The 41,357-nt window shown below is 66.5% G+C and carries 34 protein-coding genes and 1 pseudogene; 16 read left to right on the top strand and 19 right to left on the bottom strand.

The annotated features are described in order from the left end of the window. Positions 1-266: 266 nt before the first annotated feature. Complete coding sequence (locus tag RIE32_14435) at positions 267-3,053, bottom strand: beta-galactosidase (GenBank protein MEQ9097449.1); 2,787 nt, start codon at positions 3,051-3,053, stop codon at positions 267-269. A gap of 219 nt (positions 3,054-3,272) precedes the next feature. On the opposite strand from RIE32_14435, the gene RIE32_14440 reads away from it, so the two are divergent. The 7 genes from RIE32_14440 to RIE32_14470 all read left to right on the top strand — a co-directional run bounded on the left by RIE32_14440 (position 3,273) and on the right by RIE32_14470 (position 12,106). Beyond that, positions 3,273-5,114, top strand: coding sequence for a TolC family protein (locus tag RIE32_14440; protein ID MEQ9097450.1), 1,842 nt, complete (start codon positions 3,273-3,275; stop codon positions 5,112-5,114). Positions 5,115-5,156: 42 nt separating this feature from the next. Then, positions 5,157-6,767, top strand: a complete 1,611-nt coding sequence (gene crtI, locus RIE32_14445) for a phytoene desaturase family protein (GenBank protein ID MEQ9097451.1) — start codon at positions 5,157-5,159, stop codon at positions 6,765-6,767. Positions 6,768-6,774: 7 nt separating this feature from the next. Beyond that, on the top strand, positions 6,775-7,590 hold the full coding sequence (locus RIE32_14450; protein MEQ9097452.1) for a lysophospholipid acyltransferase family protein: 816 nt from the start codon (positions 6,775-6,777) through the stop codon (positions 7,588-7,590). Continuing rightward, positions 7,587-8,738: a glycosyltransferase family 2 protein gene (locus tag RIE32_14455; protein ID MEQ9097453.1), complete on the top strand. Its 1,152-nt coding sequence runs from the start codon at positions 7,587-7,589 to the stop codon at positions 8,736-8,738. Before RIE32_14450 ends, RIE32_14455 begins: the two co-directional genes overlap by 4 nt. A 388-nt stretch (positions 8,739-9,126) precedes the next feature. Beyond that, positions 9,127-10,038, top strand: a complete 912-nt coding sequence (locus RIE32_14460) for a hypothetical protein (GenBank protein ID MEQ9097454.1) — start codon at positions 9,127-9,129, stop codon at positions 10,036-10,038. A gap of 45 nt (positions 10,039-10,083) precedes the next feature. Continuing rightward, positions 10,084-10,605 carry a DUF456 domain-containing protein gene (locus tag RIE32_14465; protein MEQ9097455.1) on the top strand — a complete coding sequence of 174 codons (522 nt, stop codon included), beginning with the start codon at positions 10,084-10,086 and terminating at the stop codon, positions 10,603-10,605. A gap of 40 nt (positions 10,606-10,645) precedes the next feature. Beyond that, complete coding sequence (locus RIE32_14470; GenBank protein MEQ9097456.1) at positions 10,646-12,106, top strand: PhoH family protein; 1,461 nt, start codon at positions 10,646-10,648, stop codon at positions 12,104-12,106. A gap of 6 nt (positions 12,107-12,112) precedes the next feature. Here RIE32_14470 and RIE32_14475 read toward each other — a convergent pair whose 3' ends face one another. The 12 genes from RIE32_14475 to RIE32_14530 form a co-directional block, all read right to left on the bottom strand. Then, the gene (locus RIE32_14475; protein ID MEQ9097457.1) at positions 12,113-12,547 is read right to left on the bottom strand and encodes a hypothetical protein; all 435 of its coding nucleotides are present in this window, start codon (positions 12,545-12,547) and stop codon (positions 12,113-12,115) included. Then, positions 12,544-13,179 carry a tetratricopeptide repeat protein gene (locus RIE32_14480; GenBank protein ID MEQ9097458.1) on the bottom strand — a complete coding sequence of 212 codons (636 nt, stop codon included), beginning with the start codon at positions 13,177-13,179 and terminating at the stop codon, positions 12,544-12,546. Before RIE32_14480 ends, RIE32_14475 begins: the two co-directional genes overlap by 4 nt. Then, the gene (locus RIE32_14485) at positions 13,176-13,742 is read right to left on the bottom strand and encodes a hypothetical protein (protein ID MEQ9097459.1); all 567 of its coding nucleotides are present in this window, start codon (positions 13,740-13,742) and stop codon (positions 13,176-13,178) included. Before RIE32_14485 ends, RIE32_14480 begins: the two co-directional genes overlap by 4 nt. Beyond that, complete coding sequence (locus RIE32_14490) at positions 13,739-15,325, bottom strand: hypothetical protein (GenBank protein ID MEQ9097460.1); 1,587 nt, start codon at positions 15,323-15,325, stop codon at positions 13,739-13,741. Before RIE32_14490 ends, RIE32_14485 begins: the two co-directional genes overlap by 4 nt. Beyond that, on the bottom strand, positions 15,322-16,119 hold the full coding sequence (locus RIE32_14495) for a hypothetical protein (GenBank protein ID MEQ9097461.1): 798 nt from the start codon (positions 16,117-16,119) through the stop codon (positions 15,322-15,324). Before RIE32_14495 ends, RIE32_14490 begins: the two co-directional genes overlap by 4 nt. Positions 16,120-16,157: 38 nt before the next feature. Continuing rightward, positions 16,158-17,021, bottom strand: a complete 864-nt coding sequence (locus RIE32_14500; protein MEQ9097462.1) for a hypothetical protein — start codon at positions 17,019-17,021, stop codon at positions 16,158-16,160. Further along, positions 17,021-18,064: a prepilin-type N-terminal cleavage/methylation domain-containing protein gene (locus RIE32_14505; GenBank protein MEQ9097463.1), complete on the bottom strand. Its 1,044-nt coding sequence runs from the start codon at positions 18,062-18,064 to the stop codon at positions 17,021-17,023. Before RIE32_14505 ends, RIE32_14500 begins: the two co-directional genes overlap by 1 nt. After that, positions 18,064-18,645: a hypothetical protein gene (locus tag RIE32_14510; protein MEQ9097464.1), complete on the bottom strand. Its 582-nt coding sequence runs from the start codon at positions 18,643-18,645 to the stop codon at positions 18,064-18,066. The genes RIE32_14505 and RIE32_14510 overlap by 1 nt, the downstream gene beginning before the upstream one ends. Positions 18,646-18,648: 3 nt before the next feature. After that, positions 18,649-19,059, bottom strand: a complete 411-nt coding sequence (locus RIE32_14515; GenBank protein MEQ9097465.1) for a type II secretion system protein GspG — start codon at positions 19,057-19,059, stop codon at positions 18,649-18,651. An 80-nt stretch (positions 19,060-19,139) separates the two neighbouring features. Then, on the bottom strand, positions 19,140-20,348 hold the full coding sequence (locus RIE32_14520) for a type II secretion system F family protein (GenBank protein ID MEQ9097466.1): 1,209 nt from the start codon (positions 20,346-20,348) through the stop codon (positions 19,140-19,142). A gap of 267 nt (positions 20,349-20,615) precedes the next feature. After that, positions 20,616-22,571, bottom strand: coding sequence for an Hsp70 family protein (locus RIE32_14525; protein MEQ9097467.1), 1,956 nt, complete (start codon positions 22,569-22,571; stop codon positions 20,616-20,618). 20 nt (positions 22,572-22,591) lie between these two features. Next, positions 22,592-23,158, bottom strand: coding sequence for a hypothetical protein (locus RIE32_14530; GenBank protein ID MEQ9097468.1), 567 nt, complete (start codon positions 23,156-23,158; stop codon positions 22,592-22,594). A 60-nt stretch (positions 23,159-23,218) separates the two neighbouring features. Between RIE32_14530 and pheT the strand changes: the two genes are divergently transcribed. After that, positions 23,219-25,327 carry a phenylalanine--tRNA ligase subunit beta gene (gene pheT, locus RIE32_14535; GenBank protein ID MEQ9097469.1) on the top strand — a complete coding sequence of 703 codons (2,109 nt, stop codon included), beginning with the start codon at positions 23,219-23,221 and terminating at the stop codon, positions 25,325-25,327. On the opposite strand, the gene RIE32_14540 is transcribed toward pheT, so the two are convergent. The 3 genes and pseudogenes from RIE32_14540 to RIE32_14550 form a co-directional block, all read right to left on the bottom strand. Next, positions 25,328-27,946, bottom strand: a complete 2,619-nt coding sequence (locus RIE32_14540; GenBank protein MEQ9097470.1) for a class I tRNA ligase family protein — start codon at positions 27,944-27,946, stop codon at positions 25,328-25,330. A 156-nt stretch (positions 27,947-28,102) separates the two neighbouring features. Next, positions 28,103-28,681 (bottom strand): annotated as a pseudogene (locus tag RIE32_14545) (class I tRNA ligase family protein). Beyond that, entirely contained in the window at positions 28,656-29,561 is a 906-nt protein-coding gene (locus RIE32_14550; protein ID MEQ9097471.1) for a hypothetical protein, read from the bottom strand. The pseudogene RIE32_14545 and the gene RIE32_14550 overlap by 26 nt, the downstream one beginning before the upstream one ends. A gap of 106 nt (positions 29,562-29,667) precedes the next feature. On the opposite strand from RIE32_14550, the gene arfB reads away from it, so the two are divergent. The 8 genes from arfB (at position 29,668) to RIE32_14590 (ending at position 37,977) form a co-directional block, all read left to right on the top strand. Continuing rightward, on the top strand, positions 29,668-30,144 hold the full coding sequence (gene arfB / locus RIE32_14555) for an alternative ribosome rescue aminoacyl-tRNA hydrolase ArfB (GenBank protein ID MEQ9097472.1): 477 nt from the start codon (positions 29,668-29,670) through the stop codon (positions 30,142-30,144). A gap of 14 nt (positions 30,145-30,158) precedes the next feature. Then, entirely contained in the window at positions 30,159-30,875 is a 717-nt protein-coding gene (tsaB, locus tag RIE32_14560) for a tRNA (adenosine(37)-N6)-threonylcarbamoyltransferase complex dimerization subunit type 1 TsaB (GenBank protein ID MEQ9097473.1), read from the top strand. Positions 30,876-31,030: 155 nt separating this feature from the next. Then, complete coding sequence (locus RIE32_14565) at positions 31,031-31,645, top strand: response regulator (protein MEQ9097474.1); 615 nt, start codon at positions 31,031-31,033, stop codon at positions 31,643-31,645. Between the two features lie 23 nt (positions 31,646-31,668). Then, entirely contained in the window at positions 31,669-33,978 is a 2,310-nt protein-coding gene (locus tag RIE32_14570) for an HDOD domain-containing protein (protein MEQ9097475.1), read from the top strand. Positions 33,979-34,103: 125 nt separating this feature from the next. Next, positions 34,104-35,156, top strand: coding sequence for a hypothetical protein (locus RIE32_14575; GenBank protein ID MEQ9097476.1), 1,053 nt, complete (start codon positions 34,104-34,106; stop codon positions 35,154-35,156). 60 nt (positions 35,157-35,216) lie between these two features. Next, positions 35,217-35,798 carry an rRNA maturation RNase YbeY gene (gene ybeY, locus RIE32_14580; protein ID MEQ9097477.1) on the top strand — a complete coding sequence of 194 codons (582 nt, stop codon included), beginning with the start codon at positions 35,217-35,219 and terminating at the stop codon, positions 35,796-35,798. Beyond that, positions 35,795-37,159 (top strand): hemolysin family protein, encoded by a 1,365-nt coding sequence (locus tag RIE32_14585; protein ID MEQ9097478.1) that lies wholly within the window; start codon positions 35,795-35,797, stop codon positions 37,157-37,159. Before ybeY ends, RIE32_14585 begins: the two co-directional genes overlap by 4 nt. A 38-nt stretch (positions 37,160-37,197) precedes the next feature. Then, entirely contained in the window at positions 37,198-37,977 is a 780-nt protein-coding gene (locus RIE32_14590; protein ID MEQ9097479.1) for an RsmD family RNA methyltransferase, read from the top strand. Positions 37,978-38,027: 50 nt separating this feature from the next. Here the strand turns inward: RIE32_14590 and atpG are convergent, their stop codons facing one another. The 3 genes from atpG to RIE32_14605 all read right to left on the bottom strand — a co-directional run bounded on the left by atpG (position 38,028) and on the right by RIE32_14605 (position 41,152). Continuing rightward, entirely contained in the window at positions 38,028-38,909 is an 882-nt protein-coding gene (gene atpG, locus RIE32_14595) for an ATP synthase F1 subunit gamma (GenBank protein ID MEQ9097480.1), read from the bottom strand. A gap of 111 nt (positions 38,910-39,020) precedes the next feature. Continuing rightward, positions 39,021-40,274: a redoxin domain-containing protein gene (locus tag RIE32_14600; protein MEQ9097481.1), complete on the bottom strand. Its 1,254-nt coding sequence runs from the start codon at positions 40,272-40,274 to the stop codon at positions 39,021-39,023. A 107-nt stretch (positions 40,275-40,381) separates the two neighbouring features. Further along, positions 40,382-41,152, bottom strand: coding sequence for a hypothetical protein (locus RIE32_14605; GenBank protein MEQ9097482.1), 771 nt, complete (start codon positions 41,150-41,152; stop codon positions 40,382-40,384). Between the last annotated feature and the right edge of the window lie 205 nt (positions 41,153-41,357).

Consider the following 41,357-nt stretch of genomic DNA (forward strand, 5'->3'; position numbering starts at 1 on the left):
TGCCGGGGGGCGGAACACCCGTTCACGGCCCCCGGGGCGCGCAGCGCAGGCTCTGCGTTGCGCGCCACGGGGGCCGAGGAGCGATCCCAGGGAGCACAAGACCGGTCTTGGAGAGCCCAGGAGCGGTCCTGGGGAGCCAGAGCGCGCAGCGCAGGGCGTGCGCTGCGCGCCGGAGCCGGCTGGATCGGGGCCCGGCCGGGCCATGCCCCCACCTCGCCGGGCCGGGCGGGTATGGCCGGTGGGCACGCCCGAATGGCGGCGAGGACTCAGCCGGCGATGACCGCCGCACTGGCGTCGTAGCCCAGCTTGACCTTCGCCGGGGCCGCCCCGTGCTCGTCGAAGAGGGCCAGCTCGTTGTGCTTGCCCGCCTTGAGCCAGCTGGCCGGGACATAGAGCGTGGTCTGGTTGCCGGTGGCCTTCCTGTCGGCCGTGGCGACGAAGTAGCGGCCCAGGTGCTGGCCGTTCACGTACGCCTGGCCCTTGGTCATGCCGCTCAGGTCGACGAACAGCGGCAGGCCGGGATCGGTCCACTCGAAGCCGGTCTTCCACCAGGCCGGGCAGGATGGCTTGCCGGCGGTCTTGAGGCTGGCTTTGGGCACGGGCTCGTAGGCGCTGGGGGCGGGCTTCTCCCACTTGGCGAAGGCCCAGTCGGCCTTGGCCGTGACTTCGTTCGTGCCCTCGTCGATGCGCAGGGCGGCCTTGATGGTGGCCAGCATCGCCTCGCCCTCGTCCATCGTCTGGGGGCCGACCACCCCGTCGTCGTGCAGGGCGAGGTGCAGCACGTTGGCGCCGCGCTTGATCTCCTCGGGCTCGAGCTTCAGCCCGGTGAAGCCGGCGTCGTCGAAGCACGCCAGGGGCTCGTCGTTGAGCAGGAAGAGCCCGCGGCCCAGCCCGCCGGCGATCGAGAGGAACAGCGGGCTCTTGCGCCGGTGGGTGAAGTTCCACACGAAGCGGAAGGGGGCCGTGTGGTCGTTCTGGTGGACGTTCCACATGGGGCTGCGGAAGCCCAGCAGATCGGTCGGGGCGTGCTGCTCGACGATCGGGCCCTCCATCTCCAGCGGCTCGAGCTCGAACGCGTGGCCGAAGACGCCCTTGCGCTCGCCGAAGAGGATGCCCGCGGCCGCCCGGCCCAGGTTCTCGGCCAGGACGACCATGGAGGTGTCGGTCTTGGGCAGCTTGGCGTCGACGGTCTCGGCAGCACCGGGCCCGAAACCCGCGACGCCGAGGGTCTGGCCCTCGAGATACACGTGCAGGCGGTCGGCCGCCTCGGGGAAGGCGAGCTTCACCTTCTCGCCGCTCAGCTTTCCGGTGATGCGGTACCAGCCGTAGCCCGAGGGGGCGCCTAGGGTCGCAAGGTCGGCCGGGCCGTCGATGCTGGCGTACTTGGCGCTCTCGCCGGTGCAGTACTCCTCGGTATCGGCGGTCGACCAGTCCAGCGCGATGCGCTTGGGCGCCTTCTTGCCGCCCGCGGCGGGGGCCTCGTGGTCGTGGGTCTTGATCGTGCCGTCGGCCTCGACGCTCATGTAGTTCTTCGAGCCCGGCAGGGCGATGGGCGTGCCGTCGGCGGCGACGCCCGCCACGCCCACGTAGGCCTTGCCGTCGTGCACGAAGCACTCGTCGACCTGCTGCTCGTTGCACACGATGACCAGCACGCCCTCGTGCTCGAGGGCCTGGGGGCTCTTGCCGCGCGGCACGGTCACGTGCAGGGGCGAGCCGTTGATGCACACGATGCCCTCGGTGGCCGCCGGGCCGAAGGCGACCATCATCGAGCCCGAACTGGTCAGCACGCTGAGGTTGGTGTAGTCCAGCGTGTGCTTGCTGGTCAGCTTGATGTCGTGCAGGAGCCAGGCCACGCCCTGCTCGCCCAGATGCACCGGCAGCGTGGTGCCGTCGGCCAGCAGCAGGGTGCACGAAGCGCGGGCCTTGCCGCCCGCGGCCAGATCGAAGACCAGGGCCACGCCGCCCTGGGAGCCGTTGAGCTGGACGATGGACACCTGGCCCTTGGCGTCACGCGGCGGCTCGCCGGGGTGGACCACCATCGGGCGCAGCTCGGGGTTGAGGTGCGCAAGCACGCGGGCGAAGCTGCTGGCGAACATGCACGCGCGGCGCACGACGAGCATCGCCGGCGTCGCGCGGCCGGCCGCGTCGACCAGCCCGCCGCGATCGGTGGCCGCGTACGACCACGAGCGGTTGGCCAGCCGCCCGCCCGAGAAGCCCTGGTGGTTGCCCGGCGCAAAGCGCGCCAGGGTGAACTGCCCGGCCCCGGCGAGGATCTCGACGATGCGCCGCAGGAGGGCTCCGCCGTCGACCGGCTCGGCCTTCTCGCCCCACGTGGGTGGATCGCCCACGGCAAGGTCGAGCACGACGCGCGGTCGATCGGGCCGCACCTCGGCCAGCTGGCGCAGCGAGGCCAGCAGGTCGTCGCTGCCCACCCAGCAGTCGATCTCGGCTTCCTCGCCCGCCCACAGGTTGTTCGAATTGATGACCGGCACGCTCAGCCCCGCCTCGCGGATGTAGCGGTAGAGTTCACCGAGGTACTTGGGGCCAAGCTCGTTGTCGCCGCACGTCCACTGGTGCTCGTTCTGGACGAGCAGGATGGGCCCGCCCTTGCCCGCCGCGTTGATCTGGAGGTCGCGGACCTGGTCGGCCACGGCGCTGATGTACCGGCTGCACGCTTCCAGGAACGGCCCGCTGTCGGCCCGCAGCTCGTGGGCGGGAAGCTGCGTGAGCCACGTCGGCAGCCCGCCGAAGTCGTGGTCCTCGCCCAAGACCGGACCAAGACGCAGGATGACGTAGAGCCCCGACTCGTGGGCGAGTTCGACGAAGGCGCGCAGGTCCGCGTCGCCTGCGAAATCAAACTGCCCGGGCAGCGGCTCGTGCCGAGCCCATTCCAGGGGAACCATGACCGTATTGAGGCCCGACAGCCGGGCTGCATGCAGTCGATCGGCCCACTCGGCCCGGGGCGTGTGCGCGTACGAGACCGTGCCGCCCACGATCCAGATCCGGCGTCCATCGAGCATGAAGCTGCGGCTATCAAAGGTAACAGTCGGCATGTATCTGGCTCCCCGGGCGGCGCCCCTCGACGATGCGCGGTTCGGCATTCCCAATCACTTGCCAAACAAACACCGCCGGATGTGATGAACCTCGATATTAGACACCAAGTTCGCGAATGGCCAGCCCAGCCCGCGCATCAACGCCTGCGCCCCGCAGCGCCATGCCGCCTTCCACACCGCCTGCAACCAAGGCCAAGCCGGGCCGTACCATCGCCGCACATGCCCCAGAACCATCGCTCCACAATCCGCGTGCTCGCCCTCCCCGCCGCCGCCGTGCTGGTCCTGCTTTCGGGCTGCGGCGGCATGGACCGGATCGACCGGCGCATCGATACGCTCGTGCTCGATCGCTCATCGCTCGTGGGCGCTCAGTCCGCGCCGGTGCAGCGCGAGTTTCCCGACGCTCAGGCGAGCGAACAGAACCGCCAGGCCCAACTCGACAAGACGCCCGACACGCGCAACCCCGACGTGCAGGACCTCTTCTACGTTCAGGCCGAGGCCGCCCGCCTCGAGGCCGCCTCGGTCGAAGAACGCCTCAACGCGTACTACACCGACGCTTCCGACGCACTCGACGTGGCCGTGGGCGTGACGTACGGGGGTGAAGAAGGCGCAGAGGCGCCGCCAATTCCCGATGACGTGATGGTGCTTGACCTGGCCGGCGTGCTCTCGCAGAGCCAGCAGACCGGCAGGGAGTTTCTCGACGCGCAGGAAGACTACATCCTCTCGGCCATTGCGCTGCTGCGCGAGCGACACCTCTGGGGGCCGCGCTTCTTCAACGACACCACGCTCCAGGTCGCCGGCCAGGGCGACGACGGCGCCTTCGACAGCGCCGCCACGCTCATCAATGAACTCCGGCTCACGCAACGCCTGCCCTACGGCGGCGACGTTGCCGCCCGCTGGATCGTCAACGCTACCGAGCAGCTCCGTTCGAGCGCTACCGAAGACTACCGCCAGTCGTCACAACTCGTGCTCGAAGGAAACATCCCGCTGCTCCGCGGCGCGGGCTACGTCGCACGGGAGGACCTGATCCAGGCCGAGCGAGACCTGGTCTACGCCGCCCGCGAATTCGAGCGCTTCCGCCGGGACTACGTGGTCGATATCGCCAGCCAGTACTTCAACCTGCTCCAGACCGCCGCGAGCATTCGCAACCAGCAGGAACAGCTGCGCAACCTCCGCCAGACGCTCGAGCGCCAGCGCGCCAGACAGGAAGCCGGCGAGATCGCTCTCTTCGAACTGTCCATTACCGAAAGCAGCGTGTTGAGCGCCAACAACCGTCTTCAAGGCGCCTTCGAGAGCTACATCGTCGCCCTGGACAGCTTCAAGATCCGTCTGGGCCTGGACCCTACCACGCCCGTAGCGCTGGCGCCGCTCACGCTCGAACTGAGCGACCCGGTCGCCACGCCGACAGAGGCCGCCCAACTGGCCCTGCTCTACCGCCTCGATCTCCAGACCACGCGCGATCGCGTGCTCGACGCCCGCCGCGCGGTCTCCAACAGCCGAAATAATCTGCTGCCCGACCTGGACGCCTTCGCCGAAGTCGGCCTGCCCACCGACCCAGACGAGCGGGAAGGCGGCCTTGCATTTGATCCCGATTCCATGCGGTATCTCGCCGGCATGCGGTTCAGCCTGCCGCTGGATCGAGAGATCGAGCGATTGGGCCTGCGTTCCAGCCAGATCGCTCTGGAGCGATCCGTGCGGAACTTCGAACGAGCCCGCGATCAGGTGGTCGTCGACGCCCGAAGCCGGCTGCGGAGCATCGAAGTTGCCCGCTTCCAGTTCATCCTCGCCGAGCGGCAGGTCCAGATCAACGAGCAGCGACTCGAAGAGCAGCAGATCCGCGAGGACGAAATCACGCCCCAGGAACTGGTCGATACGCTCAGCGAACTGCTCGACGCGCGAAACGCCCGTGATGCCGCCCTGACCGACCTTCGGGTCGCGATCCTCAGATACCTCCGAGACACCGGGCAGCTCCGCGTTGGTCGAGACGGGGAAATCCTGCCCCTGCCCGGGATGGGCCGCATCATCGAACCCACCGAGGCGGGGGACCCAACCGGCGACGGCTAAACTCCTGCAAGCGGCGCCAGTCACTGCCGCAGGAGACCGGCCATGGGCGAATCCACCCGTTCCAGCGACATGCTCCGAGATGGCGGCGTCGTAATCGTCGGCGGGGGGCTCGCCGGGCTTTCCTCTGCCGTCGAACTGGCCGGCAAGGGCATCCCGGTCACGATCATCGAAGCCAACAACCACCTGGGCGGCAAGATGAACCTGCTCGAAGAGGGCGGCTTTACCTTCGACATGGGCCCCACCATCATCACGATGCCACAGGTGCTCAAGGGCATCATCTCGCGCACGGGCCGGCGGCCATCGGACTACATCGATCTGATCGATCTCGACCCGCAGTGGCGGTGCTTCTTCGATGATGGCACGCGCATCGACCTCCGACGCGACCCGCACCAGTGGGCCCGCGAAATGGACGAGCAGTTCCCCGATGCCAAGCCCGGCGATGGCTTCCTCAAGTTCTACGACTTCAGCCGACGCATGTACCGCCTCAGCGAGAAGGTCTTCTTCTACAAGGATCTGGGCGGCATCGGCGACATGATCAGGAAGCCGCCAACCGAACCCGGCGTGGCCAAGGACGCCATGGCCATGCGCCTGCACTCGACCGTCGGCGCCACGATCGAGAAGATGATCCCAGAGCCGCACGTCCGTCAGGTGTGCGAGCACTTCCTGCAGTACGTTGGCTCGAGCCCGTTCATGGCTCCCGCGGTGCTCAGCCTCATCGCCTCGGCGCAGCTCGACCACGGCTGCTGGTACCCCATGGGCGGCACCCGCATGGTCGCACGCTCGCTCGATCGCATCGCCGACGAACTGGGCGTCCAGCGCGTTACCGGCCACCGCGTCGCGAGGATCCTGACCAACGGCCAGCACGCCACCGGCGTCCAACTCGACGACGGGCGCGAGATCACAGCCTCGGCCGTCATCTCAAACTGCGACGTCCAGCGCACCTACGGCGATCTGCTCAAGGGCGCCGACGGAGCCGCGCTCGAGCGACGCCGCATCGCCGGCAGCTACAAGCCCGCATGCAGCGGCCTGGTGCTCTACCTGGGCCTGCGCAAGCAATACGAGCACTTGGCCCACCACAACTTCCTGTTTTCGCGCCACAGCCACCAGGAGTTCGACGACATCTATCGCAAGGGCATCCCCGCCCGCGATCCGACGCTCTACATCGCTGCACCCTCTCGCACCGACCCCGACCAGGCGCCCGAAGGCGGCGAAGCGCTCTACATCCTCATCCACACCGCCGCACTGACCGACGAACACCAGTGGCTCGAACGTGGCGGGAAGCCCGGCAAGACCCTGCTCGACTACCGCCCGATCGTCATCGACAAGCTGAAGCGTCATGGCATGGAAGACATCGAAGAACACATCGCCGTCGAGCGATACCTCACGCCGCCGCAGATCGATCACATGTACAACGCCACGGGTGGCGCCATCTACGGGCTGGCATCCCACGGACGGCTCAAGGGCGGCTTCAAGCCCCGGAATCGATCCAGGGTGCTCGACAACCTTTACCTCGCAGGAGGCAGCGTCAATCCCGGGCCGGGGGTGCCCATGGTGCTCATGAGCGGCGTGACCGCGGCATGGTCCCTGTGCGAAGACTACGGCGTCGAACTCGACGAGCCACAAGCCGAGCAACTCGCTGCAGCGAGTGCGTAGTGCAGCCGTGAGCACGCCATCGGCCATCCTGCCGCACGATCGCCGAGAGTGGTTCTGCCGCCTGTTCCGCTGGTATGGACGTCGCCTGGTCCGCAAGTCGTTCAACGCGATGCGCCTCGCCCACGGAAGCGATCAAGTCCTGGACGATCTCGATGGCCACGCCGGCCCCACCATGCTCCTGCTCAACCACCAGAGTTGGTGGGATCCAATCCTCACCACGGCGCTGGCCGACCGATTCGCGCCCCAGCGGCAGATCTTCGCGCCCATGGACCGGACTATGGTCGAGCAGTTCGCCTTCATGCGAAAGCTCGGCATGTTCGGCGTCGATCTCGATGATCCATCGGCGTTCAAGGCGATGGTCCAGTACGCCGCCCGCCTTACCGAAACCAGCGAACGCCCAAGCTTCTGGATCACGCCGCAGGGCCAATTCGCAGACGTCCGCGCCCCGCTGCAACTTCGCCCCGGCGCGGCGGCAATCGCCTCCCGACTTGATTCGATCGACAGGTCGCCACGCGTGGCGTGCCTGGCCATCGAGTTGGCGTTCTGGGAAGATCGCAAGCCGGAAGTTCTCCTCCTCGCGCGTCACTGCGAACCTCCTGCCCGGTCCACGACCAGCCTCTGGCAGCGACAGATCACCGACGCTCTGGGCAAGGCCATGTGTAACCTTTCCGAACTCGTCATTGCACGTGACGCCAATGCCTTCGACACTATCCTCGGTCGGGGCTCTTCCGGCGTGAATCCCATCTACGACACCGTCCTAAGACTGACCGGCCGCGAGCCCAACATCGCCTCCAGAAAACCTCAGACGGAGCCTTCTTCGTGATCCTGACCATCGCGCTGGCGCTCGCGCTGCTGATCTCGATGGGGGCTCTAAGCATGACCGTTATCAATCTGCGCCTTTATCGCCGGCCCGACCAGAGCCAGCGCGTTTCGGAGGCGCGAGTGAGCGTCTGCATCCCCGCACGCAACGAAGCCGATAACATCGAACCGTGCGTGCGATCACTACTGGCGTCCACCCACGCGAACATCGAGGTTCTCGTCTACGACGACCAGAGCACGGACGCGACGCCCGACATCCTCGACCGCCTCGCCGCCGAGGACCAGCGCATCCGTCCCCTGAAAGCACTGCCCTTGCCGGACGGCTGGAATGGCAAACAGCACGCCTGCTGGCGCTGCGCCAAGGAAGCGACGGGCAACTACTTCCTGTTTACCGATGCCGACGTTCGCTTCAACCCGGGGGCGATCGAACAAGCCATGTCGGCATGGCAGCAACTGGACGACCGGGACACGCCGCTGGGCCTCATCTCGACCTTCCCGAAGCAGATCGTTCGATCACCTGCCGAGATCCTCCTCGTGCCCATGATCTTCTTCATCCTGTTCAGCTATCTTCCCATGTCTCGGATGCGGTCGACCATGGATCCATCCGCTTCAGCAGCGTGTGGTCAATTCATCCTGGTCAGCAGGGATTGCTACGAGGCCTTCGGCGGCCACAGCGCGTTCGCGGACACGATGCACGATGGCGTCAAGATGCCCCGTGAAGCCCGAGCGTCTGGTTATCGGACGGATCTCTTCGATGGGACACACCTCGCCGCCGTTCGCATGTACCACGACCTGGCCACCACCTGGAAGGGTTTTGCCAAGAACGCCTTCGAGGGTTTGGGCTCCCTCGGCCTGCTGTGCTTCCTGACCATTATGCACCTGATCGGGCACGTCCTGCCCTACGTGGCCTTCATCACTCTGCTAGCCCTCGGGAGGCTGGGCTCGGTAGCGGGCGTATTGGTGCTGCTGGCCATCTCGTGCCATCTCGCCCAGCGTCTGCTGCTGGCAAGTCGCTTCCGCCTGCCCACCCTGACCGCACCCTTGCACCCCATCGGCGTACTGGGCATGACGCTCGTCCAATGGGACAGCTTTCGACTGCAGCGGATCGGCCGCCGCTCCTGGCGCGGCCGAACGGCCCCGGGCGCTTCCTGACGCGGATCTCCTCAGCCACAAGACCCCAAACGGCCGATGCTTGGGCTGGCCCGAAACACCCAACCCGCCCTGCATCCGTCGGTACAATGACGATCAGATGACGCCGGATCCACTCCCAAAACGCGGACGTCCCCATTCGCTTGCCGAGGCGTTTCGCCTCACCCACGAGCGATGGCTCAACCGTGCCGTGAAGCACCCCCGCCGATATCCGACGATCCCGTCGATCAGGGTGGATTCGGGCGGATTCGATAGACTGACCGATACCCCCCTGGGGCGCTCGTGGGCGGACCAATGGTGGCACGACACGTTCCGCTCTATGGACACACACCCGACCGACGCGTAACCCCGCTCACGAGACTCTTGAGCGTCGACCGCCGACGGAGAACCCATGGCCCAGACCCAGCACGCCAAGCTCAGTTCGCGATACTGGATCAAGCAGGTCATCCTCACAGTCCTGGTCGCGGGCCTGGGCGTCTGGGGCTTCCTGGATGGCTTCATCCTCTATCCTGCACAAGCCGTGAAGTTCGCTCAATGGACCGAGTGGGAGTACCTGAGCTTCCTGGACAGCCCGCCCCCCGCCGCATCCGCTGGCGCCAACCTCGGCGTCGCGAGCATTCCCGATCCGGCCGAAACGTTCGAGCGGCTGGGCAGCCCGGGCTACAACCGCAACCCTGCCACGCTCGACGACGTGCGCGGCAACTGGCTCGATGCGCTCAGCATCGTCGGAAGGCTGGAGCCGCAATACACCACCTACCCGCGCGAGAATCCGGACGAGGGCCAGGTGGGTTCGCCATTCGAGCGACTGGCCGAACTGCGTGAGACCTGGGGCGACATCGAACGGGGCAATGCGCCAAAGCGTCGCAGCCGCTTCGATATCATGGCCCAGTACCCCATCTTCCTGGTTGGAGCCGGCTTGGCGCTCTACTTCGCGTATGGCCTTGTCCGAGCGGTCGGAACCCGGTACGTCTGGGACCCCGTCGCCAAACGCATCACGCTGCCCGGCGGCATCGAGGTGACCCCCGAGCAGGTCGAAGAGTTCGACAAGAGCCAGTGGCACAAGTTCTACGTCGTGCTCCATCTGAACGAGAAGCACCCCACGCACGGGGGGAAGAACATCAAGGTCGACCTCTACCGCCATCAGGGCGTCGAAGACTGGATCCTCGAGATGGAACGCGAACGCTTCCCCGAGCAGGCCGACGCGACGCCCGACGATGCGACGACCTCGGAGCCCACGCAGGCCGATGACGTCGAGCCGAACGCCGACACCGACGAATCCCAAGAACCGGGCAAGACCATCTAGCCCCCCTCACGTCGGAGCGCACGCATCTGGATCGCCTTCGCCATCGTGCTGACGGTCGTCGCCCTGATCGCACCGGCGATCGTGCTCATCATGCTCCCCGGCCTGTGGCTGATGACGCTGGCCACGCTCATGGCCAACGCCGTTGGCTACTGGATGGGCTTGTGGCCGGGGAAGGACCCGCTCATTTCCTGGTGGGCCTTCGGCTTCATCCTGCTGTGCACGCTCGTATCGGATGCGGTCGACTGGACCGCCGGCGTGTTCGGCGCCAAGCGAATGGGAGGCTCAAGGAGCGCCATGGTCGCGGCCTTCATCGGCGGCATCATCGGCGTTGTCGCGGGCACCATCTTCTTGCCCATCCCACTGGTGGGCACCTTGATCGGGGGCGCCACCGGGGCGGGGCTTGCCGCGACGCTGGTCCAGCGCACCACGCCCGAGCAATCCTGGAAGCAGTCTGCGAAGGTTGGCGCTGGAGCCTCGGCGGGCTGGTTCGCCGCCATCGTTGTAAAACTCGCCCTGGCCATCATCTGCGCCGTGCTGCTGATCATTGCCGCATGGTCTACCTGGTAAGCTTCATCACCTCGGAAGAAGAAAGATCGACGAGAGAACCATGACACCAACCACGACCAGCGAAACCAAGGGCGCCTCCATCAAGCAGTTCGTGCTGGACACGAACGTCCTGCTGCACAATCCAAACGCCCTGTTCGTCTTCCAGGAAAACAACGTCATCATTCCCTTCGCCGTCATCGAGGAATTGGACAAACTCAAGCGGCAGGAAGACGACATCGGCCGCAACGCCCGCGAGGTCATTCGCCGACTCGATCGCCTCCGCGCCAAGGGCACGCTGACCAAGGGCGTTCGGTGGGGAGACAGCAGCCCGCAGGCGGGCGCTGCCGCTTCTACGGCCAATGGCTCCACGGGGCTCATCCGCATCGCCATCTCCGACACCGACCGCCCGCACGCCATCGCCGAAGACACCAAGGACAACCGCATCATCGCCGTCGCGTGGGAACTGCACGAGAAGGGTGATCGCACCGTTTTCGTCTCCAAGGACCTCAACGCGCGCATCAAGAGCGACGCGATGGGCATCCCCACCGAAGACTTCCAGAATCAGAAGATCGACGCCGACCGGCTCTACACCGGTTACGTCACCGCGTCGGTCGAAGGCCACTTGATCGACCAGCTTTACGACGAGCGAATGTTGCCCCTCAAGCCGATCCACGCTGCCATTGCCGCGGATCACGACGAAGACGACCCAACGCTTCCGGCCGAGCCCGAAGAGATCCTGCCTAACGCGTTCGTGCTGCTGAAGGATGAGCAGGACGAGAACCACACGGGCCTGGCCCGCCGGCTGGCCGACACCGAACACCTCATTCCGATCAGTCCGCCACGCAAGCCCATCTTCGGCCTCTTGGCCCGCAACGTCCAGCAGACCATGGCCCTCGACCTATTGATGGATGACGAGATCCAGATGATCACGCTGCTGGGCAGCGCGGGCACGGGCAAGACACTCCTTGCCCTGGCCGCCGGCATGGCCAAGGTCTTCCAGGAGGGCCGCTTCGACAAGCTCCTCGTCGCGCGCCCCATCATGCCCATGGGACGCGACATTGGCTTCCTGCCCGGCGACAAGGACGAGAAGCTCTTCGCCTGGATGCAGCCAATCTTCGACAACCTCGAGTACCTGCTCAGCACCCGCGGCGCGCACGGCCAGGCCGCCGACAGCCACACGAACGAGCAGCGCATCGACAAGATGATCGCCGACGGCAAGCTCGTGCTTGAGCCGCTGACCTACATCCGCGGCCGATCCATCCCCCACCAGTTCATGATCGTCGACGAGGCCCAGAACCTGACGCCGCATGAGGTCAAGACCATTGCAAGCCGCGTAGGCGAGGGCACCAAGCTCGTTCTGACCGGCGACATCGGCCAGATCGACAACCCATACCTGGACAGCTCATCCAACGGCCTGTCGTACGCGGTCGAAAAGATGAAGGGCCTGGGCCTTGTTGGCCACGTCATGCTGCAACGCAGCGAGCGCTCGCACCTGGCCAGCCTGGCCGCCGAGCGGTTGTAAGCTCGATCAAAACGTTTCGGCTGCGAGTTCGCTGGCGTCGATCACCACGCCCTCGGCCGAGACGCGAACCACCATGACGCCGCCCGGTTCAATCGTTCGATCGATCGAGTGGGTCACCTTGCTGCCATCTTCGCCCGTGGTGAACGAGATCGAGCCGACCTGCACCGGCCCCATGCCCTCGTAGATCGTCACGAGGCGACCCGCCGCGATCGTTGATGCCATGCGACCAACGGTCTGGTCAGCCGGCACTTCAAGCGTCATCTCGGGCTCGAGCATGGACGCACCCGTCCCGTTGACCAGATCGAGCCTCACCGGGCCAACCGTGCGAGCCTGGAACTTGGGATAGATCACGACGGCCGCCAGCGCGAAGATTGCAAGCGCAACCAGCAGCGTGATGGCTTGACGCAGTCTACTGGGCCTGCCGGGCGCGGCGCCGCTCATCGGGGCCTGCTCACGTCGAGTTGACGCTTCTGCCGGGTGATCTCCCGCGACATCAACTGTCGCCACTCTTCGGAGGGCTCCATCATTTCGGAGCGTTGTAGCACCTCAAGGGTCGTGTCATCGGCGTAATGGATGCTCCGGCAGGCGAGCGCGAGCCCGCGAACCGCTCGGAGATCGGATGGGTCAATCTGCACTGCCTTCAGGTAAGCCGTGATCGCCTCGCGAGCGTGTCCCATCTCGTAGTACGCCACGCCCAGGTGGTAGCTGGGCCTCGAGTCGCTGGGCATGCGCTTCTGTGCCTCACGGAACATCGTGACCGCCGTCGGCAGGTTGTCATGCTCGAGGTGCAACACACCCAGATTCATGTGGGCGGTCGCAAAGCCAGGATCGAGTTGGATCGCCCGCTCGAGGAGCGCTTGGGCCTGGGCCACGCGCTTCTCTTCGGCCATCTCGTTGTTGTGATAGACCTCATACGCCTGGTTGACCAGACGAACCGCCTCCTGCTTCTGGGCGGTGTTGTCGGGCACGATCTGCCCCAGGTCTTCCTTGAACTGCTTTGTCTTGTCCGTCGCGCACCCGAAACCCAGGGCGAAACAGCAGACGATGGCAACGGCCAACGCACGGTTGGTCATGAGGCAAGCTCCGGCTTTACGAACGTGATGGACAGTTGCCACTGGGTACGCTGCGGCGCCAGGTCCATCCGGGTAATCTCGACACCCGGCACCATATCCTGAACCTGCGCCACCCACCCGATCAAGGCTTCGAGGTCTCGGCTCGTCACGCGATCATACTCGTAGATCTGTTCGATGATGTCGCCCTGATCATTCTGGCGCTGACGGGACAGCGGCGGCGCCGGAGTGAGGCCCACGGCCTGGGCGGCAGAGTTGGCCAGCGTCGTGAAGTTGGGTACCGAGTCAAACCTGCCCGCGCCGGCGGCCGCCGTGGCCTCCCGATGACGTTGCAGGCGTGCGGCTTGCATGCGAACACTCGTCGCCGTGCTGACTTCCTGCCGGCGCGTGTCCATCGCGCTCGAGAGCACCGATCGACCAAACATCAGATAGATCAGCCCGACCAGCACGACCAGAATGCCCAGGTACAGGAAGCCTCGGGGCTTGTTCCTCTGCTCGCGCGCAGCAGCCCGCGCCGCCAACTCGGAACGACTGACCGTCGTGCCTTCTCTTTCGAACTCACTCACGGCTGGCCTCCCTGTCGCTGCCAGGTGCCCGCCATCCGCACCGTGTACTTCGAGCCCTGGGCCGTTGCGTTGGCCTGCCAACGGATCGGTCCGCTGTTGAGCTCCAGGTCGCTGATCAATGCATTGATCTTGCCGACGATTGAGGCGTCTTCGGTCGAGAGTTGAACCGTGAAGCCCGCCGCAGCGCTGGCATCGATCCGCTGCAACTCCACGTCACTCCCGAGTTCACTCAACAGGAACGACAACGCCTCCAGTTCCCGCACGATGGGCCTGCCGGGGGGACGCGTGACCTCGCTGGCCTTCGTCGCCTGATCCACGACGCTTCTCAGCTTGAACAGGGGCACGATCGCACCCGTGATCTCGCCGGGAATGTTGAGTTCCTGCTCCACCTGTTCGATGTCGGCCATGTACGCCTGGCGCACGCGATCGGCATCGTCGCGAACCGCCGGAGCCTGGCTTTGCCATCGGAATCCAACCGCCGCCAGCGCCAGCCCACAGCAGGCCAAGGCCAGTCCGGCAAACTGGAAGACCCGCCGGGTTGAGCGGCCGGGCCGCAGCGCAAGCGAGGACAGTGCGTGCCCCGGGGCAACTTCAACGTCGCTTCGATCACCACTCGCTCGCAGCAACTCGAGCACCGGGTCCTCGTGGACGTCGATATCCAGAACCGCATCGGGCCACGTGTCCGCCAGAGCGGACGCGACCCCCGGGGCCGACAGGGCCTCCCGGTCGCCCGTTGCCTTCTCGCCCGCCAGTTCACAGGAAGAAAGCAGGATGCGACCGGGCGCCACGCCCACCTGCGTGCTCCACGCCACCCAGTCGTTGACAAGGCGCGCGACGTCGTGACGCGTGACGACTGGGCCGTCATCGTGCAGCCCGAGCCGAAGTGAACCCGCCGCAAGCACGGCGCCATCTCGACACCAGGCCCAGAGCAATCTCCCCGAAGGCGCTACCAGCACACCCCCGCTCACCGTCGGGCTCTCGGCGACGACCCTCGAAGAATCGACAGCGGTCGCCGCGCCGGGCGACGCCATCCAGCCGAGGACGTGCCAGAGGCTCGTCACCCCCGAAAACCCGACGCCCTGACGATCGAGTTCGTCGATGAACAAACGCACGATCGAATCGGGCGCGACCACGACGCCGACACGCACGCCCTCGGCCCCGTCGTAAGCCGGGCCCAGCGGTTCGATGGCGGCTTCGACCGGTGAAAAGCGAGCGCCCAGGACTTCGCTATCTTCGATTTCGTCGTCGACGCCAAAGTCCGCGTCGAAGTCGTCATCGGGCGCCTCGCCTCCACGTCCGTACGCGCTTCGGACCGCGCCGGCTTCGGCGGCCGCGGCGTGGACCCACGCGCAGTGGGCGCCCGCCGTGTCGATGACGATCAAGCCAAGGCGGTCGCCGTCCACCGACAACCTCTGGGCGAGCCACTCCGCGGCGGCTGCTGCGTCTTCGCTTGCCTCGGACGCGTAGCGACCATCAATGCGCGGGCTGGTCCATACGGCAGCCGCATGCTGACCGATCAGGCGCACCGCCCGGATGCGATCGCCACGCTCGTCGCGCTCGATGAAGCAGACGCGTTCGCTCACCGATCGTCCTCGGCGCCCGGTTGGCCGCCACCGTTGTTGCTCCCGTTGCCCGGTGCCGCCCCGCCGCCACGACGGCTGGTGCCGCTGTTGCCACCACCACCGCGACCGCTCTGTCCGCCCTGCCCCTGCCCGCCGGCGCTCGAGCCGGATTGGGCCCGCTGCATGGCCGTCGGAACGCGCGTTCGGGTCACGCCTTGCTCTTCGAGTGTCTCGGCCTTTGGCGTGGCACCCGGGGGCGTGATGATCTGGCTGCCGCCCGCAGCCTCTCCCCCGGCGCCCATGTCGCTCACCATCAGCATGGGCTTGCCCACAGTCAGTTCGCGTTCCTGGCCGCGATACCGCACCCGGGCATACCCGGGCTGAACTTCGAGCACGTCGACCGAGCCGCCACGCTGCCCCTCGGCGATCGCGGTCTGGGCCGCGCCCTCTCGGATGACCGCCATCATGGAGCCCGGCTGCCCGATGGCAGCAACGAGCACGATGTCCTGCGGCGGTGGGGTTTCGCCTCCACCCTCTTCGACTCCCTTGGTGGGTTCCTGCACCGGTTCAAGGCTGTACACCGACGAGAGGCCCGAGGCGATCAACGGCGGGAAGACGTCGTAGCCATCGTCGGTCCCGCCGACGGTCGCGGGCGGCGGCGGCGGCAGCGTCGGGTCGGGTGCCGGCTCGACTTTCCGATCCACAACCACGGCTCCCAGGGCCATGCCAACAAAGACCACGCACGCAACCCCCGCGGCGATCTGCATCGTCCGGCGCTTCTGCATGGTGCTCGCTCGACTCTGTCTGGTTGCCATTCGTGGTTCCCCTATCGACCGCCCGTGCGGCCTCAAGTTTAGCGTCTGCCCGCCGCGTACTCGACCATCTCGCGCTCGTCCATCCGCCGCCACAGCAGGAAGGGGCCGAGCGGGGTGAATGCGCCACTATCGGCACGCTGGCGAATCTCACGCCCGTCGACCTCGACGATGGCTTCATACATCGATCCAACCCGGTCCCGTCGATCAAGCACCGAGATCCGAAGCCGCCACAAGTCCGGCTCGCCCACCAGCAGTCGCTGCATCGTCCGGCGATCCTCCATCTCCGTGGCATAATCGGCGATGATCGATCGGAGCCACTGGGTGCCGCGAGACGTGTCGGCATCTTCGCGTGCCAGCACGATGTCGCGAGCCATCGCCGAGGCCTGACCATCGCCGATCATGGGCGCAATCGCCGCCGCGAGCACTTCTTCGGGCGCCGTCACGGCACTGATGGCTACGGGACCCACGGCTCGGGTCCACTGTTCGAGGACCTGCTCGTCGCCCGCTCGCATGAGGATGCTGTCGTACGCGCTCTGGGCGAAGGGCAATTCAGCCTCCGATACCCCCTCGAACGAAGACAGGATGGATCCCTGCGCGTCTTCGATGTCCAGGCGGATCGTCCGTCCGCCATCCATCGTCAGGTCCAGCGCGTGCCCGCCCTGCTTGGCGATCTCGTTGAGCCGGCGACTGGCGCCGGTGAGCCATGCGCCGGCCACCTCACGAATGCCGCGTTCCAGGTGGCGATCCTGCGTCCATCGCATCTGGCGGATGGTCGATCGCGTCTGCTGGCCCTGGCGCTCGAGCATGACCGCAATCGCCATCGTGGCCACCATCGACAGAATGACCACCAGCGGCAGCGCAAAGCCTCGGGATCGACGCCGGTTGGCAGCACGGGAGGCCATCAATTCGTCCCCCCACCCAGGCCGGACGTCCGGCCATCCTCGCCCGTCTCGCTGATCGGCTCGTCTTCCGCATCGGGATCGCCGAATGCGTCGCCTTCTTCGGCATCAGGATCGGTACCGATCGTCCATGCAAGTTCGAACAGCCAGGCGACGGTGACGTTCTGGGCCGTCGTCATTTCAAGTTCGGCATACGCGGCCAGATCGAGCTCGCCCAGGACCTCGAACCGATCGCGCCACTCACCCTCCTTAAAGAACCGCCAGCGCGCCCAGACGATGCTGTCGATCAGCATGACCGCTCCGTCGACGAACGCAGGATCCAGGCCCTCCGATTCGATTAGCTCCGCGTCGCCCTCGTCTCCTGCGATGGGAATCCACCACATGCTGAACACACGCAGACCGAGTTCGTTCAGCCGCCGCTCATCTCGGAAGACGAATGCGCCACGCACGGCGCCCTCTTCGTCGACGGACGAACCGACCTCGACGGTCTCCAGGCCCAGCTGCGCGATCCGCATTCGGCGGAGCGTGTCGGCGTACGATGGAAGCACGCAAGGCGCACTGAGCGCAAGTTCCAGGCGCTGGGGCATGGTGCTTTCGGGCTGGCCCAGCCCCTGTTGACCGATGCGAACGCGCCGAACCATGGGCTGGCTGCGAAGCCTTGGGTCTTGCTCCAGCAGCACGCGCGGCCGGAAGCTGCTCGCCGTGGCGGCCAGATCGTCCAGGGTGTCCTGCTCGCTCTGTTCGCCCTGACCGCCGCCCAGGCCACGGCCGTCGGCAACAGCGGCCTCGGCCTGTTCCTGGGCAGTCCGGGCTGCCTCGGCCGTCTGCTGCTCCTGGCGAGACATCACCAACAGCGAGCCCAGCGCACGGCTGACCACCCGCTGCGTGCGCTGGAGCTGGAAGCTCTCTTCGGCACGCACCTCAGCGATCGAATCGGCGCGCTCCATGGTGTGGAACATGCCCATCGCCGCGAAGAGGATGACAGTGCCAATGACGATGGCCATGGAGAGTTCGATCAGCGTGAAGCCGGGCTTGTGGGTGGCCATCAGTTTCCCCCCATCGCCCCGGCACCGGGCGCCTGAGAACCGCCCGACCGGGTCGAGGCGCCACCGCCCATGATCCCTTCCATGATGCTGCCGTCCTTGATCCCGCGCTCAAAGGTGTCGGGGTTTCGGCTCGCCAGCGGATCAAGCATCCGCCGGACGATGATCCCCGGCGTGCTGGGACCGGGTGCGTAGGCGCCGCCGCTGTCTTCGTGCAGCCACACGCTGACGGTCAGCTCACGAAGCCGCGTCAGCGACAGCGGCGTGGGCTCGTCGGTCGCGTTGGGGTCGTAGACCTCGATGGGCGCCGAGTCGTAGGTCCAGCGGTAGAGATGCCGGCCATACGCGATGGGTCGCCCGCCCTCAGGCATGCCGTTCGGATTGTCCAGGTACATCACAACCACGCGGTTGGCCACCTCGGACGCGCCCGCGATCTGCTCGGCCCGCTTCTGCTGGAGCACGAGGTAGTTGAGCGCGCCGAACACGCCCATGGCCACGATGCCCAGGAGGGCCGAGGCGAGCACTGCTTCGAGGAAGGTCATGCCCCGCCGGCTGCGTGCAGGTTGGACGGGTCGAGCGGTCATGGCTTACTGCGTACCGCTCTCGTCCAGGGTCCAGACGTTGATATCGTCGGCGGTGGTGTATTGGCCATCCTCGCCCGCGCTGATCAGGTCGAAGTCTCGACCGTCCTGGCCCGGTGCGGCGTAGTAGAACGGCTTGCCCCAACCATCCATCGGCACCGACTCCACGAAGCCGGGAGCGAGCGCATCGAGCGTGGGCGGGTACTGGTTGTTCACGCCCTGATACTCCACGATGGCGCGCTTGAGCGTGGTCATGCTGGCCTTGGTGCCGGTCGTCTTGCCGCGCAAGAGCGCCGGCCCGAAGGCGACGGTGGCCACGCCCATGAGCACGCCGATGATGAGGATCACCAGCGTCAGTTCGAGCAGCGAGAAGCCGCGTCGGGCGTGATGTCGATTGTAAGACCGTGTGTTCTTCATGATACTTCCTCGCTCTCTCTGCCTCGCATCACCATGATGCGCTCGCCGCGCGACGCTGTCGGTCGACGACGAATTCCCCCTCAACCCATGTCCATATTGGCCGTTGCCGTAAAGAGCGGTAGCATGATCGCCAGCACCATCGACCCGATCATCAGGAACATGAAGATGATCAAGCCGGGCTCGAGCACCGCAAGGGCGCGCGTGCTGCGACGCTCGACTTCCTCGGCCATGTCGTCGGCAAGGCTCTCGAAGGCTTCTTCGAGGTCGCCCGATCGTTCGGCGGCGATGAGCAGCTTGCGCACCGGCAGCGGCAACGCATCGACGTCTTCGATCAATTGCGCGAGCTGGCCACCCTCGACCAGCCGGCGCTGCAGCGTCTGTAATTGCTTACGGAGCTTGGCGTGGCTGACGGTCCGATACGCCACGACGAGCGCGTCGGCCAGCGTCACGCCCGAGCGGGTCATGGCGGCCATGACCGAGAAGAAGCGCGTCGTCTCCTGCGCGAGCACGAGCTCGCGCATGCCCGGCAATCGGCGGACGACGTTCCACACCGCGAGGACCACGGCCTTGCGCATGATGATGCCCGCGATGAGCAGCCCCAGCACGATCAGGAAGAACACGCCCAGGTTGTCGCGGATGGTCTGGCCGGCCGTCATCAGGGCGACGGTGAACCAGGGCAGTTCGCTGCCCATGCTGGCAAGGCGAGAGCCGATCATGGGCACGATGAAGGTCAGCATGCCCCAGCCGGCCAGGATGCTCACGCCCAGCACGATGATCGGGTAGAACATGAGCGTGATGGCTTGGCTGCGGACCTTGACCTGTCGCTCGGCGGTCCTGGCGATCTGGGCGCATGCGCCCCCAAGGTCGCCCGTGCGTTCGGCGGCCCGATAGACCGCGGAGGTCACCGGATCGACGATGCCGACCTTCGCACACGCGTCGGCGAACATCGAGCCTCCGGCGACCTGCGATCGCACTCGGCGGATGCGGTCGGCATGGCTGGCGTCGACGGCCGAGGCGGTGACGTCCAGGGCCTCGACCAGCGGTACGCCGCGGGAGACCAGTTGGCCCAGCACTGCGTTGAACTGGGCCTGGTCCTTCAGGCCCATGCGGCCGGCGCTGCCCAGCCACGCGGGCAACCGCCGAGACCACACGAGCACGCGTCGCTCACGCCCGAGCACGGATGCCAGTGCCCGCTCGCTGGCGGCGCTGCGGACCCCCAGACGCTTGCCGCCCGTGGGGCTGGACGCCAGGAAGAGGTATGGAGATGGACCCTTGGCGGCTCTGGACATTCGTGTTCCGTTCGTTCCCCTGATCGGTCATCGAGCCACCGAAGCGACAGCCCCGGCGTTGCGTGCAACGGCCCGCACGAGAGTCTAGTTCGGTCTGGCCACGCCGCAAGCCTCAGGCGCGACAGCGCCGGCTTATTGCGCAAGGTCGGTGTCCTGGGTGTCAGATCCTGCCCGGTTTGAAGGCAGCCCGGGCCGGATCCGACAAAACGACTCGCCCACAGGGATGCCGGGCCCGGGATCCTCCGTCATCGGGCGAATCGGCTGGGTTCAGGTCGTACGGCCTGACATGCCCTTGAGGGACGCCGATATCGCGGCTTCATGGAGCGGGATGCTGGCCTCGTCCATCGCCTGCTTGGCCCGAGCGAAGGCCTCGGGATCGACCGCCCGCCAGTCTTCCTGCGCCTTCGCGGCCATCTCGCGGACGGTCTGGACCGAAGCCTCGATGCGGCCTTGCAGGTCGTCGGACAGTTCGTTGCCGACACGGTCCAGGGCTTCGGAGATCCACTTGATGTCAAGCGAGGCATGCGCGACCAAGTCCACGATGCGGTGCCGGGTCATGTCGTCCCGGGCGTGCTCGATGGCCTGGGCCTCGATCGTGTCGACCTCTTCGCGCGTCAATCCATGGTTCGGAATGACCTGGAGCGTCGCCGTCTGCCCCGATCGCTTCTCGATCGCCGAGACGTTGAGCACGCCGTTCGCGTCGACGAGGAATTCGACTTCGAGTTGGGGCACCCCCGCCGGCATGGGCGGAATGCCTCGGAGCTTGAACATTCCCAACTCGCGGCAGTCCTCGGCCATCTCGCGTTCGCCCTGGAGGACCTTGAGCTCGATGGCGGTCTGGTTGTCCACGCTGGTGGAGAAGGTCTCCTTGGCGCGCGCGGGGACGGTGGCGCCGGCGACGATGAGCTTGGCCACGGCGCCCCCCACCGTCTCGATGCCCAGGCTCAGGGGGATCGCGTCGAGAAGGAGGCTGTTGCGGCTCAACCCTGCGAGGGTGGACGCCTGCACGGCTGCGCCCAATGCAACGACGCGATCGGGATCGAGAGCGGTATACGGCTCGAGCCCGAAGAACTGGGCAACGGCGCGGCGCACGGCTGGGATTCGCGTGGATCCGCCAACCAGTACGACCGCATCAATGGTCTCTCCTCCCGGCTGATTGGCCGCGGCACGCCTGGCCCGCTTGCAGGCGGCGATCGAGCGATCCAGCCAAGGCTTGATCAATGACTCGAACTCTTCTCGCGTGATGGTGCGTTCGTAGGTTCGGCCCTCGCCCAGATCGATGGAGATGGTCGCGGCCGTGTCTTCGCTCAAGCGGTGCTTGACGCCCTGAGCGAAGGTAAGCAACGCTCGACGCGTCTGGGGCGGCAATGCGCCGAGGGCGTCGGCAAGCCGATCGGGCAAGCCCAGATCGAATCGCTCGTTCGCCTCGGTCAGGAACAGGCCGACCAGCGCATGATCGGCGTCGTCGCCACCAAGCCGGGTGTCGCCATCGGTTGCCAGCACCTGGAAGATCGCCGGAGAGTCGCTGCTTGGGCCCGGCGTGATGCGGAGGATGGAGATGTCGAACGTGCCCCCGCCGAGATCGAAGACCGCGACGGTCGCGGGCTCCACGTTCGACCGCTGGGCGGAGCCCAAGCCGTACGCGAGCGCTGCCGCAGTCGGCTCACTGACGATGCGAACGACGTCGAGCCCTGCGAGCCTGCCGGCGTCTCGGGTGGCCTGTCGCTGCCCATCGTCGAAGTAGGCAGGCACGGTGACGACGGCTCTGCGGACGGACTCGCCCAAGGCTCGCTCGGCCTTGCGCTTCATCGTGCGAAGGATCTCGGCAGATACCTCCTGGGGCGTGAGGATGGCGGTCGACCCATCGGTCTTGGGGATGGCCACGGCCGCCATGTCTCTGGGGCCCTGGAGCACTTGGTAAGGCAGATAGGGAATATCGCCCGCCGCGTCGGTGAGGCTGCGGCCCATCAGCCGCTTGACGCTGGCGATCGTGGTGAGGGGGAATTCCACGGCCCGTTCACGGGCGTCGAGCCCCACGATGGCGTCCAGGGAGCCGTCGGGCCGTGGCTCGTAGCGAACGACGCTGGGGACGATGCCAGAGCCGGCGGCATTGTCGTCGAGGATGCGGGGGCCGCGATCGTCGGCATAGGCCGCCAGGGAATTCGTGGTGCCCAGGTCGATGCCGATGATGGGCCCGTCGTCATGAGAATCTCGGGGAGGCATTCCTCAAGGCTAGCGGGAGATCACCGACCATCGATCCGGGGCGGGGGAGTTCGCCATGCCAGTGCCTGGATTCGTTCGACGAGCGCCCGGCCATCGATGGCGGCCGGCGTGGCCCCGGTCAACGAGACCGCGAATCGTCGGCGGCCGCGGTCATCCTCGATGTCGATCAGAGCCATGCTTCGGCCGCGAGGCGGCGACCAGTCGGCCGAGGGTGAGATGCGCTCGGGATTGTCCGGATCGGCCAGCGTGCCCGGGCCGATCAGACGCCACAGGCGATCGATCTCGGAGGGGCTGAGGCGCCGCAGGATGGGTGGGTACACGGTCTCGGGCGGCATCGGCTGGTCGACGGTGCGTGGCTGGCGATCGGCAACCCGGAGGGTGCCATCCGGCTCGATCAGGTAGACGCCCGGAGCGAATCGCTCGGCGGCGATCGTGTCCACGACGTAGACCTCGGCCCGCACACTCAGGCCGGCGGGCGCCCGAAGGGCGACCGGATCGGGCTGGGGCTCTGGCGGCCGTGAGCGGCACGCAGGGACGGCCAACGCCGACAGGACCAAGACGACCAGCGTGAAGGACCGAGTGTACATTGCGAAGCCTACGACGCTGGCTCGCATCGGGGTACCGGGTGGGCCCTACCCTTGGCCCCTATGGACGCAAGCCTGAGATGGCTCGCCTCCCTGCTGGGGGGCGAGGGTGCAAGTTCGCCGCTGACCGTCGAGGAGGTCGACGCCGCGCTGACGGCAGCGGGCTTCCCGCTGGATGGCGTCGAGCCGAAGGGTTCCGACGCGTTGCTGGACGTCGAGGTGACCAGCAACCGAGGGGACTGCCTGTGCCACCTGGGCCTGGCGCGCGAGATCGCGGCCATGACCGGGCGGGCGGTGACGCCGCGGGAGATCGGCGAGGTCGCGCGTGGGCCGGCGGTGGGCGATCACCTGACGCTGGAGAACCGGTGCTCGGGCGGCGATCGGCCGGCGTGCCCAACCTTCACGGCCCACGTCATCCTGGGCGCGAAGATCGGCCCGAGCCCGGCCTGGCTACGTGAGTTGCTCGAGAGCGTGGGACAGCGGTCGATCAACAACGCCGTGGACGTGACGAACTGGCTGAATCTGGAGCATGGCAATCCAAGCCACGTGTTCGATCTCGACACGCTGGAGGGTAAAAAGCTCATCATCCGTGAGGCAGTCGAGGGCGAAGCGCTGGCGACGCTGGATGGCGTGTCGCGGAAGCTCAACGCCGGAGAGATCGTGGTCGCCGACGCGAGCAAGGCGACGTCGCTGGCGGGGGTCATCGGCGGTGCCGACTCGCAGGTGAGCGAGGGAACGACGAACATCGTGCTGGAGGTGGCTACTTGGGACCCCGAGCGGGTTCGCCAGGCCAGCCGGCGGCACGCGGTGCGGACAGACGCGAGCCACCGGTTCGAGCGCGTCGTCGATCCCCGGACGTGCCTGCCCGCGGCGGAGATGGCGGCGCGGCTGGTCGCGGAGTTGACCGGCGGTACGCTGTGCGAGGGGGCGCTCGTCGAGGGGGCGCCGTTGCCCGAGGGCAAGGCCATCACGCTGCGGCCCCAGCGATGCTCGGCGGTGCTTGGCATCGAGACGCCGGCCGACGAAATGGTGCGGCTCTTGCGTTCAGTGGACGTGCAGGTTCGGGTGCAGGACGATGCCCTGGCGTGCACCCCACCGCCGAGCCGGGCCCACGACCTGACGCGCGAGGTCGATCTTATCGAGGAGATCGCCCGGCTGCGGGGTTTCGACGCTGTGCCGCTGGCCCGGCGGCTGGCGATCAAGGCCCAGCCGCCCCAGCCCGAGGAGCGCGCGATGGAGGGCATCGCGCAGACGTTGACGGCCCTTGGGTTCTATGAGACTGTCACCTTCAGCTTCACGAGCCCGGAGAAGGCGACGCCCTTCCTGCCTACGGGTGCATCGCTGGTGAACGTGGACGACGACCGCCGCGGGGCCGAGCCCACGCTGCGGCCCAGCGTGCTGCCGAGCCTGTTGACCTGCCGGCGGCTGAACCGCGACGCCCAGGTACACCAGGACGGAGGCGTGCGCTTGTTCGAGGTGTCGGCGACGTTTTGGTCGATGCGTGAAGGGACCAACGAAGAGTCTCGCAAGATCGCCATGGTCGTCGATGCCGGAGGCGAAGGACCCAAGGCCAAGGCCGAGGACGTGCAGCACGGCGTGCGGGTGGCCAAGGCGGCGGTCGAGTCGATGGTCGCCCTGTGCTACGGGCATGCAGCGAGGGTGCGGGCCAAAACGGGCGGTGACCTGCCCGCGGCGCTGGACGCGGCCAACGCGGGGCGGGTGTTCGTCGAGGCTGACGACCGACGCGTCGAGCTGGGGTACTTCGGCCTGCCGACAAAAGAGACGCTGGATCTGTTCGACCTGCAGCGGCCGGTGATCGTGGCGGAGCTTGAACTCGAGCCGTTGCTCAAGGCGTACCCGCCTACGCCGCGGGTGAGCGCGTTGCCGGCGTTTCCGGGGATCGAGCGGGATCTCTCGGTGGTGGTCCCAAGCGGGACGGCGTGGGCAGCGATCGAATCGACCGTTGAGGGGCTCGATCTCGATCGCCTGCAGGGCATCGCGTTCGTGGGCACCTATACCGGCAAGCAGGTGGGCGAGGGAAGGAAGAGCGTGACGCTGCGGCTTGGGTTCCGCGATGCTGAGCGGACCTTGCGGCACGAGGAGGTCGACCCGCAAATGGAGCGGACGATTTCGGCGCTTCGGGACGCGGTCGGCGCGGAAGTTCGCGCTTAGTCAATTCGCAACGATGTTGACAAGCCGGCCCGGGACGGCGATGACCTTTCGGACGGTCTTGCCTTCCAGCAACGGTTTGATCTCTTGGTGGTCGAGCGCGATCGCCTCGAGCTTCTTCGCGTCGGCGTCGGCGGGAACCATGATGCGGGCCTTGACCTTGCCCAATATCTGCACGGCGATCTCGACCTCGTCGTCGACGAGCTTGCTCTCGTCGTACTTGGGCCAGGCGCTGTTGTAGAGCGTCTGCACCTGCTGGCCGGCATGGTCGACGCCGCCGAGGCGCTCGTGTAATTCGTCGGCGGTGTGGGGCGCAAAGGGCGCAAGCGTGGCGGTCACGCGGCGTGCCTGCTGCTGGGTAAAGATTGGTCCGCTGCCGGCCTTGGTCGTGGCCAGATTCACCAGCTCGATCATCGCGGCGATGGCGGTGTTGAAGCTCAGGCGTTCGATGTCGCCCTCGACCTTGGCAATCGTGCGGTGGAGTTGCTTATCGACATCCGCGTTCTCGGCGTCGGCCAGGCGGGGCTCGCCGGACTCTTCGTCGATGATCAGCCGCCAGAGGCGCTGCAGGAATCGGTGCAGGCCCATGATGTCGCGGGTATTCCAGGGCTTGCTGGCTTCCAGCGGGCCCATGTACATCTCGTAGAGGCGGAAGGTGTCGGCCCCGAAGTCGGCGATCACGTCATCGGGGTTGACGACGTTCTTCAGGCTCTTGGACATCTTGGCGATGGTCTGGGTGACCTTCTCGCCCGTGGCGCGCTCGACGTATTCCGGCGCGTCGTCGGTGCCGACGTTGTCCACCTGGTCGGTCGGCACCAGCGTCTTGTCCTTGCGCTGGTACGCAAAGCTCGTGATCAGGCCCTGGTGGAACAGCTTGCGGAAGGGCTCGGGCGAATCGACGTAGCCCAGGTCGTGCAGCACCATGTGCCAGAAGCGGGCGTAGAGCAGGTGCAGCACGGCGTGCTCTGAGCCGCCAATGTAGAGATCGACGCCGCGATCGCCCAGCCAGTAGGCCTGGGCTTCCCTGGATACCAGCGCGTCGTCGTTGTGCGGGTCGGCGTATCGCAGATAATACCAGCAGCTTCCGGCCCAGCCGGGCATGGTATTGGTTTCGCGGTAGACCACGGTGTCGGGGTCGAGTGCCGAGCAGCCGGCCGCGCCCGCGGTCGTGCGGACCCAGTCGCTCGCCTTGGCCAGCAACGGCTGGGGGTCTTCGCTCTCGGCGGGCTCGTAGTCGGCGATGTCGGGCAGCTTCACGGGCAGGGCGTCGGCGTCGATGGGATAGTGGTCGCCCTCTTCGGTGAAGACGATGGGGAAGGGCTCGCCCCAATAACGCTGGCGGCTGAACAGCCAGTCGCGCAGCTTGAAGTTCGTGCGGCGGCGGCCGATGCCGGTTTCGTCGAGCCAGTCGGTGATGGTCGCCTTGGCCTTGCCCGTCGGCATGCCATCGAGCGAGACGGTCGAACCCTCAGCGGTGGCCGTCGAGTTGGCGGCGTAGCCGTTGCCGTCGTAGGACTGGCCCTGGCTGGCGTAATACGTGCCGCTGGCGAAGACGTCACGGAGTTTCGCGAAGTCGCCGTTAAAGAGGCTGTCGATGGTGTCGATCCACTGGCCGCGAACGGCCCCGCGCCAGCGTTCGGTGTCGGCCAGGTCTGCCGGGCTGGCGTCGACGAGTTCCTTACGCTCTTCGGGCACGGGACGCTCGCCCCGCCGGTTCATGCGCACGTGGGTCAGGGCGTGGTCGAACTCCTTGGGAGGCACGTCGTTGCTGGTGACGTAGCCCAGCATGTCGGCCAGGGTCGTCTGCCAGTCCTCGTCGTCGGTCTCGCCCGGGGCGGCGTTGGCGGCGTAGTACGCCATGGCCGAGATCGCCAGCGGGTAGACCACGTCGCGGATGGGCAGGCCGAACTTCTCGGCGAACTCGAAGTCGCGGTCGTCGTGGGCGGGCACGGCCATGATGGCGCCGTAGCCGTAGCCCATGAGCACGTAGTCGGCCACGTACACGGGCACGCGCTGTTTGGTCAGCGGGTTGATGGCATGCAGGCCGGTGAAGACGCCGGTTTTCTCCTTGGCGGTTTGGCGGTCAACGTCCGAGGTGTTGCGGGCCTTCTGGACGTAGGTGCGCAGCTCGTCTGTCGGTGTCTCTGCCCGGGGCGTACGCAGCACGGCATCGACCACCGGGTGCTCGGGGGCGATGACCATGAATGTGGCGCCGAAGATGGTGTCGGGCCGCGTGGTGAAGACGCGCAGGGCGGGCGGCAGGTCGGCGTCGATGTCGGGGTCGCTGGTGTCGATGTCCAGGGCGAAGTCGACCTCGGCGCCCTCGCTCTTGCCGATCCAGTGACGCTGCTTGCTTCGAGTGTCTTCGGGCCAGTCGAGATCATCCAGCCCTTCCAGGAGGCGCTCGGCGTAGGCGGTGATGCGGAGCATCCATTGCTTGAGGGGCTTGCGATACACCGGGTGGCTGCCGCGCTCGCTCTTGCCGTCGATGACCTCTTCGTTGGCCAGCACGGTGCCCAGCTTGGGACACCAGTTGACGGTCTGCTCGCCGACGTAGGCCAGGCGCTGGTCGTCGATGACAGCTCGCCGTTCGGTCTTATCAAGCTCGTGCCAACGACGCACGACGCCGGGCTCGCCGCCCAGGGCCGTGAGCGTCTTGCTGGTGCGTCCGACGTGGACGAGCGAACCGTCACCGCCGATGCGCAGGTCGCCGCTTTCGAGCTCGCTGCGGAGTTCGGCAATGGGCCGGGCCTTCTCCTGCCATGGGTCGAACCACGAGTCGTAGAGCTTCAGGAAGATCCATTGCGTCCAGCGGTAGAAATCTTCGTCGATGGTCGCGACTTCGCGCGACCAGTCGTAGGCAAAGCCGAAGCGCTGGAGTTGGCGGCGGAAGGTGTCGATCGTGCCGCGGGTGAAGCTTGCCGGGTGCTCACCCGTGTTGATGGCGTGCTGCTCGGCGGGCAGGCCGAAGGCGTCCCAGCCCATGACGTGCAGCACGTTGTGGCCGGCCATCTTCTTGTACCGTCCCAGGATGTCGGTAGCGGTGTAGCCCTCGGGGTGGCCCACGTGCAGGCCCGCGCCCGAGGGATAGGGAAACATGTCGAGCACGTAGAACTTGGGCTTCGAGGCATCGAAGCCCGGCTGGCCCGGATTCGGACGGTGGTGCACGCCCGCATCGAGCCAGCGTGCTTGCCACTTGGGCTCGATGTCATTGGCCAGCGCGGCGTTGTAGCGGTGCGCTGGGGTGGTCGAACTCGTTGGAGCGGTCTCGGTCATGGTGGCCCTCGTTCGGGCCGGCATCGTAGGGAGCCGGCTCGCCCGGCGGGGCCGATCAGAACCGGAACTGGAGCCCGGCATACAGGCCCTGGTAGGAGCCGTTCCACTCGAATTCGTTCACGCCGCTGCCCTCGTTGAGGAGGAAGATGGTGCTCCGGTAGCCGATCTGTGCGCCGAAGTAGTCCACCGGTCGCCACTGGAACCCCACGCCGATATCCCAGCTGAAAGTCTTGGCGTCGACCGGCCACAGCCCGAAGTTCGTGTACAGGTCGATCGTGACGTCTTCGAAGATGCTGAAGGCGCCCTTGAAACCGGCATGAGGCTCGAAGAAGGTGCGATCATCCGTGTACCGATCACCCGTATCCAGGTTCTCGATCTCGAATTCGAAATCGTACAGCCGCAGCCCGGCCTCGGCGTCGAGGCGAAACCGGACCTTGTGCCCCTTCGCGTCCGTGCGAGGGCTGATCGGTCGATCGAGAATCGTGTGGGCCAGCCGGACATCGATCTGGGCGTACGTGTGCCCGATGCTCGTCCGCTGGCCGCTGGCGACCGCGACCGTCCCCAGAACAAGGTCTTCCTCGGCCGTTGCGATCTGGCCGTCAATGTCGTAGAAGAGGCCAATGGCGTTGATTCGCCAATCGCCCCGGCGCAGGCTCAAATCGAATCCCGGCATCAAACGCGGGGCATCGAGATTGAGGTCTTCAAGTTCGACGAGTGAGCCGCGCATCGAGCCTCCGGGCAGCCGGATCTCACCGGCCGGAGCGGTGAATCGCGCCATCGGCTCGACCTGGACGTGCCAGTCCACGGGCGTGCCCGCGGGGGGCGCCCCTTGATGTGCCACGCGTGAGGTGGCATCCTCCTGATGGATGAATCGCAACGATTCGGCTCGATGGGCCAGCCCGGCAGAGGCCAGGCCCAGCGTCACGAGGATGGTCAGGTTGGCTCGAGAGTGCCAGTTCACGCCGGCTCCTTGGCGTCGCGTGGGTGTCGAACAGGGTTTGCGGTCCGGGGTGCCCGGGCCGCAGGGTACCATGGCACGGCGTCGCCCGCCGGCTGAAGTTCATCCCATGTCGACACCTTCGGACCCCCAACCAGTTCCCGATGAGCCGGCAGAAGCCGGCGAAGCTATCGTCCTGGCGCCAGGCGCCACCGTACCCCCATCGGCCCTGCGATTTCGCCAGAGCCCTGCCTCGGGCCCGGGCGGGCAGAACGTCAATCGCCGGCACACGCGGGCGGAGCTTCGGGTCGGCATTCTGGACATCCGCATGCCGGTGCGGGCACGAAAGCGACTACGCGACCTTGCCGGCGATCGCATGACGGCCGACGGCACTCTGATTCTGATCTGTGAGCGAACCCGGTCTGCCCGGCGCAACCAGGAAGAGTGCCTTGAACGCCTCAAGGACCTGTGCCGCGAAGCGATGGCGGAACCCAAACGCCGGATCGCCACCCGCCGGACCAGGGGCTCGAACGAGCGACGTCTGAAGGCCAAGCGGGAAAACGCCGAACGAAAGCGGCGGCGTGAGGGGCCGGGTCGCGAAGGCTGATCTACCCTCGCAGCGTGCTGACCCTGGCAATCGAAGCAACGAATCCCAACGTGCCAACCCCGGGCGTGCTGTTGGCCCGAGTGCCTGCGGACGAGCAGCCGCCGGAAGTACTGGCCACACGTGGCCTGGCCTCCACCGGGCGTCACGACGATGTTCTGCTGCCATCCATCGCGACACTCTTCGATGAGGCAGGCATCGAGCCCCGCGAGCTTGACGAGGTGCTGGTGTCGATCGGGCCTGGTGGCTTCACGGCAACCCGACTCGCTTGCGTGACTGCGGCCGTTCTTGCCGAGGCCACCGGTGCCCGCGTGCGCGCGGCGGAGACAGCCCGCGTCGCGATTGAGACCGTGTTTCAAGATCATAATGTTGGCGGCTCGGTCGTGGTCGCGATGGCTTCCAAACACAATGACGCCTATGTTGCAAAGTTCGATCTTGCTCGTGGGACGTTCCTCAGTCGGGGCGAATCCGTCGGGCCGGCGGCTTTCGACACTCTGTTGTTACCGGGCGACCGGCTGGTGTTCGAAGGCCACTTGCCCCAGGGGATGCTCGAAATCGCGTCTTCTCGTGGTGTCGAGTGCATCCCGATGCGCCTGACGTCGGAAGGGCTTCTGGCATGCCGAGAGGTTGCCGAGATCGTGTCGATCGAGGCACTCCGCCCGATCTACCCGCGCGAGCCCGACGCGGTGACGCAGTGGCGTCGCCGCTATGGCTCGGCACCCGGCGACGCCTGATAAGGCGCATTCCACGGTTTTCGGACAGCGTCTACGGGCACGTTGGGCCGGATTTGCTGGATGCGCCGCCCAGCGGGCCGCGAACGTGTGAAGTTGGGCAAAGTGTGCGTCGATAGCCAACTCGTCCGGTGATGTGTGCGGACGGGAGAAACAACGTGGCCTCTCAAGATCAACAACAGCCTGACTGGACCGATAAGAAAGTCTTCACGACCGGAGAGGCCGCGTCGGTTTGTCGCGTCAACCAGCAGACCATCATCCGGTGCTTTGACAACGGGCGGCTTCATGGCTTTCGCGTGCCTGGATCGAAGTTCCGTCGCATTCCGAGGGATGAACTGCTGCGCTTCATGCGCGAGAACGACATTCCGACCGATGCGTTAGAAGGCTCCCGCCGTCGGGTATTGATCGTGGACGACGATCCGCAGATCGTCGATCTGTTGCACGAGATGCTGCGTCGCGACACCCGCTTCGAAATAGAGACTGCTTCGAATGGGTATGACGCAGGGTTGCTGACCGAACGGTTCCGGCCGCACCTCATCGTGCTCGACTACATGCTGCCCGACATCAACGGCGACGTGGTTTGCGAGCGCATTCGTGAGAACACGGACACGCAGAACACCAAGATCCTGTTCGTCTCCGGCGTTATCGAGAAGGATCGCATCGATCGGTTGTTGCGGGCGGGCGGCAGCGCGTTCCTGAAGAAGCCATTCACGGTCTCTTCCTTGCTTGATGAGATCACGCGTCTGCTCGATCTCAGCCGCGCACGGTCGTGAATGCAACTCCGGCGAGGCGACCGATGACCAACCCCGAACGTCCGCACCAGCAGGAACGAACTCAACAGATCGATCTGGTGCTTCAGCAGATCGACCAACTGCCCACGCTCTCTCCGATTGCCCAACGCGTCTTGAGCCTCGGCAGCGCGGCCGACGCCGACCTGACGGCCGTTGTCCGTGTTATCCAGAGCGATCCCTCCCTCACCGGGCGTGTACTTTCCATGTGCCAACGGGCCGAATTGGGGCTCGGGGATCGCGTGACAACGGTCGAGCGTGCCGTCGTCATGCTGGGGTTCGAGGCCGTTCGCGCCGCGATCCTCAGCGTGGCCGTGTACGACACGCTCGGTCAACACGCCGGCCAACTCGAGGATCGGCCCGAGGCCGAAGCCTTCCAGCACGACGCGTTCTGGCGGCATTGCGTCGCGTCTGCGAGCGCGGCCGATCAAATCGCCCGGGCACACCCACGGCTGGGCGTTTCTCCGGATGAGGCCTTCGTCGCTGGCTTGCTGCATGATCTTGGCAAGCTCGCTCTCGATCTGGTGCTTCCGCGGACGTATGGCAAGATCATGAGGCTGGCCGAGGAACGGGGGCTCTCGGCATCCGACGCCGCGAATCGCGTCATTGGCATCAATCACCACACCGCTGGCAAGAGGCTGGCCGAGCACTGGGAACTGCCGCTGGCGATCCAGGATGCGATGTGGCTGTACGGCCAGTCACCAGAGGCGCTGGGCGAGCTTCGGAACCGCGCGATCGTCGAGGTGGTCGGCGCCGCTCATCAACTGGCGCGGGCTCTGCACGTTGGCTGGAGCGGCGAATTCGATGCGTTTCCCGATATTGCCTCGATCGCGAACGACTTTGGTTTAGAGCAGAAAGCTCTCGAAAAGATCGGCGCGGTCCTGCACGAAGCGGTCGTCAACCGATGTGCGGATCTCGGGCTCGACAGTCCGCACAGCCCGAAGTTGCTGCTTGATTCGATCGCCCAAGCAAACGCGTGGCTGGGACGCGCGCATTCAAGACTGGAAAAGCAGGCCGAGTTGGCCACCAAGTGTGACTGCTCGCTCCGGGCGATCTCGAAGTTCCTTGCGGACCGGCCCGGCGGCAAGGGACTGACAAGCACGATCGGCGCCGTCGCCCGATCGGCATCAGGCGCGCTCAGCACGGCCCGCATGGCGCTGCTCATGAAGCGCAGTCCGGCGGATCCATGGCAACTGAGCTGGCTATCAATGGCCGGCGAATCCACCCGTGCGGCGGCCCTGACCGAGCCGTCCGGTATCGATCGCGTCTATCAGGCCCTGACCGAGATCTCCCGCACGCTCGATGCGCCGCTGACCCTGACACCCCTGGAGGCCTGGCTCGGCCGGACCGTGGTGGGCCGTCTGGGGGACGCAGAGGCCATCCGCGTCCTGCCGCTAACGCCCGGACGCATCGCCGATGCGCCGGCTGTGGCCCTCCTGCACGACGGCCGGGCGGCAACGGATCAGCAACGCGCCCTCATCGAAGCGTGGACATCCGCATTGGCGTCCGCCGCTCGGCAGGAATCGGCTCGACGACTGGGGGAACGGCTTGCCGACGCCAATCGCGCCCTCAGCGCGGCACAGGATCGACTGACTGAGGCGCAAGCGATGGCCAAACTCGGAGAGATGGCCGCCGGCGCCGCCCACGAGATGAACAACCCCCTGACGGTCATCAGTGGCCGAGCACAACTGCTGCTCGAGGCGGCCGACAACGAATCGGTCCGCAGTGCTGCCGGCGCCATCGTCGAGTCTTCGCACCTCTTGTCGGAGTTGATCAGCGCACTGCACATTTTCGCAGAGCCGCCCAAGCCGGTCCCTGAGAGCGTCGATGTCCGATCACTGCTCCAGTCCGTCGCGCGGACCATTCGCGACCGGATGGGCATGGGCGTCGAGTTGTCCATCGAGACCGGGGGCGGGCCGCAGAAAGCCACGCTCGATCCGAATCTGGTCGAGCGCGTCCTGACCGAACTGGTTGCAAACGCGGTAGAGACGGGCACACCGACGACGATGGCGGTCCGGATCGATCCACTGGATGACTGCCTGGTGTTCGAGGTCACCGATGCGGGTCCGGGTCTAAGCGAGCGGGCCCTTCGGCACGCGTTCGACCCTTTCTTCTCCGAGAAGCCCGCTGGTCGCCAGCCAGGGCTGGGCCTGGCCCGCGCCAGGCGGCTGGCCGAACTGCTCGGAGGCACGCTGACGGTCAGCAATGGCCGAGATTCCGGGGCTGTGGCGACGTTTTCTGTCCCGAATCCGATGCTCTCTAAGACGATACAGGACAGACACTTAGCCTTCCATCAGCACCCCGAAACGATTGGCTGAACGACCGAGCCGGTAATTTCGACTGGATCCGGACCTCCAAGGCGTCGATCCATGTCTCGGAATGACAGGCAGAGCCCATCGGAGGGGCTCTGCCGCGACCCGAGATTGCACGGAGAGTCCGTCACATGGCCAACGCCGCTCCCAACCCCTTCAACAACCCCTTTCGCGCGGCTTCTAGCGCCGGCGCAGCACCCCGCTCTTGCCGGGTGGCCATCGTCGCCGAGCAGCGTGACGTCGCCCGACTGCTGGCTGCCCAGACCAAGGCCGCGACCGACGCGATGCCCGCCGTCCTGACGTTTGATGAAGCCGACGACCTGTTCGCCCAGCGACCCGATCTGGTGCTCGTAGCCGCAGACGATGATGGCGTTCGCTGGCGTGCGATGGTCCAAGAGTTCCAGGGCCAGTTCCGCATGGCGCTGGCAGCCTTCTCGCCATCGCTCGACGATGCCGCCGAAGCCATGCGGCTTGGCATGGTCGATCTCCTCGTGCTGGACGTCCCCAGGCGGCAACTGGCTTCGCGCATCTCGGCGATGGCGCAACAGGCCACGATGGTCGCCGACCGGCGTGAATCCAACCCACTGGCCCTGACTCCGGCGATGAACGACGAATCCAGCGACTCGGACCTGATCACCGTTCGCGCCGAGTTTGGCGTGCTGGCCCGGCTGGAACTCGACGTCGAGAGCCTGCTGCGGACGACGTTGGAGTACGTCCTGCACAAGATCGGACCAACCAACGCGGCCGTATTCCTTCCCACCGCTGGCGAGGACTTCACGCTCGGGGCGTACGTGAACTACGACTGCCCGAAGGATTGCGTTGACATGCTGCTGGACCACGTCGCCGCGTCGGTTGCCCCGGCAATCGAGGCCGAGCCAGCCATGCGATTGCATCGTGGCGAAGACGCGTTGGACGAACTGATGGGCGAGCACGCCGCGTGGCTGACCGGCTGCGAGGCCGTGACCTTTGCGGCCGAGCATGACGGCGAACTGCTCGCGGCCGTGGCCCTGTTCCGAGATGATCGGGATCCGTTCGATCCTCGAACGATCAAGCGATTGTCGGTTGTTGGGGATATCCTGGCCCAGCAGCTCGCTCGGATCATTCGAGTGCATCACCGCCACCTTCCCATGGACCAATGGGAAGAAAACGAGGGGCACAGCGATGAGCCCCCGATGGCGGCGTAGCGAATCGCTTCGCCGGGCCTTGCATGGCGGTAAACTTGTGGCTGGAGGACCGCCCCGGACATGCTCGTCCATCTCGATCACGAAACGCCTGCGGCAGCCGACGACCCCGAGCCGGCGAGTAGCGCTGAAGAGCCCCCCGAACGCTCGGGCGAGGTCGGCCGTCTCATTGTTGATCTGTGCACCAGTTCGCTGACCGACGCAAAGTTGGGCCACTCGTCGCGAACGTGGCTCACCGAGCACGTCGTGCTGGTGGCCAACCGCCTTGGCGTGGAGGGCGAACTCCGCATCCGGGTGGTGGACGATGACGAGATGGCCCGGGCCCACGAACGGCACATGGGCGACCCCACCACGACCGACGTGATGACGTTCGACCTGGCCGAGGGCGCCGCCGAACGCGGCGCGCCCGTCGATGCCGATCTTCTGGTCTGCCTGGATGAGGCGGCCCGCAATGCTCGCGAGCGTGGCCATGCCGTCGAGCGAGAATTGCTGCTGTACATCGTGCACGGCATGTTGCATTGCCTGGGACACGACGACCACGATGAGTCGTCGTATCAGCGCATGCACGCGCTTGAGGACGAACTCCTTGAGGCGATCGGCGTTGGCGCGACATTCAGGCCTGCGACCGGGGGGCGCCCGTCATGAGCGCCATGGTGTGGTTCTGGATCGCGGTCGTTGCGGCGTTCATTGGTTGCGTGTTCGCCGTGCTACACCAGACGCTGCGGCACGCGCACCGCGTGGCGGGCGAGGATTGGCTGCGTGGCATCGCCGACGACGCGAAGCGGGCGCAGATACGCACGATCCTGGACAAGGCCGATGTCTCGGCGGGCGCGATCGCCTTACCACGCATTGCGTTCAGCCTGCTCGTCCCGGTTGCCGTGGTGCTGCACCTCTCGCTGCTGTTGAATGATCGCGATGCGGGCGGCGGTATCGATGTGGGCTGGCTTTCGCTCGTGCTTGGCATCGCCATCGCATCGCCGATATTGTGGGTCACCAACATGGCGCTGCCGGCGGCGATCGCCCGTCATGCATGGGGACCGACGCTGCGGTGCTCGGCTCCCTTGATTCGCGGGCTGATGATTCCCCTGCGGCCATTCGCGGGGCTGTATCTGTTCTTCGACGAGGTAGTCCGCCGTCTGGCGGGCGCCGACAGCGACGAGAACGATCGGGCCGAGGCCGAAATCCTGAGCGCGGTCGAGCAGGCCGAGCGGTTTGGCGGGGTCGATGAGACCGAACGCGACATGATCGAAGCGGTGGTCGAGTTCCGCTCGACGAGCGTCGACGAGATCATGACGCCACGAACGGCCATCGAAGCACTCGAGTACACCGACGACCTGGCCGAAGTAAAGCGATACGTCCGCGATAGCCACCACAGCCGCATTCCGGTCTATCGCGACAACCTGGACACCATCGCCGGCTTCCTGTATGCCAAGGATCTCCTCAAGTGGCTCGCCGAACCGGGCAACGGCCACGCCGAGCACTTCCACCTCCAGGACATCCTGCGCACGGCCCTGTTCATCCCAGAGACGAAGACCGTTCGCGAATTGCTGCGAGAGATGATCCAGAGCCGCGTGCACATCGCCATGGTGGCCGACGAATACGGCGGAACGGCCGGCCTGGTCACCATCGAGGACATCGTCGAAGAGGTCTTCGGCGAGATCCATGACGAGTACGAAGACGCGCCCGAGGACGAGCCGGAGGTCAAGATCGACCTCGAGAAGCGCACCGCCGAGATCGACGCCCAGGCCCACATCGACGACGCCAACGACGCCCTGCGGCCGCTGAACGTCGTGCTGCCCGAAGAGGACGATTACGACACCGTGGGCGGCTACGTGTCGACGCGGCTTGGTCGCATCCCCGACATCGGCGACGCCTGGGTCGAAGGCGACGTCCGGTTGATCGTCATCAGCGCCGAGCAGACCCGCGTGCGACGCGTCCGGCTGGAGCTGGTCGGCGAGCCCGCCGCGGTGAGCTCCGACGATGCCGAGGGATCCAGCGCGAAGTAATCGCTTGACTCGGGCGGCTCGTTGCGCTTTGCTGGGCCATGCGCATCATCGGCGGTCAGTACAAGCGGACGATCCTGAAGGGCCCCCCGGACGACAAGACGACCAGGCCGCTGCCCGATCGCGTGCGCGAGTCGATCTTCAACATGCTCCAGGGGCACCTGGTCGAGGGGCCAAGCGTCTTCGACGTGTTCGCGGGCACGGGCTCGTTTGGGCTCGAGGCCATCAGCCGCGGCGCGACGCGGGCGGTGTTCGTCGAGCGTGATCGGAAGATCCGTGAGATCCTGCGGGCCAACATCGCCAAGATCGGCGCGACGGCGATGACCGAGATCGTCGAGGGCGATGCGCTGGGGCCGTTGGCGCACGCGCGGTGCCCGAATCCGGTGACGATCGTCATGATGGACCCGCCCTACCCGCTGGCCCGAGACCCAAGGAGCTGGCAACGCGTGCTGGCCCAGGCGGGCAAGCTGGTGCAGAAGCTCACCGACGACGGCTACCTGCTGCTGCGCACGCCCTGGCCGTTCCTGCAACTGCCCGAGGCCGATCCCGCCGAGCCCGAGCCCATCCGCGGTAAGCGCGGCAAGCGCACGCCCGAGAAGGAAGAGGTCATCTCACTGAACCTCGACGATGGCTCGCTGGACACCCAGGACGTCGACGAGATCGAGGCGATGTTCGAGGCCATCGCGGCGGGTGAAGTGATCGAGGAGGATGACGAGGGCCCGAAGTTCATCGACGGGCCGCTTGAGATCGCCGGGGCGGTCGGGCCGGAAACGCACGAGTATGGGACGACGGCTGTGCATTGGTATCAGCGAGCGCAGTAAAACCCACGTCTTGCGACGTGGGCTCGTTGGGTCCAATCTGGCTCGAACGATCAGCCCAGCGCCGCGGCGCCCGACACGATCTCGTTCAGCTCGGTGGTGATCTGGGCCTGGCGGGCGCGGTTGAACTTGCGCTTCAGGGCCTTGCCCATCTTGCCGGCGTTGTCGGTCGCGGCCTTCATCGCCACCATTCGGGCGATGTTCTCGCTCACCACGGCGTCGTTGAACGCCTGGAACAGCGTGGTCTTGACCGTCTCGGGCAGGAGCTCGGCCAGCAGGCCCTCGGCATCGGGACTGAACTCGTACTGGGCCGAGAAGCCCTCTTCCTGCTTCTCGACCGCCGGTGGCTTGAGCGGCAGGAGCTGCACGACGGCCGGGCTCTGGCGGGCCACGCTCTGGTATCGCATGTAGACGAGGTTGACGCCCGTGATGCGGCCGGCCTCGAACAGCTCGATGTAGTGCTGAGCCAGTTCCTGGACGTCCTCGAACTCGGGGCGGTCGCCGAACTGGGTGTGGTGGCGGTGCACGTTCACGCCGTTGAACTTCATGAAGGCCACGCCCTTCTTGCCCACGACCTCGACGCGGGCGCTGCCCAGGGCGCCCTCGGAGCGCAGCTGCTTGATGGCGGTGCGGAGCACCGAGCCGTTGTAGGGGCCGCACAGGCCGCGGTCGCTGGTGATGACCAGCGTGAGGGGCTGGGCGTCGTCGCGGAAGCCGCTCTCGGGGCCCTCGATCAGCGGGTGGCTGACGTTGCCCGCCGTGGCGGCCAGCTCCTGGACGAGCTCGAAGATGCCCTCGGTATAGGGCTTGGTCGCCTCGGCCCGGCTCTGGCTCTTGGCGAACTTGCTGGTGGCGATCATCTGCATCGTGCGGGTGATCCGCTGGATGTTCTTGACCGCCTTGATGCGCTTCTTGATCTCACGGGTCTTGGCCATAGCGGGCGAGTATAGGCGGATCGGGGCCATACGGGCCGCTACGGCCGGCTCCGGCGACCCCGAACACGAGCCGTCCCAACGCCGGATGGGCCAAGGCTGGGCGGGCCGACCCTACTCCTCCTCGATCCCGTTTAGGATCCCTGGCCGCTGCGCCCCGGCCTTCTTCGAGACCGTCAGCATCGGCACGGCGATCTCCTTTGGCTCCAGCACCAGCCCGAGTGCTTTCTCGAGCTTGGCCCGCATCAACACCATGTCTTCCGGGTCGCTGGGGTCGAAGGCCGCGTGCACGCCGAAGTCGATGGCGTACCGGGCCTTCATGTCAAGGTCGGTGTCCAGCGGTGCGCCCAGCACGCCCTGCAACCACCAGCCGAAGCTGTGCAGGTCGGCGGCCTGGCCGGTAAACGTAAAGCCCGAGGTGCTGTAGCCGCCCGGCTCGACCGGATCGGCCTGGTTCATCTTCAGCCCTGCGTCGGCGGGGCGGACCTTGAAGCCGCGCACGGGCGTGTCGGTCAGCGTCGCCGTCATGTCCATGCCGTCGAGCACCATGTTCCGGATGAACGCGCGCTGGTCGCCGAAGGTCCGGGCGGGCAGGCGCACGATCAGGTCGTAGTGCTGGGCCTTTTCGTCGTCGTAGCCCTCTGGCATCGTGACCTGCCAGGGCTGGACCTCGAATACGAAGGTGATCAGTTCGAGCGGGCTCGAGTCGATGCTCGTGACGTTGGTCGGATCCCTGGCTGCGCGGAACATGCCGGTACCGACGGACTCGCGGAAGATGAGCTGGCCCAGGGGCACGTTGTATTCGCGGTCCAGTGGGTCCACGCCCGAGGTCATCATGCCGGCGCCGCGCGGCTCGGCGTGTGCTTCGGCTTCATCGTGCTTGCCCCCGACGTACTCCCGCAGCTTCTCACTCGTCAGCCTGTTGGGGTGCGTGATGGACGCGATCCTGCCCTCCTTGTCGACCACGATGGTCTTCGGGATGGCGCGCACCTGGTAGGCCTTGTGCATCGACTTGTCGGTGTCGAAGCCCAGCACGCTCTTCATCGGCCGCTTCTCGCGCAGGGCCAGGGTCTTCTCCTCGGGCTCGTCGGTCACCGAGATGAAGACGACCTCGCCCCGGAACTCTTCGGCCAGGTCGTTCATGTGCCCGATGGCGGCGATGCACGGCCCGCACCACGTCGCCCAGAACTCGACGACAACCGTCGTGCCCCGGAGCGATTCCCAGCTATATCCGTCGACGCCATCGGGCAACTGGCTCCACGCCTCGACGCTCAGCGGCGGCGCGGCGTCGCCAACCTTGAGCGGTTCGGCATCCTGCGCGAGCACGAGCGATGCCGACACGAACAATGCGAGAACCGACACCATCATGCGAACCATCCGGGCCTCCTTCGTGGCTGCCCACCCCTGCCAAGGGGCAGTATACCGCAGGCCCTTCGATGCACCAACGCGATTTGTTCGGCCGCGTGTGCCGAAGCTCAGCAGGCCCGGCGCCCTGGAATCGTGGGCGGCGTCGCCCCAGACGACGCGGGCGGCGCCAAGGCCTCGTCGGTGTCGTCCCCACGTGCGGCTTCACGCTCGCCCTGGGTCTGCATCGTCCCAAAGGGCACCGTCACCGGATACGACCACGGGCCCTTCACGCCCGTCGCCCGCATCGCGCGGACGCGGTAGAGCACCTGCTGCAGGCCCGCCGGCACGCCGTCGTCCAGGAATCGCTTGTCGCCCACGATGTCCATCGGCAGCCACTGGCTCACGCGGCCGTCCACGTCCATCGTCTGGCGCTGCACCTCGTAGAGCAGGCCGCCGCGGGCCGCGTCGTCGATGGTGAAGGTCACGAGGATCGAGCCTCCGCGTGTGAGCGTGTAATCGAAGCCGCCGGGCGCCGCCGGCGCGGGCCGGGGCCCGGGCTTCTCGGGCGGATCGATGCCCGCGGCGCTGTACACCCCCTTGGCGTGCTTCGCGCCCACCCGCTTGGCCTTGACGTCGACGCTGCCGATGAGCGCCCCGAACAGCCCACGCAGCTCGGCGAATGCCTCGCGCTGGCCGACGAAGCGGGCCCTGGCCAGCAGCCTCGCCCGCCGGGCCTTGTCCTGGGCCTCGGCGGCCTTGAGGACCTTCTCCAGCAACTGGCCGACCTCCGCCTCGGTGACGCCGAAGGCGCTGGGGTCGGCCGCCTCCTGCCATCGCTTCACCAGCACCTGGCACTGGGTCAGGAACTCGGCGTCTTTGCGCTTGGCCCGTCTGGACATGGCTGCGTCCTCCACCTTCTGCGATCCACTTGTTGATGGCATCGGCCATTCGCCCGCCCGACTCAAGCCCGGCACGCCGGGCGCGGCCCGGCCCCCGCCACCGGGCGTTCGACCAGCGCCCACCGTCGCCCCGCCCCCGGCGGACGGGGGTTTGGCCGGGGCCGGGGGCCCCGGGGGGGGGGCGCGGCGCGCGGGGGACCCCCCC

Source organism: Phycisphaerales bacterium, from assembly GCA_040221175.1.
In the GTDB taxonomy this organism is placed as follows: Bacteria; Planctomycetota; Phycisphaerae; order Phycisphaerales; family UBA1924; genus JAHCJI01.

Excerpts from the sequence above, each read along its gene's own strand:
- RIE32_14435 (MEQ9097449.1), bottom strand. The coding sequence starts at position 3,053 with ATGCCGACTGTTACCTTTGATAGCCGCAGCTTCATGCTCGATGGACGC.
- pheT (MEQ9097469.1), top strand. The coding sequence starts at position 23,219 with ATGGACGCAAGCCTGAGATGGCTCGCCTCCCTGCTGGGGGGCGAGGGT.
- RIE32_14505 (MEQ9097463.1), bottom strand. The coding sequence starts at position 18,064 with ATGGCCACCCACAAGCCCGGCTTCACGCTGATCGAACTCTCCATGGCC.
- RIE32_14525 (MEQ9097467.1), bottom strand. The coding sequence starts at position 22,571 with ATGCCTCCCCGAGATTCTCATGACGACGGGCCCATCATCGGCATCGAC.
- RIE32_14590 (MEQ9097479.1), top strand. The coding sequence starts at position 37,198 with ATGCGCATCATCGGCGGTCAGTACAAGCGGACGATCCTGAAGGGCCCC.
- RIE32_14460 (MEQ9097454.1), top strand. The coding sequence starts at position 9,127 with ATGGCCCAGACCCAGCACGCCAAGCTCAGTTCGCGATACTGGATCAAG.
- ybeY (MEQ9097477.1), top strand. The coding sequence starts at position 35,217 with ATGCTCGTCCATCTCGATCACGAAACGCCTGCGGCAGCCGACGACCCC.
- RIE32_14575 (MEQ9097476.1), top strand. The coding sequence starts at position 34,104 with ATGGCCAACGCCGCTCCCAACCCCTTCAACAACCCCTTTCGCGCGGCT.
- RIE32_14600 (MEQ9097481.1), bottom strand. The coding sequence starts at position 40,274 with ATGATGGTGTCGGTTCTCGCATTGTTCGTGTCGGCATCGCTCGTGCTC.
- RIE32_14480 (MEQ9097458.1), bottom strand. The coding sequence starts at position 13,179 with ATGACCAACCGTGCGTTGGCCGTTGCCATCGTCTGCTGTTTCGCCCTG.
- RIE32_14470 (MEQ9097456.1), top strand. The coding sequence starts at position 10,646 with ATGACACCAACCACGACCAGCGAAACCAAGGGCGCCTCCATCAAGCAG.
- RIE32_14510 (MEQ9097464.1), bottom strand. The coding sequence starts at position 18,645 with ATGACCGCTCGACCCGTCCAACCTGCACGCAGCCGGCGGGGCATGACC.
- arfB (MEQ9097472.1), top strand. The coding sequence starts at position 29,668 with ATGTCGACACCTTCGGACCCCCAACCAGTTCCCGATGAGCCGGCAGAA.
- RIE32_14440 (MEQ9097450.1), top strand. The coding sequence starts at position 3,273 with ATGCCCCAGAACCATCGCTCCACAATCCGCGTGCTCGCCCTCCCCGCC.
- RIE32_14585 (MEQ9097478.1), top strand. The coding sequence starts at position 35,795 with ATGAGCGCCATGGTGTGGTTCTGGATCGCGGTCGTTGCGGCGTTCATT.
- RIE32_14605 (MEQ9097482.1), bottom strand. The coding sequence starts at position 41,152 with ATGTCCAGACGGGCCAAGCGCAAAGACGCCGAGTTCCTGACCCAGTGC.
- RIE32_14495 (MEQ9097461.1), bottom strand. The coding sequence starts at position 16,119 with ATGGCAACCAGACAGAGTCGAGCGAGCACCATGCAGAAGCGCCGGACG.
- RIE32_14520 (MEQ9097466.1), bottom strand. The coding sequence starts at position 20,348 with ATGTCCAGAGCCGCCAAGGGTCCATCTCCATACCTCTTCCTGGCGTCC.
- atpG (MEQ9097480.1), bottom strand. The coding sequence starts at position 38,909 with ATGGCCAAGACCCGTGAGATCAAGAAGCGCATCAAGGCGGTCAAGAAC.
- RIE32_14500 (MEQ9097462.1), bottom strand. The coding sequence starts at position 17,021 with ATGGCCTCCCGTGCTGCCAACCGGCGTCGATCCCGAGGCTTTGCGCTG.
- RIE32_14570 (MEQ9097475.1), top strand. The coding sequence starts at position 31,669 with ATGACCAACCCCGAACGTCCGCACCAGCAGGAACGAACTCAACAGATC.
- RIE32_14515 (MEQ9097465.1), bottom strand. The coding sequence starts at position 19,059 with ATGAAGAACACACGGTCTTACAATCGACATCACGCCCGACGCGGCTTC.
- RIE32_14475 (MEQ9097457.1), bottom strand. The coding sequence starts at position 12,547 with ATGAGCGGCGCCGCGCCCGGCAGGCCCAGTAGACTGCGTCAAGCCATC.
- RIE32_14530 (MEQ9097468.1), bottom strand. The coding sequence starts at position 23,158 with ATGTACACTCGGTCCTTCACGCTGGTCGTCTTGGTCCTGTCGGCGTTG.
- crtI (MEQ9097451.1), top strand. The coding sequence starts at position 5,157 with ATGGGCGAATCCACCCGTTCCAGCGACATGCTCCGAGATGGCGGCGTC.